The following is a 56,248-nucleotide window of genomic DNA, read 5'->3' as shown; positions in this document are numbered from 1 at the left end:
GTTCAGCAGCAGGGCCTCAAGGTTGACCAGCGGGTCTTCGGCGCGGCGGTTGACCGAGACATCGGGCAGGGCAGCCGAGAACGGTGCCTGCTCGGCCGTGGCCTCGCGCTGCAGCACCACGCGCGCCAGCGGCTTGGCGGCTACGAAGAACTGCTCCTCGGACAGGAACAGGTCCGCCGGCGGCAGCAGCGGGCGTTCGCGGTCGTGCCGCATGAAGGTGTAGCGCTGGGTGGTATCGGCCCAGAAACGGCGGATGGCCTCGTCGATATTGCCTGCGAACGCCAGTTGCGTGCCGGCGGGCAGGTAATCGAACAGGCTGGCGCTTTCCTCGAAGAACAGCGGCAGGTAGTACTCGATGCCGGCGGACGGCACGCCGTTGCCAATGTCCTTGTAGATCGGCGATTTGGTCGGATCTCCCTCGAACACCTCGCGCCAGCGGCCCCGGAAGGCGGTGCGGGCGATTTCGTCGAGCGGGAACTCGCGCCCGGGCAGCAGGCGCACTTCCTTCACCGGGTACAGGCTGCGCTGGGTGTCGGGGTCGAAGGCGCGGATGGTCTCGATCTCATCCCCGAACAGGTCGATCCGGTACGGCAGGGCCGAGCCCATCGGGAAGAGGTCGATCAGCCCGCCCCGTACGCTGTACTCGCCGGGGCGCATGACCGCGCTGACGTGCTCGTAGCCGGCCAGTGTGAACTGGGCCTTGAGCGCGTTTTCGTCGAGTTTCTCGCCCTGCTTGAAGAAGAAGGTGTACGCGGCCAGGAAGGCCGGCGGCGCCAGCCGGTACAGCGCGGTGGAGGCGGGCACCAGCATCACGTCGCACTGGCCGGTCTGGATGTCGTGCAGCGTGGCCAGCCGCTCAGATACCAGGTCCTGGTGGGGCGAGAAGCTGTCGTAGGGCAGCGTTTCCCAGTCCGGCAGCAGCCGCACACGCAGTTCGGGCGCGAACCACGGGATTTCCTCGGCCAGGCGCTGGGCGTCGGTGGCGTTGGCGCACATCACTGCCAGCATCGGCAGGGCGCCCTTGTGTTGGCGCGCGTAGGCGGCTACCAGCAGGGCGTCGGCGGAGCCGGTCAGGCCGGCCACCGCGTGACGCATGCCGGGCTTGACCAGCGACAGGTTGGCGAAGGATGTGACAGCGTGGATGTCAGGCATTGGCAGCAAGGGCGATCGAAACGACAGCGCCCCGCCGGCAGCGCGGGCGGGGGTTGGCCATGATAGTCCGGCCCCGGAAGGGATCTCCGTGGCGGTGGACAAGGGCCGTATTATAGAATGCGCACCGGCCGGTCCGCCGCCCGTCTTATTCCTACTTCGCCCCGCTACCCTGTGTCTGCTCGCCGCTTCGCCCTGATTCCCTGTGCCGGTACCGGCAGCCGCGCCGGCGGCCACGTCGCCAAGCAATACCAGACCGTGGCCGGCCACCCGATGATCTGGCACGCGCTGGCCGCCTTTTCCGCCTGTGAGCGCATCAGCGCCACCGCGCTGGTGCTGGCGCCGGACGATATGCCGCTGGAATCGCGCTTCGGCGCGGAGGCGTTCGCGGGGCTGCGCTTCGATACCGCCTTCGTGGGCGGCGACACGCGCCACGCCTCGGTGCTGGCCGGCCTGCATCACCTGGCCCAGCTCGGCGCCACGGACAGCGACTGGGTGCTCGTGCACGATGCCGCCCGCCCCGGGCTGACGCCGGCCATGATCGACACGCTGATCCGCGCCGTGGAGGCCGACGACGAGGCCGATGCGGCCATCGGCGGCATTCTGGCGGTGCCGGTGCCCGATACGCTCAAGCGGGCGGACGAAGGCGCCCAGGTTGGCGTGCGGATTGGCGCCACCGTGCCGCGCGAAGGGCTCTGGCAGGCCCAGACCCCGCAGATGTTCCGCGTAGGCGTGTTGCGCCAGGCGTTGCAGGAGGCGCTGGCCGCCGGCGCCGTGGTCACCGACGAGGCGAGCGCCATCGAGCGCCTGGGCCTGCATCCGCGCCTGGTCAACGGCTCGCTGCGCAATTTCAAGGTCACCTACCCCGAGGATTTCGCGCTGGCGGACATCCTGCTCGCGCCGGCAGCCCCGCTGGCTGACCGTTAAGCATTTTTCAGAGGAGTCGCATTGAATCCGTTCGATATCCGCATTGGCCAGGGCTATGACGTGCACGCCCTGGTGCCGGGCCGCAAGCTGATCCTGGGTGGCGTGGACATTCCGCATGACCGTGGCCTGCTCGGCCATTCCGATGCCGACGCGCTGCTGCACGCCGTGACCGACGCGCTGTTCGGTGCCGCCGCATTGGGCGACATCGGCCGGCATTTTCCCGACACGGACCCGAATTTCGCCGGTGCCGACAGTCGCGTGCTGTTGCGCGAGGCGGCCCGGCGGGTGCGCGAGGCCGGTTACGAGATCGGCAACGTGGATGCCACGGTCATCGCACAAAAGCCAAAACTGGCGCCGCATATCGGCGGCATGGCGGCGAATCTCGCGGAAGACCTCGGCCTGCCCGTCACGCGTTGCAACGTGAAGGCGAAGACCAATGAGAAGCTGGGGTTCGAAGGGCGCGAAGAGGGCATCGTCGCGCAGGCCGCGGTGCTGATCTACCGCAAGGCTGGCGACGTTCAGGATTGAAGCAACTGCGCGATCAGACAGTCAGACCGGGGGTGGCGACGGTAGCGGCGCTTCCTCGGGCAGGATCGCGAAGGTGTAGTCGTTCAGGCGCGCCATGGCGCCGCTGCGTGCGCCGGCTTCGGTCCGTTTCTGGAAGCCCATCTGCTGGCAAAGTTTGTTGGCGGAGGCCATCTCGGGCATGGTCCGCACCACCAGCGCACTGGCGCCGATATCGCGCGCCCGCTGGATGCAGATCTGCATCAGCCGATGTCCCAGCCCCTGGCCACGCGCCTGCGGGCTGACCGACAGCAGCCGTGCCTCGGGCTGCGTCAGCGTCACGGTGCTGTCGTCCAGGGCGGGCAGCGTGGCGCCCGGATGGCAGAACAGCACGGCACCGCTGATGCCGTGGTCGCTCTCGGCGACCCACCATTCCATGTCGGGATTGTCCTTTGCGGCCAGCACGGACTGCATGCCGCGCTGGAACGATGCGCGGCAATCTTCCATGATCGCAAGCTCATACTGCCCATAGGCTTGCTGCGTGACCGCTGCGATGTCGCCCCAGTCGTACGCCGCCGCCAGGCGGAAGCGAAAACGGGGGGAGGTATGCGAAGGCAAGGTACTCATGGCCTCTGTATCCGTGTCCTTGCGTGGATTGTAGGCCGGTCGCGGCACAAGTGCATGGTTCCCGATCGCCCGTTTGCGTGTCAGACAACATGCCGCCCAGCGTATTGACATCGTCTTGACATCAGGCTTTCGCGCTGGGGCGAAAAAAAACCTGCCGCCCCTTGCGGTGGCGGTAGGTTTTCCTGACCAGGCGGGCAATGCCTGCCCGGCAAGCCTTATTCTGCGGCGATCACGTTGGCGGCAGCCCCGATCACGGCGGCGATGCGGCCCACGTCGCGCAGTTGCTGCGCGCTCATGCCTTGCTCGGTCTTCAGCAACTGATAGTGCGACTTCACGCAGAAGTGGCACTTGCCGATGATCGACGCGGCCAGTGCGTACATCTCGAAGCGGCGCTTGTCCACGCCACCATGGGTAGCGTAGGCGTTCATGCGCAGTCCGGCGGGCTGGCTCGACAGGTCCGGGTCCTCGGCCATCTCGATGTACGGATACCAGACATTGTTCATGCCCATCAGCGCGGCAGCCGTCTGCGCAGCGGTGACTTCCTCCGGCGACAGCACGTTCGCATTGCGGATGGCATCGACGATGATCTTGCTCTTGGCGGCGAAGGCGGCGGCGAGTGCCACGCCCACGGCGTCATTGCCTTCCAGCGACGAGCGCGCGATCGTGCCATCCACATTCAGGCGGATGTCCTTCGCGTAGTCGGGAATGAGGTTCTTAATCGTGCTGAGGAATTCCATTTATTTCTCCTATCGTCCAGGGCTCAAAAAACCCGCATTTGCGGGCTTTGACGCGGAAGCGCCGGTTTGGCCACTTCCGCGCGCGCCGGTCCGCCCGGGGAGGGCGGTTGGCAGGTCAAACAAATTACAGCGTGGCGCCGCCGACAGCGCGGTTGCACGGGCACAGCTCGTCCGTTTGCAGGCCGTCCAGAATACGCAGGACTTCGTCCGGGCTACGGCCGACGTTCAGGTTGTTCACCGACACGTGTTGGATCACGTTGTCCGGATCGACGATGAACGTAGCGCGCAGGGCCACGCCGGCAGCCTTGTCACGCACGCCCAGCTGGTCCACCAGCGAGCCGGTCACGTCGGCGAATTGCCACTGGTTCAGCTTGTTCAGGTCCTTGTGTTCGCGGCGCCATGCCAGCTTCACGAACTCGTTGTCGGTCGAGCCGCCCAGCACGATCGCGTCGCGATCAGCGAAGTCGTCGTTCAGCTTGGCGAAGGCGACGATTTCGGTCGGGCACACGAAGGTGAAGTCCTTCGGGTAGAAGTAGATGATCTTCCACTTGCCTTCGAAGGACTTCTCGGTGATGTCTTCGAAAGCCGACTGGCCATTCTCTTCGTGGTTGTTGAAACCCGGCTTCACGCCAACGATTTGGAACGATTCGATCTTGTCACCAACGGTCTTCATCAACTTCTCCTGATACGGTTGAACAGAGTAACGCACGCGACACGCCGGGCGGGGTGGGGCAGCACGGGGCTGCAGAACGCCACGATACGGCATCGCAACAAAGCCAGATTATGACCTGTCCGATACGCGCAGGGCCAATTGATTGTCTCAAAGAGACCGATAGGCATCGGCCTTTCCCTGCACGGCGCGCGCCAAAGACGAACGGTGAGTATGCCATGTGCGGACGCACATGACGAAAGCCGCCACAAAAGTTTCATCTTGTGGCGGCGATCGGGTCGGGGCCGCATCAGGCCACGCGTATCAGGCGGTGCGCAGGGCGCCCTGCAGGCGGCGGGTGCGGAAGATGACCAGCGTGGCCACCAGGCCACAGGCGGCGGCGAACGTCAGCCACAGGCCCGGCGCGGCCTTGTTGCCGGTTTCGTGGATCAGGTAGGTGGCGATGGCGGGCGTGAAGCCGCCGAACAGCGCCGTGGCCAGGCTGTAGGCGAGCGAGAAGCCCGCCGTGCGCACCGCCGGCGGCATGATCTCGGCCAGCGTGACGACCATCGCGCCGTTGTAGCTGCCGTACAGGAACGAGAGCCACAGCTCCACCATCAGCAGGCGGCCGAAGGACGGCTCGGCCACCAGCCAGGACACGGCCGGGTAGGCGGTCAGCAGGGTGGCGATGGTGAAGATCACCAGCAGCGGCTTGCGTCCCACGCGGTCGGAGACAGCGCCCATCAGCGGCAGCCAGATGAAGTTGGAAAGGCCGACGCACATCGTCACGATGAGGTTGTCCACGTCGCCGAGCTTGAGCACGGTCTTGCCGAAGGTGGGCGTGTAGGCGGTGATCATGTAGAACGACACCGTGGTCATCACCACCATCATGCAGCCCGCGAGGATGATGCCCCAGTTGTCGAGCATCGAGCGGTAGATCTCGCGCATGGTGGGCTGGTGCTTGCGGGTGCGGAAGGCTTCCGTCTCCTCCAGCGAGCGGCGGATCATGAACAGGAATGGCACGATCAGGCAGCCGATCAGGAACGGCACGCGCCAGCCCCAGCTATCCATCTGTTCCGGCGCCAGCGTGGCGTGCAGGATCACACCCATTAGCCCGGCAAAGATCACCGCCACCTGCTGGCTGGCCGACTGCCACGCCACATAGAAGCCTTTCTGGCCCGGCTTGGCGATCTCGGACAGGTAGACCGATACCCCGCCCAGCTCCACGCCGGCCGAGAACCCTTGCAGCAGCCGGCCCGCCAGCACCAGCAGCGGCGCGGCCACCCCGATCGAGGCATAGCCGGGCACCAGCGCAATCAGCAGCGTGCCCATCGCCATCAGGATCAGCGTGAGAATCAGGCCCTTGCGGCGGCCATGGTGGTCGATATAGGCGCCGAGAATGATGGCGCCGAGCGGACGCATCAGGAAGCCGGCGCCGAAGGTGGCCAGCGAGAGCATCAGCGAGGCGAATTCGTTGCCGCTGGGGAAGAACGTACGGGCGACGGCGGCGGCGTAGAAGCCGTACACCATGAAATCGTACATTTCGAGGAAGTTGCCGCTGACGACGCGGAACACGGTACGGGCGCTGTGCTGGGAAGCCGGCGCGGAGGCGGTGCTGGACATGGCTGTCTCTCGGTCAGCGCCGGTGCGGCCGGCGACATGTTGTGGGATCGCAATGGCCGCCAGTGTGCGCCGCGGGGCTGTCAATGCCCTGTCAACCGCCTTTCAATCTGCTATCAAATGCTGTCGAAAACCTGTCAGTGCCCGCGCGGGGTGGCGCCTCATGCGCGCCGGAAGCAGGCGCGCACCACCAGCCCGGACTTGGGTGGCGGCCGATTGGCGAGCACCAGCCGCCCGCCGTTGCGCTGGAGGATGCGGTTGACGATGGACATGCCCAGCCCCGCGCCCTTGGCCTCGCTGCGCGCGCTGTCGAGCCGGTAGAACGGCCGGGTCAGCAGCGAGAGCTGCGCATCGGGCACGCCCGGACCGTTGTCGGCCACGGTCAGCACGGCGTCCTTGTCATCGAGCCGGGTGGAGATCTCCACCTCGGCCATGCCGCTTTCCTCGTCCTTGGCGTAGCGGCGCGCGTTCTCGACCAGGTTGTCCAGGATGCGCTGGATCTCCATGCGGTTGGCCACCGCCATGACCGGGCCGTTGGCGCGCACGTGCACGCGCACGTCGTCGTGCGCGGCATAGACGCCCACGGCGTCCTGGACCAGCGCGGAGAGATCCACCGGCTCCACCATTTCCTGGCCGGGCCGGGCGTAGTTGAGGAACTGGCCGATGATGGCGTCCATCTGCTCGATGTCGGCGATCATGGCGTCGCGCGTGATGTTGTCCACCGGCGACATCTCGGTCTCGAGCCGCAGCCGGGTGAGCGGGGTGCGCAGGTCGTGGGAGATGCCGGCCAGCATGACCACGCGGTCGTCGTCGAGCTGGCGCAGGTCGCGCACCATCTGGTTGAAGCTCCGGTTGGCCTGGGCTACCTCGCTGGCGCCATGCTCGCGCAGCGGCGGCGGGTCGCCGCCCGTGCCGATCTGGCGCGCCGCGTTGGCCAGCCGCTTGAGCGGGTAGTTCACACGTGCCGTGATAAAGGCCGCGCCGATGATCGACAGCAGCAGCGCGGCGATACTCCACCACAGCCACTGGATGCCCGGCACGCGCTCGAAGCGCTCCGGGCTGATGGCGACCCAGTAATCGTCCCCCTCGATCTCGAAGCTGACCCACACGCCCGGAATGTCATTGACGGTGGTGGCGAGCACGGTGTCCTCGCCCAGCCGCCCGCGAATCTCCTGCTGCACCAGCTGGGTCAGGAACGGGTTGGCCGTGGGCGCGGCGAAGTCGTCGTCCTTCTCGCGCGGATAGACCTTGATGCCTTCGTTCTGCACGAGGTCGAGCAGCAGGAAGCGCCGCCGCGCCGGGTCGGAATAGAGCAGGGCCGCGCGCGTGAGCTTGACCACGCTGACCACCTGCATGGCGATCTGCTGGGCGCGCGGTGCGCGTTCGAAGAGCCGGTAGCTCTGGAACCAGATACCCAGCGAGATCGCCAGCAACAGGGCGATCAGCATGAAGGTGCGCCAGAACAGCGAACCAAAGAACCGCGTTGCGGTACGGCCGAGAGCGGTCGCCACGATGCTGACTGCGGACGAACCGGGACTACTTCACGCCATCGGGAATGAAGACGTAGCCCAGGCCCCAGACCGTCTGGATGAAGCGGGGGTTGCCCGGGTCCGGTTCGATGAGCTTGCGCAGGCGCGAGATCTGCACGTCCAGGCTGCGGTCGAACACTTCGTATTCGCGGCCGCGGGCCATTTCCATGAGCTTCTCGCGCGAGAGCGGCTGGCGCGGATGCCGCGCGAACACCTTGAGCACCGAGAATTCGCCCGTGGTGAGCGTGATTTCCTCGTCGTTCTTGGTCAGCGTGCGGGTGGCCAGGTTCAGCACGAAATCGCCGAAGGCGAAGGTTTCGGGCGTCTCGGACGGGGCGCCCGGTACCTCGGCGGGACCCTTGCGGCGCAGCACGGCGTGAATGCGCGCGATCAGCTCGCGCGGGTTGAAAGGCTTGGGCAGGTAGTCATCGGCGCCCATTTCCAGGCCGACGATGCGATCGACGTCCTCGCCCTTGGCGGTCAGCATGATGATCGGGGTCTGATCGTTGGCACCGCGCAGGCGGCGGCAGATGGACAGTCCATCCTCGCCCGGCATCATCAGGTCCAGCACCAGCAGGTCAAACCGCTCGCGCAGCCAGAGCTTGTTCATGGCGGTGGCGTTTTCCGCCACCAGTACCGTGAACCCCTGCTCGCCAAGGTAGCGGCGCAGCAGGTCGCGCAATCGCGGGTCGTCGTCCACGACGAGAATCTTGTGGCTGGTATTTTCCATGGCGGTATCTTAGCGACTTACGCTTTCGCTCAAAATGGCTTAACAAAACGTTACATACTTTACCCTGTGGTATGGCGGCGTGCATCTTTTGTGCAATTACACTCCGCAAACCGTAGCCCGACGCCGATTTGGCGCGACGGGCATTCACGGTGACCAAGGGGCGTCCCATCTCTCTGACGAAGGCGTTGGCATAGTGCCTGCGTCGTCCTCCACGCGGATGTGCGACCACGGTCAAGACCGCCATTATCCAATGAAAGTGAAGCAAAACCGGCACGGACAAACCCTGCAACGCACGGCGTGCGTGCGGGCGGCTTGCCATGCCGGCGCGGCCATGCTCATCGTACTGCTGCCGGCGCTCGCGCAGGCGCAGTCGGCGGGCATGGCCCAGTTACTCCGCCCTGCCCAGCCGGGCCACGCCAGCGGTGGCGCACCTACCCCCGCCGTGCCGGGCAAGCCGGGCGGCGGTGAGCGCCTGGACCAGCGCGAGGCCCGCACCCGCGCCGAAAAGTACCGCACGGAGCGCGACATGGCCGACCGCGCCGGCCGCCAGGGCCCACCGGGCGGGCATCCCAAACTCTCGCCCGACGAGCGCAAGACGCTGCGCAAGAATCTCCAGGATCTCGGCCGCGAGATGTACGAAGGCGGCTGACCGCCCTCCCTATCAGTCCTGCGGTCGGAAATGTCGCAGGAAATCCACGAATACCTCGGCCGCCAGCTGCGCATCTTCCACGGTGATGGTTTCCAGCGGGTTGTGGCTGATGCCGCCATTGCCGCAGCGCACGAACAGCATCGCCACGTCAGTCATGCGTTGCATCATCATCGCGTCATGCCCGGCGCCGGACGGCAGCTCGAACGCCTCCAGACCGCGCTTGCGCAGCACCGCGCCGAACTGATCCATCAGCCAGCGCGCGCACGGCGCGTTGTTCACCGGCGTCACTCGTTCGACGGTGGCGGTCAGGCCACGGCGCGCCGCGATCCGCTCGATGCCCATCACGATGTCGGTGATGGCGGCTTCGCGGATGCCGTCCTCGCCGGCGCGGATGTCCATCGAGAACACGCACGCGGCCGGAATCACATTGCTGGAGCCGTTCGGCACCTGAAGCTGGCCCACCGTGCCGACCAGCGTCGGCACCTGCGCGCAGCGCGACTCCACCAGCAGGATCATCTCGGCGGCGCCGGTGGCGGCGTCGCGCCGCATGTCCATCGGCGTGGTGCCGGCGTGGCTGGCCAGCCCCTCCACCCGCACCTGGAAGCGGCTGCTGCCTGCGATCTGCGTGACGATGCCGAGCGCCAGGTCGCGGTGCAGCAGCACCGGGCCCTGTTCGATATGCACTTCGACGAACCCTGCCAGCGTGGCCGGATCGACCGCCGCGGCGCGCAGGGCGTCCAGGCTGCCGGCGCCGGGCAGGCCGGACTGGGCCAGCGCCTCGCGCATGGTCACCCCGTCCGGGTCCGCGCGGTCCAGCAGGGCCGGGTCGAAGCGGCCCGCCAGCACGCTGCTTGCCAGGAAGCTGGTCTTGAAGCGCAGCCCTTCCTCCTCGGCGAAGCCGACGATCTCGAAGTGATACGGCAGCCGGATGCCCGCCGCATGGAGTGCGCCCACCACCGCAATCGGCAGCAGGATGCCCAGCCGCCCGTCATACCGCCCGCCGTTGCGCACGGTGTCGAAATGAGAGCCGGTCATCAGCACCTTCGGCGCAGCCACGGCCGGATCGGCGGCATACCGCCCAATCACATTGCCGATGGCGTCCACGCGCACCGCCATGCCGGCTTCCTCCATCCACTGCACCAGTTGCGCCTGTGCCCGGCGATGCGCCGGCGTAAGGAACGCGCAGGTCAGCCCGTCCTCCATGTCGGAGTGGGCGGCGAGCGCGGCGGCGCGGTCGAGGATGGATTGGCCGAGCGAGGCGAGTACGGTAGTCATGGTGCGGATCGGGGTCGGGTCGGGATCAGTTCGGTTCGGTTCGATTCGGTTCGATGGCGGTCAGCGGTTGCGCAGCCAGGTCTTCCAGGCGATCCACAGCATGCGCATCGGCGTCAGGGCGATGCGCTGCGTCAGCACCTGGAACTGGCTGGCCTCGATCTCGTCGAGCTGGGCATGGGAGATGGCGGCCATCACCAGCGCGGCGCGCTGGGCGCGGCGGTCCTGGCGCGGCAGTAGCGCCAGCGCCTCGCGGTAGAGCGTGCGGGCCACCTCGGCCTGCTCGCGCATCAGGGCCACGAAGCGCTCGGAGTAGCGCGATTGCAGGATGTCGGCCGCTGGTACCTCGTGGCGCTGGAGCGTGTCCACCGGCAGGTAGATGCGGCCCTGGCGGGCATCCTCGCCCACATCACGGACGATGGTCGCGCGCTGCATCGACAGGCCTAGCTGGCGGGCGAAGTCCAGCGTGCGCGGATCGGAAAACCCCAGCACCCGGGCCGACAGCACACCCATGGCACCGCCCGCGCACTGGCAGTAGCGTTTCAAACCGGCTTCGTCGAGGTAGCGGGTCTGGGTCAGATCCATTTCCATGCCGTCCAGCATTTCAGAAAATTCGGATTGCGGCAGGCCGCACGGCGCAATATGGGGCTGCAGGGCCTGCGTGACCGGATGTGACGGTTGACCGTCATAGAGGCGGCGCAGTTCGCCGCGCCACCAGTCCAGCCGCTGGTGGGCTACGCCGGCGTCGTGGCTCTCGTCGATGATGGCCTCCAGCTCGCGGCGGAAGGCGTACAGCGCCGTGATGGCGCGGCGGCGTTCGGTCGGGAGGAACAGGAAGCTGTAATAGGGGAGGGAGCCGCCCGGGGCGGCCTTGTCCTGGCAATACTGATCGGGCGTCACGCCAATCTCTTTTTAATGCGGTCTGTGGGGCGATACGGACCGGCGCAGCGGGTCCGCGAAAGCGGCAAATTGTAACATCGCCCCCCGTCCACCCCGTGTCCGCCATTCGCGCCAAGTTTCGGCCCATTCGTCGCCCGGCGTTTGACGCACTCGGAGCCGCTCGTTATATTACTGACCGGCCAGTTATTAATTCCCCGGCAGGCACCCGCAGAAGGGTCCGCCGCGAGACGCTTTCCCCAATTGGCTGTTCCCCCGCACTCTCCAGCTTGTTCCGACGTTCCACCGACTCAAGACGCTTAACCCATGCCAGTGCCTTATGCCGGGCCGGATGTTGCGGCCGCCGACGTTGATGTTTCCCCGATGCCCGCCCGGACCCGCCGGACGCCGATGGTCGCCCTGCTGACCGTGGCGACGCTGGCGATCCTGGCCGGGCTGTCCGGCTGCGGGAAGAAGGCGGAGCCGGTGGAGTCCGTGCGGCCCGTGCGGCTGCTGCAATTGCATTCGGGTGCCGGGAAGACCGCATTCGAGTTTTCGGGCGAGGTACGGCCGCGCGTGGAGTCGCGCCTGGGCTTCCGGGTGCCCGGCAAGATTTCGGCCCGTCTGGTGGACGTAGGCGCCAGCGTCAGGAAGGGCCAGCCGCTGGCCCGCCTGGACCCGACCGACTTGGCGCTGGCGGAAGCCTCGGCGCGTGCCCAGTTCGATGCCGCCAAGACCGACCGCGATCTGGCCGACTCCGACCTGAAGCGCTACAAGGAGCTGGCCGCCAAGAATTTCATCAGTGCCGCCGAGCTGCACCGGCGCCAGGCCACCTACGATTCCGCCGCCTCGCGGCTGGAGCAGGCGCAGGCCAATCTGCGCAACCAGAGCAACCAGACCGGCTACGCCGTGCTCGCCGCCGATGCGGACGGCGTGGTGACGGCCGTCGATGCCGAGGTCGGCCAGGTGGTCACGGCGGGGCAGTCGGTGATCCGCGTGGCGCAGATCGCCGAGAAGGAGGTCGCCATCGGCCTCCCCGAGGATCAGGTGGACATGCTGCGCGGCATCTCCGACGTCACCGTGCGCACCTGGGCCGAGCCGGACCGCGCGCTGCCGGGCCGCGTGCGCGAGATCTCCGGCGCCGCCGATCCGGTCACCCGTACCTACCCGACGCGCGTCAGCGTGCCCAATCCGCCCGCCGACCTGCGCTTCGGCATGACCGCCGTGGTCACCTTTACCCGCACCGGCGAGTCCGCCGCCATCCGCATCCCGCTGACCGCGCTGCTGCAGGACCGCGGCACCAATCAGGTGTGGATCTACCAGGGCGCGGCCAGTGGCGGCACGGGCACGGTCAAGCCGGTGCCGGTGACGCTGGGCGACCCGCAAGGCAATGAAATCGAGGTGCGCCAGGGGCTGGCGCCGGGCCAGACCATCGTCACGGCCGGCGTGCACCTGCTGCAGCCGGGCCAGAAGGTCAAGCCGATGCAGAGCGCCACGTCCGCCCAGCCTGCCCAGTCGGCCCAGCCGGCCTCCAATCCGGGCGCCGCCGCCGGCAGCAAGGGCTGATCGATGGAACACTCGCGCTTCAACCTGTCGCGCTGGGCGCTCGAGCACCAGCCGCTGACCCGCTACCTGCTGGTGGTGCTGCTGATCGGCGGCCTGCTGGCCTTCTTCCAGCTTGGTCAGGACGAAGACCCCCCGTTCACCTTCCGCGTGATGGTGGTGCAGGCCTTCTGGCCCGGCGCCACGGCCGAGCAGATCGCGGTGCAGGTGACCGACAAGATCGAACGGCAGCTCCAGGAAGTGCCGTACGCCGACAAGATCCGCAGCTTCTCCAAGCCGGGCGAGACCACGGTGATCTTCCAGCTGGCCGATAACTCGCCCGCCAAGGACACCGCGCAGATCTGGTACACGGTGCGCAAGAAGATCGGGGACATCGCCCAGACCCTGCCGCAGGGCGTGCGCGGCCCGTTCTTCAACGATGAATTCGGCGATGTCTACGGCTCGATCTACGCGCTCTCGGCGGACGGCTTCAACTACAAGGAGCTGCGCGAGTACGCCGACCTCGTCCGCCAGGCGCTGCTGCGCGTGCCCGCCGTGGCTAAGGTCACGCTGCTGGGCCTGCAGGACGAGAAGCTCTATATCGAGTTCAACCAGACGCGCTTCGCGCAGCTTGGGCTCGACATCAACGCCATCGCCAACCAGATCTCGGAGCAGAACAATCCCACCGGGAGTGGCGTGATGGTCACCCCGACCGACAACCTCCAGGTCCGCGTGACCGGCCAGCTTGGCGATGTGCAGGACCTGGAGAGTCTGGTGCTGCGCGGGCCCAACGGCATCGCCAATATCCGGCTGGGCGACATCGCCCACGTCTATCGCGGCTATATCGACCCGCCCGCCAGCCGCATGCGCTTCAACGGCAAGGATGTGATCGGGCTCGGCATCTCGATGGAGAAGGGCGGCGACATCATCGCGCTGGGCCAGGAACTGCGCCGCGTGACCGACGGCCTGCGCGGCCAGTTGCCGATGGGCATCGAGATGGAGCAGGTGCAGGACCAGCCGCAGGCGGTCAAGCGCTCGGTGGGCGAGTTCGTGCACGTGCTGATCGAGGCCGTGGTGATCGTGCTGGCGGTCAGCTTCATCGCGCTGGGGCTGCACACCAAGCCGCTGCGGCTCGACGTGCGCCCCGGGCTGGTGGTGGCGCTGACCATCCCGCTAGTGCTGGCCGTGACGTTCCTGTTCATGAACATCTTCGGCATCGGCCTGCACAAGATCTCGCTCGGGGCGCTGATCGTGGCGCTCGGGCTGCTGGTGGATGACGCGATCATCGCCGTCGAAATGATGGTCCGCAAGCTGGAGGAAGGCTTCTCCAAGATGGAGGCGGCCACTTTCGCCTACACCTCCACGGCCATGCCGATGCTGACCGGCACGCTGATCACGGCGGCCGGCTTCCTGCCGGTGGGGCTGGCCAAGTCCACCGTGGGCGAGTACACCTTCGCGATCTTCGCCGTGACGGCGCTGGCGCTGGTGCTGTCGTGGCTGGCGGCGGTGTACTTCACGCCCTACCTCGGCTACCTGCTGCTCAAGACCCGCGCCAGCGACGGCGGCCATCACGAGGTGTTCGACACGCCGTTCTACGCGCGCTTCCGGCATCTGGTGAACTGGTGCGTGACGTGGCGCAAGACCGTGATCGCCGTCACGCTGGTCAGCTTCGCGCTGGGCCTGTGGGCGTTCAAGTTCGTCGAGAAGCAGTTTTTCCCGGATTCGAGCCGGCCCGAGCTGATGGTGGAGTTGTGGATGCCCGAGGGCACCAGCTTCGCGCAGATGGAGGGCGAGGCCAAGCGCTTCGAGACCGCCATGCGCCGCGACAAGGCCGTGGATAGCCTGACCACCTTCGTCGGCGTCGGCGCGCCGCGCTTCTACCTGCCGCTGGACCAGATCTTCCCGCAGAGCAACGTGGCGCAGGTGATTGTGATGCCGGTCAGCGTGGAGGCGCGCGACGCGCTGCGCAAGCGCGTGATGGAGGTGCTGGCCACCCAGTTCCCGCAGCTGCGCGGCCGCGTGAAGCTGCTGCCGAACGGACCGCCGGTGGCGTACCCGGTGCAGTTCCGCGTGATCGGGCCCGAGGCCGCCGGCGTGCGCAAAATTGCCGATCAGGTCCGGGCGATCATGGCCGCCAATCCGAACACGGTGGGCGTGAACGACAACTGGAACGAGAACGTCAAGATGCTGCGCCTGGAGATCGACCAGGACAAGGCGCGCGCGCTGGGCGTGACCACCAACGCCATCGCCCGTGCCACGCAGGCCGTGCTGACCGGCGTGCCGGTGGGCCAGTATCGCGACGCCGACAAGCTGATCGACATCATCATGCGCACGCCGAAGAACGAGCGCGACGCGATGTCCGACATGGCCAACGTGCTGGTGCCGACCAACATCGGCCGCGCGGTGCCGCTGACGCAGGTGGCGCGCGTGACGCTGAAGTCCGAGCCGGGCGTGATCTGGCGCGAGAACCGCGACTTCGGCATCACCGTGCAGGCCGATGTGGTGGATGGCATCCAGGGTCCGACCGTGACCGCGCAGATCAACCCGCAGCTCAACAAGCTGCGCGCGAACCTGCCGCCGGGCTACCTGATCACCGTGGCCGGGGCCGAGGAGGAGAGCGGCAAGGCGGGGGCGTCCATCGCCGCGCAACTGCCGCTGTGCATCTTCCTGATCTTCACGCTGCTGATGCTGCAGCTCCACAGCTTCTCGCGTTCGGTGATGGTGTTCCTGACCGGCCCGCTCGGGCTGATCGGCGCCGCCGCCACGCTGCTGCTGCTGCGCGCGCCGATGGGGTTTGTCGCCCAGCTTGGCATTACGGCGCTGCTGGGCATGATCATCCGCAACTCGGTGATCCTGGTGGACCAGATCGAGCAGGACATCAGCGCCGGGGTGCCGCCGTGGCAGGCCATTGTCGAGTCAGCGGTGCGCCGGTTCCGGCCGATCATCCTGACCGCCGCGGCGGCCGTGCTGGCGATGATCCCGCTCTCGCGCTCGACGTTCTGGGGGCCGATGGCGGCCGCCATCATGGGCGGGCTGATCATCGCCACGGTGCTGACGCTGCTGTTCCTGCCGGCGCTGTACGCAGCGTGGTTCCGCGTGAAGCCGCCCGAGGGCGGCAGCGGGGTGATGGCGGGGTGATGGCAGGGTGATGGCCGGGTAGGCGGGGTGATCCCCGGGGGAGAAGAAAAAGCGCCGGTTACGACTGGCGCTTTTTCATTTGGGCGGTCAGCCGCACGATGTCCACCGCGATCTGCGCTGCGCGGCGGGGATCGGCGGCCACGGGTTTGCCGGTGCGGGGATCCTTCACCGACGGCATGCGGGCCATTTCCCGCAGCAGGTCGGCCAGCAGCGTCATGTCCTGCACCAGCGGCGCGCGCGGGTCGCCCGGCGGCAGCGTGATGCGGACCAGTTCGGACACGGCCTGATCGAGCGCCGGGGCGTGCACGGTCCGGCTGCGGTCGTCCGCTTCCTCGGGCGTCATCCGGCCGGCCTTGGTTGCCGCATTGTCGGCCTGCATGGCCTGGAAGGCGGTCGTGAAGGTCTTGTGGGCGCGCTCGATCTGGCGGGAAGCGGCCAGGCTGTCGCGCATGGCCTGGGGCACGCGCGGTGCCAGCGCGGCGGTACCCACCACCAGCACGGCGGCAACGGCTGCCGCCATGGCCAGGCCGCGCCGCAGCTTGCGGGCGTAGCTGGCGCGGTCCAGCCGCACCGGCAGGCATAGCGCGATCAGCGCGCCGCCGATCAGGCCGCCCACGTGCCCGGCGTTGTCCACGCGGGTTGACAGGAAGCCCTGCACCAGCGAATAGCCGATCATCACCGCGGCGTCCGTCGTCAGTTGCCGATGGATGCCCTCGGGCAGCAGCCGGCGATGCCGCAGCACCCCCGCCAGCAGCGCGCCGCCCACGCCGAACACGGCGCCCGACGCCCCGACCGACACCGCCGTCTGCGCCCCGAAATGCAGGCTCAGCGCGCTACCGGCCAGCCCCGCGCCGAGATAGATCAGCAGGAAGCCGCGCGTGCCGTAGAACTGCTCCACGTGCTTGCCGAGCAGGAACAGCACCAGCATGTTGGCGCCGATGTGCCGGAGGCTGCTGTGCAGGAAGGTGGCCGTCAGCAACCGCCACCACTGGCCCTCCTGCACCAGCACGGCGGCGTTGCCGCCCCATTCGACGAGCTTGGCGGGCGCTGTGGCGTCGAGCGTGGCGCCGTGCGTGAGCGTAAAGAGCCAGATCCCCACGTCGAGGGCGATCATCGCGTACAGGCCCCAGGTGTGCGGCAGTGCCTGCATCTCGGCCCGGAAGGCTTGGTCGGCCGCCAGCGCGTTATCGACTGCGACGCCCGCCGTACGCATGTGATGGGTGACCAGCGCCTGGGCGAGCTGCTGGTCTGCCTCGCGCATCAGGGCCAGCCGGATCGTGAACGATGCCGGGGTCCGTTTCCGGGCACCCGGCGCGGGCTTGGGAAAGACTTCGATGACGGGACCGCCGCGCAGGTTGCGCACCGCCACAGCGGCGATCTCGGCCCAGCGCAGGTGGGGGCGGCGGCGCGGGAAGGACGTCGAGCCGATGCCGCCGGCGTCCACCGTCAACAGCGGCTTGCGCAGCGGCGCGTGCCGGCCCCAGGACCATTCGAACAGGATCAGCACGCCGAAGAAGCCGGCGCCGACGACGATCAGGCTGGTCTTGCCGTGCGAGAACAGCAGGAGCAGCGTCCCCAGCCCGCCGAAGCAGAGCCAGAGCAAGGCGCGCACGAGCAGCGCGGACCCGAATCGGCGCACATGGAACGCGCCGCTGCGGCGCGAGCCGGTGGCCGGCGCGCGCATGAATAGCGATGTCTGCATGGTTCTTCCCGACAAGACGATGTCATCGCGTCATCTCGCTGGCCCCGGTGCGGCAGGGCCACGGCGCGCGTCACGCGACGATATGCGGTCGTCCGTCGGGAAGCATCTCCCCCGTCGGGAGGGTTGCGGCCCTAGTCGGCCAGTTCGAAGACCACGTCCTGCGCGCCCTCCCAGAGCACCTTGGTGCCGAGCGCCCGGAGGTTCTCCCGGCCTTCGACGATGGTCAGAAAGTGGTTGCCGGCCAGCTGGCCCATCTTGCTGGCGAAGCAGCAGCTGCCGTAGGCCAGGATGATCTCGGTTTCGCTGTAGCCGCCCGGGTAGAACAGGATGTCGCCCACGGACGGGTGGCTGGTGTGGTTTTCGAAGCCAACGCCCAGCTTGAATTCGCCGAGCGGAATCCAGCAGCCTTCGCCGCTCCAGCGCACGTGGATCAGCTTCTGCCGGTAGGGCAGCAGCTTCAGGAAGGCGGCCACGGTCTCGGGGGCGTCCGGGTGGGTGTCGGCCAGGAAGGTCTGGCCGGCGGCGGTGATGCGGAGTCGGGGCATGGCTATATCTATATAGAGGGTCGATGGGGGCCGGGTCAGGCCAGCGCCGTCATCAGCGTCTCCGCCACGGCGATCAGGCTGCGGTCGCTGCCCTTCGGGCCGAGCAGGGAAATGCCGAGCGGCGCGCCGGCGCGGCCGGAGAGCGGCAGGCTCAGTTGCGGGAAGCCCGACAGCGGCGTCAGGCACAGCGAGTGGGCGGCGGCGGTGCGGTAGTCCTCCAGCGTCTCGCCGGCGGCGGTGCGCAGCGGGGCGATGTCCGGCATGGTCGGCAGCACCAGCACGCCGTCATGGCCGAGCAGGCGACCCAGGTGCGCGGTGAACTCGCGGCGCACCGCGCTCGACTGCGCGAACTGGGCTTGCGTGACCCCCTTGCTGAACGCGAAGCGCGCGGCCACGTCCGGGCCCATCTGCAGGCCGTAGTTCTCGATCAGCGCGCCATCGGCCTGCCAGGCTTCCCAGCCCTGCACGTAGCGGAAGGCCCAGTACAGGTCGGACAGCGGCCGGTCGGCCACGTCCACCGGGGTGGCATGGCCCAGCACGGCCTCGATGCGCGCCACCGTGGGCGCCAGCGCGGCGCGAGCTTCGGGTGTCGGCAATTCGAACAAGTCCGATGCCAGCAGCAGGCGAGGCCGGGCCGGCAGCGGATCGGCATCCTTGCCGAACAGCACGTCCGCCACGCGGGCGAAGGTGCCGATGTCACGCGCGAAGAAGCCGCAGGTATCGAGCGTCTCGCACAGCGGCATGCAGTGCTGGAGCGAGATACGGCCATGCGAGGGGCGGATGCCGAACAGGCCGCAGTGGCTGGCCGGGGCGCGCACCGAGCCGCCGGTGTCCGTGCCGAGCGCGAAGTCGCACAGCTTGTTGGACACCGCCGAGGCGGACCCCGACGACGAACCGCCCGTCACGCGATCGGGCGCGCCACCGTTGACTGGGCCGCCGTAGTGCGCGTTCTGGCCGTTCATCGAGAAGGCCAGCTCGTCCGTGTGCGACTTGCCGACGAACATCGCGCCGGCATCGAGCAGCTTCTGCACCGTGGGCGCGGTCACGCTCTTGATGCCGGAGCGGGCCAGCACGTGCGGATTGCCGCCGCCGGTGGGGTAGCCGGCCACGTCGAACAGGTCCTTGACGGCGAAGGTCAGCCCCCGCAGCGGGCCGATGGCCGCGTTGGGCACGGGCGCGTCGGGGTAGGGCATGAAGGCGCGGGCGGGATGGGTGGCCAGGGTCATGGCGTTCGGCTTCCTTCTTTTTCGGAGGATGGATGGAGTTTAGGCGGCGGCCGGCGAGGCAGCGGCGGTATTCGAAGGTTCGGAGCTATCGGCCACCAGCACGCAACTGACGCGGTGGCCGTTGCCCAGCGCCACGCTGCGCGGCACCTCGGCCAGGCAGGCGGGGCGGGCGTGCGCGCAGCGCGGGGCGAAGGTGCAGCCCGGCGGCAGCGCGGCCAGGTCAGGCGGGGCGCCGCCGATGGCCTGCAGCCGCTGGCCGCGATCCATGCCGTGCTGGCGGCTTTGCAGCAGCGCCATCGTGTACGGGTGGCGCGCCTCGCGCAGCAGCGTGCGGATCGGGCCTTCCTCGACGATGCGGCCGCCGTACATCACGGCCACGCGGTCGGCAATCTCCACCGCCGCACCCATGTCGTGCGTGACGAAGACGATGGAAAGGCCCAGCTCGCGTTGCAGCTCCCGCAGCAGGATCAGCACCTGGATCTGCACGGTGGCGTCCAGCGCCGTGGTGGGCTCATCGGCCAGCAGGATTTTCGGTTGGGCCGACAGCGCGAGCGCAATCATCGCCCGCTGCCGCATGCCGCCGGACATCTCGTGCGGATAGGCGGCCAGCCGCCGCTCGGGGCTGGGAATGCGCACCGCTTCCAGCGCCTTCAGCGCCAGCGCGCGGGCTTCGGCGGCGGACACCTTCTTGTGCGTCCGAATGCACTCGACGATCTGCTGGCCCACCGTGTACACCGGGTCCAGCGCCAGCAGCGGCTCCTGGAACACCATGGCGACGGTGCCGCCGCGCAGCCGGGCCAGCGCGCGCTTGTCCAGCGCGAGCACGTCCTGGCCATCGACATGGATCTGGCCGCCGATGCGCGTGCGGCGGGGCGGATGGAGGCGCATCAGCGCGCGCAGCGTCACGCTCTTGCCGGAACCGGATTCGCCGATCAGCGCCACGGCTTCGCCGGGGGCCACGTCGAGCGACACGCCGTTCACCGCGCGGATGGTCTTGCCGCCGCCGGCGAAGGTGACGTGGAGGTCCTTGACCGAGACGGCAGGGGAATGGGGGGCTGTCATAGGGGTCTCCCGCAGGTCAGGTGGGTCAGGGCGTGGCCGCGTGCAGGCCCGGCGTCATGCGCCGCAGCGGCAGCGAGTGGCCACCGTCGGGCATCGCCATCAGGCAAGACACGGGATGGCCGGCCAGTTCGTCGGCCAGCACGGGGGTGCGGCGCTCGCAGACCGGCTCGGCGCGGGCGCAGCGCGGATGGAAGCTGCATCCGGACGGCGGATTGATCGGGTTGGGCGGGTCGCCCGCCAGCGGCGCGGCCAGCGTGCGGTGGTCCGGGTCCATCGACGGCATCGACGCCAGCAGCGCGCGCGTGTACGGGTGCGAGGGATTGGCGTAGATCGACTCCGTATCGCCAATCTCCACCACCTTGCCCAGGTACATCACCATCACCCGGTCGCACAGGTAGCGGATGACGTTGAGGTCATGGCTGATGAAGACGTAGGTCAGGTCGAACTCGGCTTTGAGGTCGAGCAGCAGGTTCAGCACCTGGGCTTCCACGGATTTGTCGAGCGCGGACACCGCTTCGTCCAGGATTACCAGCCGGGGCCGCAGCGACAGCGCGCGGGCGATGTTCACCCGCTGGCGCTGCCCACCGGACAGTTCGTGCGGATAGCGCCCGGCAAAGCGCGCCGGTTCCAGTCCCACGCGCTCCAGCAGGTAGCGCGCCCGCTCGGTGGCCTCCCGCGCCGGCACGCCGTGCACGCGCGGCGTGAAGGCGATCGATTCCTCGATGGTCAGGCGCGGGTTCAGCGACGAGTAGCTGTCCTGGAACACCATCTGCACCTGGCTGCGGAACGCCTTCATCGGCAACTGGGGCGAGCCCACGCCCTGGGCGTCGAAGATCAGCTCGCCGCTGTCTTGCGCGGTGAGCTGCATCAGCAGCCGCGCGGTGGTGGACTTGCCGCAGCCGGACTCGCCGACCACGCCGAGGGTTTCGCCCTTGAGCACGTCGAAGCTGACGCCGTCCACGGCGCGGACCTCGCCGGCCTTGTGGAACGGGATGGCCGACTTGAGCGGGAAATGCTTGACGAGATCGCGCGCGATCACGAGTGGCTGGGCCGGGCCGCCGATGTCGCGGGCGTGGGCGGGTGCGGGCGCTGTGAGGAGGTCGCTCATGTTCATTCCTTGATTTCCATGGCCGAGCGGATGCCGTCGGCCAGCAGGTTGAACGAGATCGAGGTCAGGAAAATCATCGCGCCGGGCAGGGCGGCGACCCAGGGCTGGGTGTAGATGGCGGTGCGCAGCGTGTTGAGCATCAGGCCCCACTCGGGCTCGGGCGGCTTCACGCCGAGGCCGAGGAAGGAGAGCCCGGAGGCCAGGATCATCGACACCGAAATCAGACTCGTCGCATAGACGAAAATCGGCCCAAGTACGTTATTCAGCACATGGGCGCGCACGATGGTCAGCGAGCTGGCCCCGGAGGCGCGCGCCGCATCGACGAACTCGCGGTTGCGTACCTGCGTGGTCACGCTCTCCGCCACCCGCACGATCTGCGGTACGAAGACGATGGTCAGCGACAGCAGCGCGTTGCCCACCCCGGCGCCCAGCGTGCCGGACAGCGCGATGGCCAGCAGCACCGACGGAAAGGCGTAGAGGATGTCGGTGAGCCGCATGATGATGGTGTTGGTCCAGCCGCCCGCGTAGCCGGCGATGATGCCGAGTGCGCTGCCGATCACAAACGCCAGCAGCACCGGCGTGATGCCCATGAACAGCGAGAGCCGGCCGCCCAGCATCAGGCGCGAGAGCAGGTCGCGGCCCAGTTCGTCGGTGCCGAGCGGATAGCCAGCCGTGCCGATCGGCTTGAGTCGCTTGAGGATGGAGGACGCGTACGGGTCCGCCGGCATCAGCGCCGGGGCGAAGATCGCCAACACCACCAGGGCGATCAGGATCAGCGCGGCGGCCATCGCCAGCTTGTTGCGCAGCAGGCGGCGGCCCACGGTGGCCCAGTAGCCGGGCGAGCGCGCCACGGGCAGCGGCGCCACGGCCTTGTTCAGTGCGATCTGCATGGGGGCCTCCTTAATTGCGCTGGATGCGGGGGTCGAACAGCGTCTGCAGCGCGTCCACCAGCAGGTTGAGCAGGACAAAGAACACGGCCAGCACGAGGATCGTGCCCTGCAGCAGCGGGAAGTCGCGCTGGAAGATGGCCGAGTTCAGCAGGAAGCCGGTGCCGGGCCACGAGAACACGGTCTCGATCAGGATCGACCCGCCGAGCAGGTAGCCGAGCTGGAGGCCCATCACGGACAGCGCGGTCGGCGCCACGTTCTTGACCACGTGGCGGAACACGGCCACGTCCGACAGGCCCCGGGCGCGCAGGCCGACGATGAACTCGTTGGACAGGATCTCCGCCACCAGCGCCCGGATCGTGCGGGCGACGATGCCCATCGGGATCACCGACATCGTGATGGCCGGCAGCAGCATGTACTGGAAGTGCTCCCAGTCCCACGCCCAGTCCCCCGAGCCGCCCGGGCCGGCGCCGGTGGCGGGCAGCCAGCCGAGCAGCACCGAGAAGGCGATGACCAGCACCATGCCGAGCCAGTAGTGGGGAATGCTGACACCGAGCACGGACAGGAAGGAGGCGGTGCGGTCGGCGATGGAATCGCGCAGGTAGCCGGCCACGAAGCCGAACAGGCAGCCGAAGGTGAAGCCGATCAGCGTGGCCACGCTGGCCAGCCGGATCGAGTTGATCACGGCGGTGGAAACCTCGCTCATCACCGGGCGATTGGTGGCGATGGAGGTGCCCAGGTCGCCATGGAGCGCGCGGGCCAGCCAGTGCAGAAATTGTTCGAGGAACGGTTTGTCGAAGCCGTACAGCGCGGTGAGTTGGCGCCGGAGGTCTTCGGAGGCATCGGGCGGCAGCACCGAGACGAGGGGGTCCCCGGGGGCGATGTGGACCAGCGAGAAGCAGAGCAGGGCAACCCCAAGCAGGATAGGCAGCGCATAGAGAATGCGGCGAAGCAGGTAAGTCATGGTCTGTGGCCGGCTAGTGTGGGGGCGGAGGGTTTTCTCCCCTCGCCCGCTTGCGGGAGAGGGGCCGGGGGAGAGGGCCGGAGTGTCTCGATGCGATGTCTCAACTTGAACCGCTGCCCTCTCCCCCGCCCCTCTCCCAAGGGGAGAGGGGAGAACACAACGGGGCGCAAACCAACTCAGTCCATCGACATCGTCGCAATATCGATAAACCAGCTCTGCGGCTGCACCACGCCCTTGACCTTCTTCGAGATGGCGCGCGGGCCCACGTCGTGGGCGATCAGCACGAATGGCGACTCTTCCACGATGCGCGCGTGCAGCTTGGCCAGCGCGGCGTCACGGGACTTTTCGTCGAACGAGGTGCGGGCGGTCTCGATCAGCTTGTCGAACTCCGCATTGCCGAAGAAGCCCCAGTTGTTCGAGACCGGCGGCTGCGTCTTGGTGCTGACGAAGCGGACCATCGCGAAGAACGGGTCCATCGCCGCGAAGCTGACGTTGATGGCGTTGGCGCCGTGCGCGCTGGCATCCTTGGCGCCGATGCGCCAGTTGGTGAACAGGGTGTTCCACTCCACGACGTCGAAGTCCACGTCGAAGAAGCACTCCTTGAGGTTCTGCTGCACGTACTCGTTCATCGGCAGCGGCTGCATCTGGCCCGAGCCGGACGCCGACACCTGCACCTTCACCTTGAGCGGCTTGGCGGCCGAGTAGCCGGCTTCGGCCATCAGCTTGCGGGCGGCGTTGGCGTCGTACTTGATGTCGAACTTGGGATTGCCCCACCACGGGTTGCCGGCTTCCACGATGCCCTTGGCCTCGGCCATGTAGCCGCCCAGCAGCGTCTTCAGGCCCGAGCGGTTCACGCAGAGGTTGGCGGCCTGGCGCACGCGCTTGTCCAGCCACGGCGAATTCGGCGCGAAGGAGAGCTGCCACGGCCACATGTGCGGCTGGGCGTTGGCGTAGACCTCGAAGCCGCGGCTCTTGATCTGGGCGACGGCGTCAGGCGCGGGAGCTTCGATCCAGTCGACCTGGCCCGACAGCAGCGCGGCGGTGCGCGCGTTGGCCTCGGGCATCGGCACCATCACCACCTTGTCGATCTTGGGCACGCGCTTGCTGTCCCAGTAGCTGGCGTTCTTGGCCAGTTCCAGGCGCTCGCGCGGGACGAAGCGGGTCATCTTGAACGGGCCGGTGCCGGAGGCGTCGGCGGCGAAGGCGACCCACGCCTGCTTGCTGCGCTCGGCCGCATCGGTCACCGAGGCTGGCACGGCGGCGAACTTCTTCTCCCACTGCGTGGGCGAGGCCATGAACAGGTTCGAGATGTTGTACGGCAGGAACGAGTCCGGCTCGGACGTGACCAGCTCCACGGTCAGGTCGTCGATCTTCTTCGCGCTGCGCAGCGTGGGCATGCGCGAGGCGGTCACGCCCACCTGGCTCGCATCGAACTGCTTGGCGGTCTTGTCGAGCACCTTGTTGACGTTCCAGACCACGGCGTCCGCGTTGAAGGCGGAGCCGTCGTGGAACTTCACGCCGGGACGCAGCTTGAAGGTCCACTTGGTCTTGTCGGCGGCGTCCACCTTCCACTCGGTGGCGAGGTCGGGAATCAGCAGGCTGGGGCCGTTGCCCTTGGAGAGGTCCCACTGCGTCAGCGCGTCGTACATCGGAATGCCGGTGAAGCGGTTGCCCTCGAAGCCCTGGTCGGGCTGGCCGAGCGTGCGCGGGATGTCGGCAGCGGTCATGCCGATGCGCAGCGTCTTCTCGGCCATGGCGGCGCCGGGCAGTGCGAGGAACGAGAGGGCCAGGACTGCGGCGGAGAAACCTTTCGCGTGGGCGGACGTTTGGTGGTTCACAGGCAATGCTCCTGAGTGGGGGAAGGGCTGCCTTCGGTCTAGCAAGTCATGTGCCAGTCGCGCCGCCCCGGCGCGTGGTCTGGTTCTTGCACCGGGCGTTGGTCATTCATCATTCACTCACGAAGCAGACAAGGCAGACATGGATTCGAAAGTTCTTCCCCGCATCAATGGCGCCCGGCTGTGGCAATCGCTCATGGATCTGGGCGCGATCGGCGCCACGCCGAAGGGCGGCGTGTGCCGCATCGCGCTGACCGATGAAGACCGCAAGGGCCGCGACCTCGTGGTGCAGTGGTGCCGCGAGGCGGGCCTGGACGTGCGCGTGGACGAGATCGGCAATGTCTTCGCGCGCCGTGCCGGCACGGACCCTGCCGCGCGGGCCGTGGCCACGGGCAGCCATATCGACACCCAGCCCTCGGGCGGCAAGTTCGACGGCAACTTCGGCGTGCTGGCGGGGCTGGAGGTCATGCGTACGCTCAACGACCTCGGCATCCAGACGCGCGCGCCGCTGGAGGTGGCGTTCTGGACCAACGAGGAGGGCACCCGCTTCACGCCGGTGATGATGGGCTCGGGCGTGTTCGCCGGCGTGTTCGATGCCGACGAGGCGCGCCGCCAGCAAGACCGCGACGGGGTGAGCGTGGGCGACGCGCTGGCCGCCATCGGCTATCACGGCGCGCAGCCTGCCGGCGAGGTGCCGGGCGGCATGTTCGCGGCCTACTTCGAGGCCCATATCGAGCAGGGACCGGTGCTGGAGGCGGCCGGGCTGCCGATCGGCGTGGTCTCGGGCGCGCTGGGCCAGCAGTGGTACGACGTGACCGTGACCGGCCAGGACGCCCACGCCGGCCCGACCCCGCTGGCGCTGCGGCACGATGCGCTGCTGGCAACGGCGCGGATGATCGAGGCCGTGAACCGCATCGCCCGGGATGCCGCGCCGCATGGCCGGGGCACCGTCGGCTATGTCGAGGTCAAGCCGAACTCACGCAACGTGATTCCGGGGCGGGTGGACTTTACGGTGGACTTCCGCAACCTGTCGCAGGACGGGCTGGACCGGATGGATGCGGCGATGCGCGCGGCCTTCGCCGGCATTGCTGACGTGGCGGCGGTGAGCGTGGAGATTCGCCAGGTGGTGAAGTTCGAGCCCTGCCTGTTCGCCCCGGCCTGCGTGGACAGCGTGCGGCGCGCGGCGGCGGCGCTGGGGCTGTCGAGCATGGACGTGGTCAGCGGTGCGGGCCACGACGCCGTCTACGTGGCGCAGCGCGCCCCCACCGGGATGATCTTCGTGCCCTGCAAGGACGGCATCAGCCATAACGAACTGGAAGATGCGCTGCCCGAGCACATCGAGGCCGGCGCCAACGTGCTGCTGCAGGCGATGCTGGAGCACGCTCGCTGATCGCCGGTGGCAGCCTCAATGTCCGATCGACCTTGAAATCGCCCACGCGCACTCGATGACGAGGGGCCCCAGCTTGCGCTGGGCCTCCGCCATCGTCCACCGGCTGGCGGGCGGTGACACATGCACCGCGCCCACCGCCACCCCCTGGCTGTTCACGATGGGCGCCCCCACGCCCATATCGCCCAAAAACAGCTCCTCCTCGTTGCAGGCATAGCCCAGGCCCCGGCACGCCACCACCTGCGCGAAGATCGCGTCTACATCGGTCAGCGTGGCCGGCGTGCGCGGCGCGCGCGTGGAAGCCTCCAGCGTCGCGCGCACCTGCGCATCGGGCAGCGTGCTCAGGTAGGCGCGGCCGGAACTCGTGCAGTACATCGGAATGCGCATGCCCACCGGCGTCAGCACGGGCATGTGCTTGGCGGTCATCAGTTGCGCCACGTAGACCATGTCCAGCCCCACGGGCTCGGTCAGATTGGCCGTCTCGCCGCTGGCGTTGGCCAACTGGGACAGGTAGGGGCTGGCAATCGGAATCAGCGCATCGGCGGCCAGGTAGTTGTAGCCGATCTCCATCACCTTCGGCGTCAGGCGGAAGCGGCGGGTCTGCGGGTGCTTGTCGATATAGCCGAGGCTTTCGAGCGTATGGACCGTGCGCTGGGCCGAACTCTTGGTCATGCCGGTGAGGCCGGCCACTTCGGAGAGCGTCAGCGTGCGATGGACGGCGCTGAAGGCGCGCAGGACTTCGAGCCCTTTTTCGAGCGATTGATTGAACAGCGGATCGGCGGACATGGGAGACGGACAGCGGGGCGGATTACCAAGGTTCGGCACCATCGTCGTGAAACCCTGCACCACGATGGCTGCATATTGCACCAAGATACGCATGAATCGATTATCGATTCCATAACGTCCCGCCATGATACCCGGCGCCTCGACGGCTGGCGCGTCTCTGGTGTTTACCCCTAGGGTTTTCCGGGTTGTCTCCAGTGAAATATCACACTAGTATCACAGCAACTTCAACGAACGTTGAGACGAAGCGAGCAACCCGTGGCGAACCCTATTCGACTGGTCGGCGGTGCCGACCCCCAGCCGGCAACCACTCCCGTAGCGCCCCTCATGCCCCCCACGCCTGCCCAGAGCGGCGCGGCGCTGCGCGAGCAGGCGTACACGGAGATCAAGCGCCGCATCATCGCGTGCGAGTTCCGTCCCGGCGAGCCGCTGATCGAGGCCCAGGTGGCCGCGCTGCTCGGCCTGGGCCGCACGCCGGTCCATCAGGCGCTGCATCGGCTCGAAGTGGAAGGGCTGGTGTCCATCCTGCCGCGCAAGGGCGTGCTGGTGACGCCGCTGTCGCTGAACGAAGTGCTCGACATGATCGAGGTGCGCGCCACCAATGAGGTGCTGTGCGCCACGCTGGCCTGCGAGCGCGGGCACGACAGCGACTTCAAGGCCATGCGCGACATCGTGGACCGTTCGCCCGAGCTGATTGCCCGCCGCGACATCCCCGCGCTGGCCTCGCTCGACCTCAAGTTCCATACCGCCATGTCCGCCGCCTCGCGCAACCGCGTGCTGGCCGAACTGCTGCGCGGCCTGCATGAGAAACAGGCGCGCTTCTGGTTCCTCTCGCTGTCCGATCCCCAGCACCTGGAGAACGTCTACCAGGAGCATCTGGAGATCGTCGACGCGCTCGAGCGCCGGGACATCCCGGCCGTGCGCGAGGCGATCCGCGAACATATCGACGAATTCCGGAAGAACATCATCCGGACTCTCTGACCGACCCTTTTCCCTCGTAACCAGGTAGTACGCCATGCCGACACTGCACCTCCAGGTAGCCGGCGGGGGCCCGCTCGCCCTCGACGTCCAACGACTCATCATCGCCGGCTGGACTGGCCGCGACGCCGCCGCTGTCCAGCATCACATCGAAGAACTCCAGGCGCTGGGCGTGAAGCCGCCCGCCACCGTGCCGACCTTCTACCCGCTGGCCGCCTCGCTGCTGACCACCGCCGACGTGCTCGAGGTGCCGCGCGACGACTCGTCGGGCGAGACCGAATTCGTGCTGCTGCAGGGCGCGGACGCGCTGTACATCGGCATCGGCTCGGACCATACCGACCGGAAGGTCGAAGCCTATGATGTGACCGTCTCCAAGCAGATGTGCGGCAAGCCGATGGGCCGCGACGTCTGGCGCTTCGACGAGGTGGCCGATCACTGGGACGAGCTGGAAATGCGCTGCTGGCGCGTGCGCGACGGCCAGCGTGCGCTGTATCAGGATGGCAAGGTCACGCGCCTGCTGGACCCGCGCGATCTGGTGCAACGCCTGACTGGCGAAGCGCAGCTGCCGCCCGGCACCGCCATGTTCTGCGGCACGCAGGCCGTGATCGGCGACCTGGGCCACGGCGACGCCTTCGAGGTGGAGCTGCACGACCCGGTGCGCCATCGCACGCTGCGCCATGCGTACCGCGTGGCGTCGCTGGAGGTGGCCGAATGAGCGCCGCCCCGACCATCGCCGCCCTGGCGGCATCGCTGGCGGCCGGGCGCACGACCAGCGTGGCGCTGACCGAAGACGCGCTGGCCCGGATCGCGCAGCACCAGCGTGCTGGCGGCGTCGCCTTCCTGCACGTGGACGCCGACGGTGCGCTGGCGCAGGCCCGCGCGGCTGACCAGGCGCGCGCCGCCGGGCTCGTGGCATCGCCGCTGGCCGGCCTGCCGGTGTCCATCAAGGATCTGTTCGATGTGCGCGGCCAGATGACGCGTGCCGGCTCGGTGGCGCTGGACGGCACCGCCCCGGCCCAGGCCGACGCGCCCGCCGTGGCTCGCCTGCGCGCGGCTGGCGCGGTGCTGATCGGCCGTACCAATATGAGCGAGTTCGCGTTCTCGGGCCTGGGGCTGAACCCCCACTACGGCACGCCGCGCACGCCGTTCGACGCCGAGCGCATCGCCGGCGGCTCCACCTCGGGCGGCGCGGTCAGCGTGGCCGAGGAGATGGCCGTGGCCGCGCTGGGCACCGACACGGGCGGCTCGATCCGCATTCCGTCGGCGTTCTGCGGGCTGACGGGCTTCAAGCCGACCGCGCGCCGCGTGCCGCTGTCCGGCGCGGTGCCGCTGTCGACCTCGCTCGATTCGGCCGGCCCGCTGGCGCGCTCGGTGGCGTGCTGCGTGGCGATGGACGCGGCGCTGAGCGGCGAGACGCTCGACACCCGGCCCGCCGATCTGTCCGGCCTGCGCCTCTACGTCACGCGCGACTTCGTGATGGATGGTGTGGAGGCCGAGGTGGCGCAGGCGTTCGAGGCCACGCTGTCGCGTCTGTCGGCCAAGGGGGCGCAAATCGTTACCTTCGATTTCCCCGAACTGCGCCGCCTGCCCGAGATCAATGCCGGTGGTGGCCTGACCGCCGCCGAGTCGTGGACCTGGCACCGCGATCTGCTGGCCAAGCAGGGCGACCGCTACGACCAGCGCGTGGCCCAGCGCATCCGTCGCGGCCAGCAACAGAGCGCCGCCGACTACATCACGCTGCTGGCCGAGCGCGCCGCCATGCAGGCGCGCGCCGCCGAGCGCCTGCGCGATGCCGACGCCTGGCTGATGCCGACCGTCGCCGTGCGCCCGCCGCGCCTGGATGCGTTGGCGCGTGACGAGGACTTCTTCGCCACGAATGGCCTGGTGCTGCGCAACCCGAGCGTGATCAATTGGCTCGACGGCTGCGCGGCGTCCCTGCCGATGGGGCAGGGCATCGGCCTCGGCGTCTGCGGCCTGCACGGGCACGACGCCCGCGTGCTGCAGGTAGCCGGCGCCATCGAGCCGGGCCTGGCGTAAGCCGGGCAGCCAGCAAATCGGCCGGATTCCCACGGCCGCGGCAACGCGCTCCAGCACAACACAGCGCAAGCCAGAGGGCGCCGCCAATGTAGCGGCGCCCCGCCCACCACACCCAAGGAGTAATCACCGATGTCTTCCGTGATGACCGGCGCCCCTGGCGCCCTGGAGAGCCTGCCGCCCGCGGAATTGGCTCAGCAACGCAACGAGGCGTACCGCAAGATCACCGTGCGCCTGATCCCGTTCCTCGTGTTCCTGTTCATCCTGGCCTGGATCGACCGCGTCAACGTGGGCTTCGCCAAGCTCCAGATGCTCCAGGACCTGCAGTTCAGCGAGGCCGTGTACGGCCTGGGCGCGGGGATTTTCTTCATCGGCTACTTCCTGTTCGAGGTGCCGAGCAACCTGCTGCTGGAGAAGATCGGCGCGCGCAAGACGCTGGCGCGCATCACCATCCTTTGGGGCCTGGCCTCGATGGCGATGATCTTCGTCAAGACGCCGGGGCAGTTCTACGCGCTGCGCTTCCTGCTGGGGATTTTCGAGGCGGGCTTTTTCCCGGGTGTGGTGCTGTACCTGACCTACTGGTTTCCGGCCGACCGCCGCGCGCGCATCAACGGCCTGTTCATGACCTCGTTCGCGATCGCTGGCGTGATCGGCGGCCCGCTGGCCGGCTTCATCATGAGCGCGATGGACGGCGTGGATGGCCTGGCCAACTGGCAGTGGCTGTTCGTGATCGAGGGGATTCCGTCGGTGCTGGCCGGTGTGGCGGTGCTGATGTTCCTGCCCGAGAAGCCGGTCAACGCGAAATGGCTGACGGCCACCGAGCAGACGCTGGTGACGCGCGAGGTGGAGGCCGAGGCACGTGACCCGGCCAAGCATTCGTCGCTCAGGGACGCCTTCGCCAATTCGCGAGTCTGGATCTGCGCGGCGATCTACTTCTGCGTGGTGAGCGGCAATGCCACCATCGCGTTCTGGTCCCCGTCGATCATCAAGGAGCTGGGCGTCAAGGGCAACCTGCAGATCGGGCTGATCTCGGCGATTCCGTTCGTGGCCGGCACCATCGCCATGGTGCTCAACGGCATCCACTCGGACCGCTCGGGCGAACGCCGGATGCACTGCGCCATGGCCACGCTGCTGGCCGCGGTGGGCCTGACGCTGACCGGCATGTGGCTGCACAGCGCCACGCTGGCACTGGTGGCGCTAACCATCGCCTCGGTCGGCATCCTGGCGGCTTTCCCGGTGTTCTGGTCCCTGCCGTCGGCCTTCCTGGCCGGCACGGCGGCGGCGGGCGGCATCGCCCTGATCAACTCCATCGGCAACCTGGCCGGCTTCGTGGCGCCGTACATGATCGGCTGGTTCAAGACCAATACGGGGCGGCTGTCGTCCGGCCTGTATTTCGTCGCCGCGCTGGAAGCCTGCGCCACGGTGTTGGTGCTGGCCTTCATCCGCACCCGGCGCTAAGCCCCAGGCGGGGCCGGACGAGGCGCAAGCCGGGCAGGGGGCTGGATTCCCGCTGCGGCTTGCGCTACAATCCGCAGCCTTGTCGACCGTTGGAAAAAGTTACCTCAACGGCACGGCCGGCATCCGACGGCAGATCATGAAAGGCGGGCAGTTCCAGCCGCCTTTTTTGCTTTGTCGAGGATGCGCAGCGCCAACCGACAACGCGGCCGCCCGCCAGGGCAACCGCCGCAAGGACCGCGAGGGTGGCGAAATTGGTAGACGCACCAGGTTTAGGTCCTGACGCCAGCAATGGTGTAGGGGTTCGAGTCCCCTCCCTCGCACCAAAAGTCCTTTTTGTGGCTTAGTCGCAACATTCGCACTATCCCGCCACTTCCCCTCTCTATACGCCGCAAAGCCAAGCCCCATAAGGCTTAGCGGGCTTTCCGCCTACCCGCCCTTTCACCAATCTGCCTCACTCCGCCTCACTATATAATCCGGTCCGCGCCCCCAAAAATCCCCCACGGAGCCCCCATGGCATCGTTTCAGCGGACAGGGAAGGGATGGCGCGTGCAGCTCGATGTCAACGGACAGCGCGAGAGTTGCAGCTTCCCCAACAAGGCACTCGCCAAGGCGTGGGCGGATCAGCGACAGGTCGAACTGCGCTCCATCCAGTCCGGCCAGGGCAGCAAGACTCACACGGTGGGCCACGTCCTCGACGACTATCAACGGAAGATCAGTCCGACGAAGCGGGGGGAGCGTTGGGAGAAGCTGAGGCTGGAGCTGCTCGGCAAGATCGAGATTGAAGGGCGGCCGTTCCGCGATATCCGGCTGGCCGACCTGCGGCCCACCCATATCGCCGCGTGGCGGGATGCCAGGCTGCGAGGTGACTCAGCCCGAAGCGGGATCTCCGGCGCCTCCGTCTCCCGTGAGATGTCGTTGCTCTCCCATGCACTTGAGGTCGCCCGCAAAGAGTGGGGCTGGCTGACGCACGATCCCATGAAGGACGTCCGCCGGCCGCCGGACAATCCCCCACGCGACCGCCTGATCTCAGCCAAAGAAATCGAACAGATCACCCTGGCTCTCGGCTACCAGGAGGGCCTGCCCGTGGCCCTCCCATCGCAGCGGGTGGCCGTGGCCCTCCTGCTGGCGATCGAGACGGCCATGCGCTCGGGCGAAATGCTGGGGCTGACCAGCCGCACGGTGGATCTCGACAACCGGGTCGCCCATCTCCCCCTGACAAAAAACGGCGGCGCCCGCGACGTCCCGCTATCCACCCGCGCCCTTGAGCTGCTGCGGATGCTGCCCAAGGTGGAGGAGGGCAAGCCGATCTTCGCGCTGTCCGCCGCCAGCCGCGATGCACTGTTCCGGAAGGCAAAAGAAAAGGCCGGCATTGCCGGCCTGACCTTCCACGACACCCGCCACGAGGCGATCACGCGCCTGGCGAAGAAGCTGCAGCCCCTCGATCTGGCCCGGATGACTGGACACACGAACCTGCAGGAGCTGCTGACCTACTACAACGAGTCGGCCCGGAACATCGCCAAGCGCCTCGGCTAACCGGACCGCCTCGGCGGACCCGACGGCTGCTCCCGGTAGGATTCGGCCCATGCAATGACTTCCGCCGCCTTCCACCGAGGCAGCGCCTTTCCCCGCCCATCTTTGCCGGCATGCTTGCCCGACTGCACCGACGGGATCCGGATCGGCTTCGGAAACCCGGGCAGCGTCACCACCCGCTCGCGCACCACCCTAGGCGAGCGCACCAAGTACTCGGCGATACGCTCCGCGTCCCACAAGGTCACGCTCACCGGTAGCGCCGTCCGCACGTGGTTGGCCACGGCCACTGCAATGCGTTCGATCATGTCAGCTTCACGCATCGGTACTGATCCAAGTTCGGGCCCTCGCAGTTTCGCGTTCATTCGCACAATCCATACGACGACGAGCACGCGGTGGGCCCGTCGAGTTGATCGAGAAGGTTGTACTGCCGGCCGCCTCGGGTCGTCTTCGCCCATTCCACGCGCTGCCAAATGCCCCCGCGCTCGCGCGCCGTGTCGTTATCGCCGGGCGCTGGAAAGAACGTAGCATTGGCTCGCTTGCTGACCTGGGATACGATATCTTCCCACTCTGCGATGCGCTCGATGTGGTCCTTGTCGCGCTTCGCCCAGGCGTTGATTTCCTGCTTTCCGGAGTTGATACAGAGGCATCCGACGCGCTCTCTACCTTGAAGGTAGAGCGGGTTCGGCTTGATCCCGTAGAGGCTGTGCGCTTCGAAAACGTCCTGCCATTTCCAGCGCAGAATCGGCCGGTAGTTGAATAGACCACCGCCCAATTCGTGGAAGCTGATGACACATGCGCCGGTGCCTTGTAACTTGCTTCGCCTTGCCTTGCTTTCCTCGATTCTGACGCCCTGCCAAGACCAAGCCAGATGTTCGGTTCCCGCAATCAAACTTAGCTGGTATTCCGTGATTGGCACGACTTTCAACTCATGAGTGCAGAACTGGGCCATGCGGCTGGGGAAGCGTCCCTTGATGATGCAAAGATCGAGAAACGGGATGCCGGTAGGTCCGCGCTCCAAGACGCTGAGCGCGCGCTGCACAACGTCCATCGGTACGCCCTTGCTGGGCCAGGCGTCACGCACATAGTCGCGGCGTGGCCACCAAACATCCGAGAAATTGCGCCGCACGAACTCAATATGTATCCCCAAGTTGCTTTCGAGATAGCGCAAATAGTCGTACGTCATTTCATGCTCGTTGCCGGTGTCCGCGAAGACGAAGCGGCACGCATCCCTATTGTGCTGCTCAAGCGCCAGGATCGCGGTGGCAGTACTGTCCTTGCCTCCGGACATGGAGACTACGTGGATGATGCTCATGCTAGGATGCATTTCCGAAAAACTTGGGAGTGCCGGTATGAGTAGAGAAGCCAAATTTTGGTTCGTGCAGGAGGTGATTCCCCGCATCATCGCGAGGTTGTCGGAGGTGGGTCTCGTTGCAGAGTTGGTTCAGCCCAGCAGCAATGACACAGTGCCCTTGCTGCTGATTACGGCGAAACGGCGCCCAGATGCAGTACACCAATTTGATTTGGCAGCTACGTGTACTTGGAATGATCTGGAAGTGAACATTTTTTATGAAGACTCCCAGGATCTCGTTGACGATCTTGTCTACCGCATTCCCAACGAACTTGCCGAATGCGATGGGCTGGGCAGCATCGACTGGGCCACACGATCGCAAAACAGCTCGACGCCGATCGGCCTTGGATATCTGGAACTCATCAGAGGACGCTGATAGGGCTGCGGCTAACGGAAGGTCATTGCCCACGCGCGCAATGGCCTTCTTGAAGCCCTTGGCGCCGCCGCCGAGGCCCGAACACATCGTGAAGCAGTTGTATCGGCGGCGGATCATGCGCGCACCTCCCGGTGCGTGGACGGCATAGCACCCGCCCCAGCTTTCGGCCGCTTCCGCTCCCGACACCATTCCCGTATCGCGTCCGCAATCGCCTGCGGATCGCAATGGACTCCGCCTGGCACACACGCACACAGCGTGGCCTCGACGTCATAAGCGGAAGACTCGCCAGCCCGCCCGGTAGCCGCCCCCGGCAACGTCTCCACAAGAATCGCCTCCGCAATCGTCAGCAAGTTCTCCCGCGTACTCACCGGGAAGTCAGCCAGCGTCTTGCCCACAGCGCGCGCCTCCGGATATAGCCCATTGCAAATAATCTGCGCGACGCGCTGGACATAGGGAACGCCGCCATTCGTCTGAACGAAACTGGTCATGCTCAAGCTACCTTCTGAAATTGATCGATGTCTCGGGGGAGCCCTGTGCCGCTCGCCCCGGCCCTCTCCACCTGCAGCGTCGCCACCAGCAGCTGGCGGCGGGTGCAAGCCCGTTGCATGTCGTCGGTCAGGTTGAGCGCCTGGCCGATGGCGCGGAACTCATCTCCCGTCACGCCAAGCAGGCCGCGATCACGGAAGCGCTTGCCGACACCCGCGATGGCCACCACCCCAGCCGCCATCGCGTCACAGAGCGGCCGGTTGTCGGCGAAATACAGAGCGGCAACGACCTGGCCGACATTGATGCGGAAGGCAAGCGTGTGCCATGCCGCCTCCGTAGCCGTGCCGTCGAGGATTTTGCTCAGTTCGCTATGAGGAACGAGCTGCAGGTCCAGCTCGGCGTTGTTGCTGAAGCGGAAGCACACGGGCAGGCTGCGCTCGCGTGGGCCGTGGCTGCGTCGGTTCTTTCGATGTTTGCTGGCGGGCATGTTGCAGTCCCAAGGATCAGTTTTCGAAGTCGCCGGCGGCGCGGTGCTTCAGGTCAATGGAAGGGGGTTGGATCCGACGCTGGTCGCGTGCCGCCATGGCGCGCGCGGCAGCCCCCACGGCAGCAATCAGCAGCTCGGACATGGCATCGAAAGGCGTGGCAATTCGCAGCGCCCGATGCGCGCGGCGCAGTTGCGCCTCGCTCACAATGGAATCAACCACGGCGACCTCCGCATCGAACAAAACCATCCCACACACCACGGCAGTAGCAGAGGGTGAAGAACAGGCTCGCCGCGAACATCCCCGGCTCTTCGGTGGTCGCGGTCAAATAGAGCCACGCCGGCTGGCCCGCGAGCCCGATCAGCGCGGCCCATCGCGCACGGTGGGCGCCGCTGTTGAAGAGATAGACCGACACCGTGGCGGTTACGACCATCCACAGATTGAGCAGTGCGTACATCAACTGGCCCTCCCGATAGCGCGGGCGCTGCAGAAGCGGGGCGGCTCGCTCAGGCAGTCCAGCGCATCGAGCTGGGCATCCAGGCGGGTGCGGGCAATCGCGGTGAACTGCAGCCGCGCACCAGTGTGGGAGACGATGTGGACGAGGAAGGCTCTCATCGTTGCAACAGAAGACATGCTCAAACTCCATGATTGGCCGAGCGTTCCTCGAAGACCCAGCACTTCACGCTGCTGGGGCGCTTGGGCGCATGGAGGTTCTCGGCGTTGAAGCGCGCGTTGATCGCGCTATTGACCACCCGCAGATCGATGAACTTGCGGTGCCGGGAAGTCTTGAGCACGCGCTTGAGGTCGGTCAGCGGGGGGAGGGTCAGGCGGCGGTCATTGGCCACCTGTTCAAAATGGCGGAGGCTGATGGCGATGATGTTGTCGCCACGGGCATGGTTGAGCACGGCCTGAGCGTCGTCAGCGGACTCGATGTGGTCGTACAGCTCCCAGAACTCCTGCACGAGCGGGTGATCGGCGCCGATGGCATGCTGGCGCTCCACGGCCATCCCAACCAGCTGGCGCTGCGCGGCATCGCGGTGCTCGGTGGGCAACGGTAGGACGATGGGCAGGCAGTCCACCAGCGCCATGACCTGCGCGTGGTTCTTCACCAGGCGCTGGTGCTTGATGTCGGGGTTGCGGGCGAGCAGATCCTGGTAGTGCGGCATGCGCTCGACGTAGCGCGCCAGAATGTCCTTCTCCTTGAGCACAGCCGACAACAGGAAGCCGGAAACGTCCTCCATCGGCATCTGCTCCAGCGCGCGGGCGGCGGCGAAGGTATCGGCGTTCTGGCCGGCGCGGTCGAAGTAGAGGTGAACAATCCGCTGCAGCACCGCCTCGCTGGCATTGACGTCGGCGTTCTGGCTGATCACCACTGTGCCGCGAAAGGGCGGCTCGTAGGTTTCGTTGCCGGCGTTCTTCACACCGCGTGCACGCGTGCTGCGGCCGTTGTAGGCGGTTTTCAGCTCGTTCCAGTCGAAGCCCTTGACCTTGGCACCGTCCTCGCCCCGGTCGCCCTCGATCAGGACAACGGGCAGGTTGGACACCTGGGCGAAGTTGCGCGCGCGGGCAGCCAGTGATGACTTCGACGGGTCGAAGCCTTCATAGTCGCGCCGCCCGCACAGCTTCCACAGGAACTCGATCAGGGTCGACTTGCCGGCACCGGGCTCGCCAACCACCTCGAGGAACGGGAAGCTCTTCTGCTTGATCCCATCGCCTTCGCGGATCTGCTCCGCAAACAGGGAGCCGAGCCAGAACGCGAGCGCCACAATGGCCTTCGCACCGAAGGCGCGCCACAGCAGTTCCAGCCAGTCGTGCCGCACCGCCTTGAGGTCGGAATTGAGCGAGAGCCCGGCTGACCCGCCGATAGTCTTGATGGACAGCCGGCCCACATCGAAGAAGTCCTCGTCGTTCAGCGCGAACAGCTTGCCGTTCTTGACCGCCACATCGGCATAGACATAGCAGCCATGCTCCTTGGCGTAGCCGACGAAGTCGATGGTCTGCACGCTCTTGATGCGGTGCATCTGCTCCTTGAGATAGGAGTCGAGTTGGCCGTTGGATCCCGTGTAGAACGCACCGGGTGCGACGGCCAGCAGTCGCTTCTTGAACTCGCTGGCGGATGCAACCTGCGAGCTGGTGAAGGTGTTCTTCACCGGCTCGGAGTCATGCGGGAACGCCACGCGAAAGTAGTACCAGGCCTCGTCGGTTGCAAGGTTGGCCTGGTAGTAGAGGACCGTGGGGAGGCATGTGGCAATGTTCGTGACGATTCCCGCCTTGAGCATCGCCTCGTCGCGGATCTCCTGCTCCGCCAGATCGCGGTGGGCCTGACGCACCGCATCCATCTCACGATTGAGCGCCTCCAGATCCACCTTGAACCAATACAGGCGACTGTGGAAGTCGAACGCGAACTGGCTCATGCCGGTGCGCCCGTATATCAGACGCGCCTTCTCTGCGGGTGTGGGCGCCGCCATCAGGTCACCGAGGTATCGGTATTCGCCAATGTCCAGTGCGGACAGCTTGTTGAGCTGGTGGAGGTCGTTCCAGTCGCGCTTCTTCGCACCCGCAGGCTTGGGCACCACGATGGACGCTTCCCATCCCTCTTCGCGACTGCGCTCCAGCCATTGCATCGCATAGCGGGTGCCCGCGCGGTCGCCATCCAGCGCCCACGCCAGCTTCGGCCGGGGGCGGTCGTTGGCTGCGCATTGCTCCGCGAGGCCGCGCAAGGCGAGTGCCGGATAGTTCGTGCACGACATCGCAGCGACGGCTGCAATGCCGTGGTGCGCCAGTGCGATGCCGTCGAAGATGCCTTCGACAATCCACAGTTCTTCGAAATCGACCAGGCTCAGGCCGGGAGGCTGCCACCACATGGCGCCGTAGCTACCGTGGAACGTCGCCTTGCGGTCGCCGAAGCGGTGTGCCTGGTCGATGATGCGTTCCCAGTAGACCCCCGGCGCCAGCGCGAAGCGCACGGTGGCACTGCCGATTTTCAGCTCGTGGCTGTAGTAGCTCTCCTGCGTGTACCAGTCGCCGATCTTCAACAGATCGAAGCCACGCCCGTCCCGCATATAGGCATCTGCGGATGCCTTCGGATTCTCGGCGGTGGGCGCGAACCGGTCAGACCAGCTCTCGAAAAGATCGGCGTACAGATCCTTGATGTGGAACTCGGCCCCGCAGTTATTGAGCCGGTTGCAGCGCACCACCCAAGGCGCCTCGCCGAAGGCCCACAAGGTCTTCTTGCCGCAGGAGGGGCACTTGCCGCTTTCCAGCTTCTCCCCGCCGCGCTTCTGCTTGAAGGCGTAGTCCCGCAGCAGGCGGGCGGTGACTTCGCTGTGAAGGGATGGGTTCATGAATCTCTGGGCAAAAAGAGTCCCTCACGCCCGGTGAGGGGCATGAAGCGGGAAATCGATAAAGGGGAGGGTGCTAGGCCGCTGTCAGGTGACCAGCAGGTCTAGCTGGCGGTCATCTGCGCCGCCACCGCGCGGTCGGCTCACGGGCAGGTAGACCTGGGGATTCGGAACCATGCTCGGGGCTATGGTCGCGATCACCGAGGTGATGGTCTTGCAGGTGTACGCGCACTCGACGTTGGGGCATTGCCAGTAACCCTCTCGCGAGAGCAGCGATACCGCGCGGCTGGTGCGGATCTTCATGCGAAATTCGCAATGTGGGCAGATGAGTCTCATGTGCAGGATCTCCCGCACTCACACGAACCACTGGCATCCAGCCCGAACTCGCGCTCGTAAGCTGCCATGCCCCGGAGGAACATCAGGCGGGTAAAGGCCGCTCGGGAGCGGAATTCCGCATCGCCATATCGGTCCGCTTTCGCGACCTCGGCCGGGGTAAGTCGAATGGCCACGGGTACCGTGTCTGGCTGGCGGGGCGCGCGCAGGGCAGGAGGCTTAGTAGGCATACGATATGATTGGGTTTCGTTAGTGTGCGCTAAACATCTTAGTCTCCAATTTGGAGACTCAATTGATAAAAGTCAACCAAAATGGAGACTCTCGGTGAGCGACTGAAGTCCGAAAGACTTCGTCTCGGGCTGACCCAGACCGCGTTTGGTGAGGCGCTGGGCGTTGCGAAGAACGTGCAGAGCCGGTACGAACGCGGGGATCGGTCGCCTGACCCGCTCTATTTGGCGGCTGTCATCCGAGTCGGCGTCGATGTGCTCTACGTCCTCACCGGCAAGCGACTTCCACAAGACGCCATCTCTCTGGACGCCGCCCGCGTTGCAGCTGGCCAGGCCTACAAGGCCGCTCAGGCTTTGGGCAACGATCTGCCAGTCGAAAAATTCGAGAAGCTGTTTGTCACGCTCTGCGACACCACGGCGGCGAGGGAAGAGGCAAGCGCAACCGGGACATCTGATCCCTCCGTGCAAGGCGTTCACGATCGTGCGCACGCCATTGCAGGTGGCGCTCACAGCGTGCAGGTTGGTGGCGACATCGGCCAAGTCGTCCATGGTGATGTGCGTAGCCCAATCAAAATCAAGATGAGCAAGAAGGGGCGAACCTAGATCGGGCGGTGTGCCGAAGACTCAGCGCTGGATATTGCTAGTACTTGGAAGACGATATTAGCGAATCCCTTACTTTCTGCTCTTCGGATTGTCGTGTCGGCCATCGTCTTTGTTTGTGCCGGCAGTAATGGGTCAAGAAGGCCGGCTTCACTCGGATATTCACGTGGGCTGCAGAGTAGGTAAATGCGCGAGGAGACCGCGCTGCACCATGGAGGAAGAACTTGATGACGGCTGACAAGCCAACGATGAATATGCCAGAGTTACTGATATTCATTAAGTCGCTCGCCACTGGTTTCATCGGCGCTGAGGTTTGCCGCGCTGCCTTTTACCTCGGTGCGAACTTCGCTGATGCGTTGTCGGATGTGCCCCTCTTGGCGACGGTCGGCGGGATGCTGACGGCGCTGCTGTTATGCCTGATCTATGCCGTGAAGCGGGGCGCGCACAGTGCCGCTGCCCGAATTGTCCGTAGCTTGCGACTTGATTTACTCATTGCGATCGGCATCGGGATCTGGACGAACGAGTTGGTCTCGCCTTGGTTGGCTAAGCTTCACGTGGCTCTTAAGAGTTCGGATCCCCATTGGGCGCCAGCGGTCCTTCTCCTACTCTGCGCAGTATTGTTGTCGCCTCTCGTACAAAAGTACTTGCCAAGACGCAAGAGACCGACTTCACAGCAGTACTTCATTGTCGACGAGGAAATCGGGCATGAAGATGACGATCTGCTTGCCAGCAAGGCGCAAGCCAAGTCGTTTGCTGACACTGTTCTTGCGAGCGGTGCTCACCCAGGGCTCGTCTTTGGAATCGATGGGCCATGGGGAGTCGGCAAGACAAGCTTCATTAATTTGGCTGAGCGATATTGGAAGGAAGAGGACGATGGGCCCATTGTCTGTCGATTCGAACCCCTTCGGTACGCATCAGAGCCAGACCTTGCGGATCGATTGATCCGCGACTTGTCCGCCGCGATTCAACGAGAAGTTTTTGCTCCGGAGTTTCGACCGGCCGCGTCGCGGTATTCGAGGTTAGTAAAAGGAAAAGCCGACATTTCATTTCTTGGATTCAAACTTTCGCTAGAGCCGTCGCAGGAAACCGTTGACGATCTTCTCGATGCCATCGACGAGGTTCTAATCCGTATCGACCGGCGCGTCATCATCGTTATTGACGATCTTGATCGTTTGGAGCCAAAGACTGTGAACAATGTTTTGTTCGCAACGCGGCGGACGTTCAAGCTTTCGCAGGCCACCTATATCCTTTGCTACGACACGGAGGTACTTGCGGGAGGTCAGGAGGAGGGATCGAGGGCACGCGATTTCCTCGAAAAGTTTGTGACAGCCAAACTGAGCCTTTTCGTGGACAGTTCAGACATTCGAAACTTCTTGCGGAAGAACTGGGAACGCGCAGACGATCAACTGGGCTCGATACCTTCCGATACGATGATGAAGCTCGGCTCAGTGCTCAACGAGTTGGCAAATGTTCTCGACGGGGCTCTGGCGGCGAAGTACTTGCCTCTTGTCGGCGACCTGCGGAAGGTGAAGCGATTTGTCAACGCTATGCTGCTCATGCAGATCGAGAAGAGCGACTTAGGTCGGACGGACTTTAACAAGTGCGACCTCATCAACCTCATGCTCTTGCATCTGAACTATCCTGGGCTATTTAGGCGGATCTATGCCGAAGAGACGGAGGGGCGGGGCGGCGTATTTTCTGTGCGTCGCGAGCACGGCGAGCCAAACTTTCAAAACTCCGAAGAGTTCCTGGCGCTAGTCGCCGAGCAAAGGGGGGCGGCGGCGTTCTTGTTAACGCAGCTTTTCGATGTTAGAAGCTTGGATTTGGGGGATCCGAGCGAACTTGATGAGGCAGTTCTGACGTCCCGTGCGTGTTTCAACGATGACCACGCCAGGAATCTGGAGGGCTACCTCAAACTCATCGTGCGGTTCGCAACGCCAGAACCGCAGGCGACATTTGTTCTTTATCAGGACGCCGTGGAAAAAGTCCGGAACGGGGCGTCTATAGCTTTGATGCTAACGTCGCAGAACTTTCAGACGGAACGCTGGGAGTATGCGCATGACCAGTTCTGGAGGGTGCTGGTTAATCAGTCTCATGGCTTCACTCGGGATGTCGCTGAAGATGCCATTAACACGCTCGTCGACTATCTGCCTCGCTACCCGGCGATTGCAAAGGATGATCGCGGATTGCGGTCGCGGTCGATCTACTCCCTGTTGAGGCTCTTGGATCGAGCTGGCTGGGGACGTACAGAAGGTCGTCGCCTTCCGAATACCCCGGAGAACATCATAGAGATCGCATGGCGGATCTTCGGCGAACAGTCCCATGAAGGTCTAATCCAACGCCTTGCCAGTGCCGATCGCGGCGTCCTCGGCTGGAACGATCTCATGCTGTTCAGGCTCCAATGTTCCGCGGATCGTCAAGGGCAGCTCCACAATCTTCATTCAGCCCTCATTCTGCATCAGGACAAGAATGCGGCGACAGCCGGTTCAGTTCGTGATCTCGCATTGATGGGCATGAGAAGACTGTCCCAGGAGGTCTTCGCACTGTTCAAACGGACTTACATTGATCCGCGGCGTAACTTTTTCGCAGAGGTCGATGATGCACCAATTGAAGCGTTTCTCGGCGAAGAGTCGACTCAACGCGGTCAACAGTCCTTAATAGACGATGAATCGGGACAAGGGACTCCTTCGCTTACTCAGCGTGTTTCCTCGGAGCGCTCTGCGGTCAAGTCTTTCGTTATATACCAGCTGAGCAATACATTCCCGCCAACGGGGTCGGGTGTTGGTTGTGGGCACTACGACGAGTCTGCGGCCGAGGATCGTGGCGGCATATCGAGACAGATGAACAAGTACGCGTTTGGTGTCTGCTTCAACCCCGATATCGACGAAGACAACATCTTCCTCTTCTTGGACCACTGTCTGTCGCATCTAAGTAACGCTTTCTTTTCGGACGGAGATGAAAGGGGCTTCGTCGCCACCAAAACCGGGCTTCCTGGAGGCTTTGACCCAAGGGAGATGGGACGGTATTGGAGTCGGTATGGGGAGCGTATTCGCCAGCGAGCCTTGCATGCGCAGGAGCGCATCGTGACGACCAACAACTACAGGGTCTCCTACGGCGAAGATCTGGGTGGCGTCTTCAAGGTACTCGACGAATTGGTCGACGAAGCAAAGACTTGAGGTGAAGTCCAAAAAGTTTAGGCGAACCCGTTGCCGCGTAAGCTCAAATGGGGTTTACCGCCTTCACAGACGGTAAAAGTTTCTTAATATCTGATCTAAGTAATTTTCATCCAGATTAGGATTACTGCGATTTCCTTCTTCTACCCCTTCCTCTAGGTTCGGAATGCCCTGCGATTTACAACCCCGCAGGGCTTCCATCAACCGCCCAGCTTTGCGGGCATTCCAAGAGGTCAAGGTATGAAGAAGGCATTCCAATGGATCGGCATCCTCGCCGCCGTGCTCATCGTGATCGGGATCCTCTCTGGCAAGGACGAGCCGACCGCGTCGGAGTCGGCGGTGGCTGCCACGCCCGCTGCGCCGCCCGAGCCGCCGCAGAAGGTATCGGCGAGCGGCCTGCTCAAGACGTACAAGGACAACGAGATCGCCGCCAATGAGAAATACAAAGGCAAGCGGCTGATCGTCAGCGCCCGCATCGGCAGCATTGAGGCGGGAATGGGCGACGAGCCCTACCTCGTCCTGAACGCGGGGGGCGAGTACGAGTTCAGCAAACCGCAGGCGCATCTCGCAGAGGACCAGCACGGCGCTACGGCATCGCTGAAGAAGGGCCAGGCCGTGACGCTGGAGTGCATCGGCAACAGCGAGATCGCCGGCACCCCATGCTCAAGGATTGCCGCGTTCAGTCGTCCTGATTGGGGCTGGCGTTGGGCTGTGCCCATGATGCGCTGACTTGCCCTGCGCCTTCATTGATGCGAGTGAATATGAAGACTCACGAAGCAGCCGTGGAGGGGGATGCAGGGCAAGTTGTGGCCGGCAACTCGGTACACAAAGAGGCGAATGCCCAAAGCCATCTGAGCAATGTCATCACGATCAACAATAACGAAGCCTTGACTCCCGTACGGACCATTATCGGAATGCGCAGCAACCAGTTCGGCGCGGCATCAGAGCATGACCATTGTGCCGGGTGCGCCGCGATTGCCGTCGCGCTGGAGCGCATGCGCACGGGCATGGGGCTGCTGGCGCTGGGCCTTGTTTGCGTGATGGCCGTGACCGGGTATGCCATCTTCTCCGGGCCGCTGGCGCCGGCTGCGACGGGCGCTCCGCCGGTCTGCCAGCATGGCGGCAAGGCGTATTCGCTGGGAAGTGTCGTGCGGATGTCGGACTACGGCATCTATGAGTGTTCCGTGTCCGCCGATGGAGGCCGGGCGGTCCGATGGGCTCCTGTAATGAATCCGGCCGCCAGCGGCAGGCTGCAATAGGGCTGGGCGGAGAAGTGGATTAGGCAACGCTGATGGCGCAGGCCGACGACGCCCGGAACTGTCGACTATTTTTGCTAAGCTCACGGCGATAAGGCAAAAAAGAAGAAAGGAGGTTGAATGGCGAGTCACAGAAAATTTACGCAGCAGCAGTCGCAGCCATCCCACCAAGCGCCGCTGAGCGGACCCACGGACCTGTTCATAAGCGCGCTTCCGCCGCTTATAAGAGCGGCCAAGGTGCTTATGTCCCCGGACCCGCTCAAGGCCGCTGGGCAAGAGAATCATTCGTGGTATAGCATTTTTGCTGCGTTTGGCTTGGCTATGACGTTCGCCATGCTAGCGATAATGTCCAGCGATGGTGCACCTTTTGTAGACCCGTGGACTTCGTTCTGGATGTACAAACTTAAGTTCAACGTCCAGCCTTCGTACAATTGGGAGGTTCTGCTCCGCTGTGCGGCATGCGTGATTGGTGCATGTACCATCAGCTATCTGGTTAGCTTGTTTTCGGGGATGCAATTAAAAGACGAGCCCAGAGAGACGCGGCAGCGAGCAGTGAGACTGGCTGGCTATGCGGCACTTTGCACCGCCTACACGTATGCAGTCACGTTGTTGTTGATTTGCGCATTGGGATGGCTGTTATATTTATTTAAGATGCCAATTTTCATCTTTGGATGGATGATGGCATCGACAATTATTGTCGTTCCTTTCACTGCTTGGAGAATGGCGAAGATTCTCGAGCGTACGTCATTGCGTCGAAAATCACGCATTCTGTTTTCGCTATCAATCAGCACAGCCACCATTACGAGTTGTTTGGCTGGTGCGATTTTCGCGATGGATAGCTTGGAAGCGGGACCACTTAAATACGGTCGCGCCGTAAACGTTGCCCGCAATATGCCCATCCCGGTGGTTGTTCAAGCCTGTGCTAAAACGTCAACAAATATCGTATGCGCCGTCACACTGTTTCCGGGAAAGTGGCAAGGCTATGAGATCATTGGTGACTGGAAGCTGGAAGGTGCGCCTAAGCCTACCGATGGTCATCCAGTTCGTCTCAGTTGGCATCCGGGCAAGGAATCGGATCGCCAATTTGCACTTGTCACGGTAGAGGCGGGTAAGGATGTCACTATCGAGCTCCACATCGCAGCCTCATCTGTCTGCAAACCGGATGGTACATTCATCGCCCAAGATGATCGTTTCTTCGCGGCTCAAGGGCGAGTGCTGGGTGAGCAGCACGACGCGCCCAAACAGATGCGCCTGCGAATCGACAATACGGAGTTGGGTTTTGTCGGAATGATGGAACAGGCCTGTCTTTCAGAAGGCTTCGCATAGCGCTTGCCGGGGCTGGGCCGAAGCGCGAAGGCGAGCCTTTGCCGCCTTGTGATACTCAGGCTCCAGCTCGCAGCCGATCCACCGGTGCCCCGCCTCCAGAGCCGCCACGAGGAACGTGCCCGAACCCGCGAACGGATCGCACACCACGCTACCGGGCGGCACCAGGCGGACGACTTCCCGCGCGAGGCCCAGGGGCTTCTCCGTCATGTGGCGCTTCGGACGAGGCAGGCGCTCCGGGAAGACCCCGGGGAGGTGAACCTTATGCCCCGCCGGAACCGCGCCTTTGGTGGCCCACACCATGAACTCGGCCTGCTGCGAGAAGCCTCCCATACGGGGCCGGGAGCCGCCTGACATCTTGTCCCACACCGCAATGCTGCGCCAGATGAAGCCGGCGCCCTGGATGGCGTCCGTGAGACTCGGCAGCTGCCGCCAGTCGGTGAAGCAGACAAGATGCCCGGCATCCTTGGTCGCGCGGAACGCCTCGCCCAGCCAGCTCAGGCACCAGAAGGTCCAGGAGCGCTGATCCTTGTTGTCGTGGTTGAACTCGGGGTAGACGGTCTTCACGTCGCCGCCGATGTACTTCTGGCCAGGCGCCTGGGCTCTTGTGCTGGCATGGAGGCCGCCAGATGAATAGGGCGGATCCGTGAAGAACAGGTCGACGGACTTGTCGGGCAGGCCGCGCAGCACGTCGAGGGCATTGCTACGGTATAGGCAGTTGAATTTAGGCGGGCGAGCGGCGGATATCTTCATGAATGGAATCTCCAGTACACGAAGCTCGCCGGCTCTCTGGTGCGGGGCGCTCGGCCCTCAGTTGGTTCATCGTGCCGCAGCGTGGGCACTTGATGGCAAGGCAGACGTACTCGCCCATGCCGAGCTTGCGGTTGCAGCTACCGCAGCGGATCTCCTGCATCTCTGTGTTTCCCAGTGGCGTGCTAGGATGCCTGCGCCTCGCGAGGTGGCGCGGACCTGGCCGGACTGGCAGGCTGCTACTGCTGGAACGGGGCGTGGCTGGTGCTCGAACACCGGCCACGTCGCCGCGTCTTTTTCTTCCCGCGCCGGTCGGTGGCCGGCGCGCTCACACACATGATGCCGCCGGCGCATCCGATGCACACGGCAGGCATGTTGTTCCTGTCGTTGCCACAACAGACAGTCAGGTCGCTTCAGCTCCACTGTCGTCCATCTCCGCCAGCTTGACCTCCAGCTCCAGCGCGGTCGTATAGCCTTGATCCGACATGTTGTGGGTCACCTTCGCTATGGTCCACCGCGAATTGTCGATCTGTGGCTTCCAGCCCCGTACGACCACAGGCAGTTCCGGAAACAGGTCAGGGCGGCCACGGGCAAGTGTGATGCTGAACGAGGCTGCGCCACGTTGGATTCGCTGCCACTCCGCGCGTGCTGCTCTCTCGGCGTTTCCCTTTGACGCATAGGTGTGCCGAAGCACCTTCACGTTGTCCGGGTTCGGATTGGCGATGACTTTGGACGCCGCTTTCTCCTTGCCCTTTTTCTTCTGCCCCGGCACCGGCTCCGCTACCACGGTGGCTGTGTTCGATGCGTCGATCACCACCTCGCCCTTGGCCGCGCGGCGCGCGTCCTGGTAGTACGCCTTCACCCCGTTGTAATTCTCTCTATCCGCCACAAGGAAGCTGTGGGTGTCGCCGCTGGCGCGCGTGATCTCGACTGTGGGTAGCGGGACGCCGGACGCGCTTTGCGCCGCCCCGGTCTTGATGAACAGGAGCTTTCCCTGCTTGACGGTGGCGATGGCGTCGTGATCCCTGGCGAGGCGCGTGAGGAAGTTTGCGTCCGACTCGCCGGTCTGGTCGATGTGATCGATGACCAGGCTGGCCAGCGCGGACGCCACGACGGCCGCAAGGCCGTTTCGGGAGGCGATGGCGCCGACGATGGCGCCTATGGTCTGGTCGCGGTAGGACCGCTCCTTGCGGGTCGTCATGCCCCCGGTCAGGTCGACACTGCGCGCTCGGATGGTGAGGCGGTCCGGCGGGCCGGAGTGCTCAAGTTCGTCCACCTTGAACTGGCCCTTGTCGAGCACGCCTGTGTCCTGCCAGCCGATCCCCAGCGAAAGCGTGGCGCCCTTCTCGGGCAGGGCGAGCATGCCGTCCGCGTCGTCCAGCTCGATGTCCAGCTGGTCGGCCTCGAAGCCGCGATTGTCGGTCAGGGTCAACGAGATCAGCCGGCCCTCAAAGCGGCCAGTAATGTCGGTCGCGCCCTGCATGAGGCGATACACAGGCACCGCTGCGGTGCCGACCACGGCATCGGGGAGGGTAGGCAGGTCCATGATCGTCAGAGGCTGGAGAGCACGCTGGTGGCGGCGGCTAGGACGGCGTCGCCGAAGAGTTGCTCCAACTGGCCATCCACGCGGGTGAGCTTCAGCGAGAACTCGATGCGCCGGGCCTTGCCATCCTGGAAGAAGAGGGTACGGGTGACGGACAAGGAGTCGATCTCGAACATGCCGTAGTAGCGGCCAGACCCTTCGATCAGGACGTAGGCGAGGCCCGTATTGCCCATCTGCCGGAGCGCCTCGATGGTGTTGTCGCCCCCGCTCAGTTCGGGCAGTAGCACGCCTGAGAGCGTGACCGTTTCTTCATCGAGGCCGGTGAACTGCCGGGATGGCCGGCGCCCGACCCGATTGTTCGACGGGTGGCGCCACCCGATCTGGTGCTGGAACTCCTGATAGGGCGCAGTCTCCAGGGCGAAGACGAACAGCCCGAGGGCCATCATCATGGTCAGTCCTTGTCCGTCAGGCGGGAGCGCGCGCGGGCACGTCTCTGGCCCTCGAGGCGCTGCAGCTCGGCGGCTACCATGCGGGCGATTGTCTGCTCGTTGGTGCCCGCCGGTGGGTGGATGTTGATGATCACGGGCGCCGACGCGGTAGGCGCTGCGCCGGCGGACGCAGGGGAGGGCGCCGCGATGGGCGGGCGGTTGTCAACGCGTACGGCGCCGGCCTGGGCCGTGCCGAGCGCGATCCCGGCTCCGATTCCAGCCATGGCCCTAGCTACCTTCGACATGACATCGAGCGGCCCGCCCTGATTCTCCGAAAGCCCTTGCTCCAGCCCCGCCATGGTGAAGCCGCCGAGCCGCGCGAACACGCGGCTGGGTGAGCGGATGCCGAGCTTGTCCTTGAACCACGTCCCGATGCCGTCCGCGATCTCTCCAACACGGTCCTTGAGCGCCTTCCACCGCGCTTCAATGCCGGCCAGCAGGCCATTGATCATTTCTCGACCAGCGGTGGCCAGCGAGTCCTTCACCCCGACAAACCAGTCAGCGACCCCCTTGGCTTTGGCCTTGATCCAGTCCCATGCCTGGCTCGCCCGGTCCTTGATGCCTTGCCACAGCTCCGAGAAGAACGCCTTGATCGGCTCCCAATACTTGATGAGCAGGAACGCGCCTAGCGCAATCGCCGTGATGGCGAGACCGATCGGATTCATCAGGAACGCGCGGCCCACGAAGACAAACACCTTCCTCAGGAAGCTGAGAGCCTTGACGAGTCTCGTCACGAAGCCGGCGCCACCGCCAAACTTGATGCCGAGCAGCGAGAGGCCGTGCCGGACGATGACCAGAGGGCCGAACACAGCGGCCAGCGCCAGCGTCAGGCCACCCAGCACCGTCAGCAGCACCGCCACGGCGGCGGCGCCCTTGATCAGCCAGCCGACCAGCGCCGGGTTGGCCTTGGCGAACGCGTCGAAGCGGCTGATCAGCCCGCTGATTGAGTCCATCAGGCCGACGACGGTCGAACGCAGCACTTCACCGCCGGCGCTGCTGGAGTTGAACACCTGGTTCTGCAGGCGTTGCCAGCGGGCAGAAACGGTCTCCTGCCGCGCGGAGAACTCGCGTGCCATCGATCCTTCCGCCTTCGAGCCGTTGGCCAGCGCGAGCTGGCGGCGAAGCTCATCAGGCTTGTCCACCAGCTTCGCCAGCGTGTCAGAGTGCTCCATGCCGGTCAGCTCGACCATCACCCCGATGCGCTTGTCTTTCGGCAGCGTGCGGATGGCCTCGATGACCTTGAAGATGGTGCCCGTGGCATCGGCGGCCATACCCTTCTGGATCTCGGCCGTGGAGAGGCCGATCTCCTCGACTGCGGCGTGGAACTTTTTCGTGCCTTTCTCGGCCGCCGCAAGCTTCTGCGTGATGGCATTGATGGCCGTGCCGGCCGTCTCGGTGCGCTCGCCGAGGGTCAGCAGTGTTGATACCAGCGCCGCCGCGTCCTTCGCTGGCATGGCCATTCCGGACACGACGCCGGATATGCGGTTCAGGACGTTGATGATGTCGGCGCCCTTGCTGATGGCGTTGTCATCGAGATAGTTGACCGTATCTGCCAACCCCATGATGGCGGTGGTCGGTATCCGGAAGTTCTTGGAGACCTTGCCCATGCTCTCGGCGATCTCGTCGGGCACTGCGTCAAACGCGGTGGCCATCATGGCGACGGTGCGGGTGTACGCAATCAACTCGTTGCGGGGCACTTCCATCCGCGCCCCGGCCGTGACCATTTCCGCGATCCGCGCGGTCGGGATCGGCAGTTCTTCGCCAAGCCGCCTGATCTGCCGAGCCATGTCGTAGTAGACGGCCGTCAGCTTGCCGCTGGGGTCGCGCGCACCGTCTACCTGCCGCGCGATGCCCAACATGGCATCTTCGAAGGTGACGTAATCCTTGACAGCCTTGGCGATGGGCGTCATCACGATGCCGCCAGCGGCCACGGTCGATGCGCCGGCGTTGAGCATGGCATTCCTTGCGGCCATGCCTTTCTGATATTGCGACTGTGCAGCCGCGAGCTGCCGGTGCCTGTCCCCTACGGCCTTGAGCTGCGCCTGCTGCTGGGAGAGTGCCTGCGATGCGGAGGCGATCTGTCCGCGAAGGGTGCGCTGCGCCTGGCCCAGATTCGTGGTGCTGATGCCTGCGGCGTCCAGCCGGCCGCGCACCGCCACGAGGTGCTGCTGGAGGTCCTTTCCGCGTTGCTTGAGCTGTTGCGCTTCCTGCGCCGCCGTCTGAAAGGCGCGGGACATCGCGGCGGTGGGCTTGTCCGTCGCCGCAATCTGCTGAGCCAGCGCCTTCACCCGCGTCTGGGCGGAACGCAGGCGGTTCTCCGTGATGGCGGCATCCTTCGACAGCTTCCGGAAGCCGTCGATATTCGCCTGCGCCCGGTTCAGTTCCTTGAGCTGGTCACGTGTGGCCTTGACGGTCCTGGCCAGTTGGGTACTGCTGCCCGTGATGGCACGGAATGGGCGCGTCACCCGGTCGACGGCCTGCAGCAGCACCTCCAGCCGGAGGTTACGAGGCGTGCTCATTCATCGGCTCCGCTGCGTTCGATGGCGCGTTCGCGCCATTCCATTAGTTCGCTGAGCCCCATGGCGAACAGTTGCTCAGGGGGCCAGTGGAAGATCACTGCAATGTCGGCGATTGCGTCTTCGACTCGGTTGGGAAGTCGTCCATCTTCGCCGACCTCGGCAGCAAAAAATTGCTCACCGCCGTGCCAAGCTGCGTGAGGTCGGCGGGGTCCAGGCGGCTGACGTCGTGCTGCGTCAGCGTGGGGGTGGTGATGCGGGGCAGGACGGCGTGGAGCGCCAACACGTCCATGCGCATCAGGTCGACCAGACTGCAACCGCGCAGTTCGCCCGCACCGGGCTTGCGTACCTGAATCTTGGCGATGATCTGCTCGCCGCGCTTGAAGGGATGATCGAGATCGACGTCAATCGTAGTGGGTTGGGTCATGGCGTTGGATTTAGGCGTTGCGGTTGGAATTCTTCTTGCAGGCCCATCGCACGGCGCTGTTCGGCCAGACGATCGACCCCGAAGATGATCTCGATGAAGTTGACGTGGTCGATCTCGCACCACACCTCGCCGTTGACGGTGAGCTTGTAGTACGAGATGGCGGACTTCACCTTGAACTGGCTGTTGTCTCCAACCTTGGCGTTGCCCAGGTCCAGCTCGGTGTGACGGCCGCGCACGACGACTTCAACGGCGTCCACCTCGGCGGTGTCGTCACGCTGGTAGGCGCCTGCGAAGCGCAACAGCACACCGTCGACAATGGTGATGCCCCACGCCTTGAAGATCTCGCGCATGAGGCCGCCGTAGGTGGCTTCCAGCTCCATCTTCTCGGCGCCGAGGTCGATCTCGATCGGGCCGTTCATGCCGCCTGCGCGGTACTCTTCGAGCTTGCGCGTCAGCTTCGGTAGCGTGAACTCTTCCGTCTGGCCCACGTAGCTCACGCCATCGTGGAAGACGTTGTAGTTCTTGAGTTTGCGTGGCAATGCCATGGTGATTCCCTTTCAGGTAGCGGCAGCAGGCGCTTACGCGATGACGGCCTGCGCGAATTGCATGAGGTAGCGGTCGGTGATGCGTTGGCGGAGCTGCAGGTTCTCCAGCGGCGGTACCGGCGTGTAGTCGTAGTCGAGCGCGAGGCCACCGGACTTGAGCGTGTCCTTGGTGTTGACGTGCGGATCAATCCACGCCTCGCCGCCGAGCAGGTAGCCGTTGCGCTTCAGGGTGCGCATCTTGCCGTTGATGCCTTCGAGGAGGTCGCGGACCAGGGAGGGCGTCATGGGCAGATCCATCGCCCAGGCATGGGCGTCCGCCATCGTGTCCGCCAGCACCTGCGCGGTGCGCGTGTAGTTCTCGAAGGCAAACAGGGGATCCGCACTGCAGGTGCGGGAGCCCCAGAAGCGGAAGCCCTGAAAGTTGACCAGCGTGGTCACTTCGTTTTGGTTCAGATAGCCGGCGTCGGTGTCCGGATCCTGCAGATCCCAGAAGACGTCCTTTGACAGGCCGGTGACGCCATTGACGGCTACGTTGGAAAGGGTCTTGTGCCAGCCGACCTCGTTGTCCAGCTTGGCACGCAGCCCGAGTGCGCGGGCGGTAGCCCAGAGGGTGGATTCAGCATGTGTGACGGTGTTCCAGCCGACGAAGTCCGGCCAGATCGTCATCAGCTCACGCTGCCCAAAGTTGTCGCGGTAGGCGACGGCTTCTTCCTTGGTCTCGCAGCCGAAGGCGGACACATACGCAAACGCGCGCAGCTTCTGCGCCACGCTGGCCAGCTCGGTGGCCACCGCCAGGCTGTCCAGCCCCGGAACGCCCAGAATGCGTGGCGTGACGCTGAGCCTGTTCTTTGCCGACAGCAGGGCCTTCATGCCGGTGAAACGCCCGTTGTCATCGGTGCCGCCAATCAGGTTGCTGGTGGACTCGGCGTCTGTTGCACCCTTGGCAACGCGCACGACCACGGTGAGCGGGTTCGCCTGGTCGGTGATGGCGTCGAGCGTCGGTGCCAGCGTGCCCGTGTCGCCGGCCTTGCCAAGGCTCGCCATCGGGTTCGTCAGCAGAACCGGTGTGTTGAGGGGAAAGACCTTGGCATCGGCATCATCCGCAATGCAGACGATGCCGGGCACGGCCGTTTCGATGGTGCGTATGGGTCGCGTGCCTTCGTTGATCTCAACGACGCGTACCCCATGGTGATAGTCAGATGGCATGCAGTCCTCCGGGAGTGGGCCAGACGATGGTGGAGTCGTCCCGGTAGGATGCTGCGCACGCGCGAAGCTGTCGCCTCCGCAGTGTTGTATGCCGGTGCGGCACAACAAGCCGCACCGGCGCGCGTGGTGCTAGGCTGCTCCCTCCTGTGTCAGGGGGCTGTCGGATGGCACGGTTGCCATGGCCTGCGCCCGCTCGCGTTCCGCCTGTGCGGCTTCGGCCTCCGCTTGTTGTTGGGCCAAGCGTTGTTGTGCTTGCATGCGTCGCTCCTGCTCGACGATTGCCACAATCTCAGTTTCATTCGGCTCCGGCGGCCATTCAGCGCGCGCAGGAAAGTCAGACGAATTCACCACTCGCACCAGGTCCATTTGATACGTTGCCCAGGCCCGAAACAGGGCAGCCTGCTGTTCGTCGAGTAGACCGGCAGCAAACGCGTCGGCCATGCCGTGGTTCATCTGCCGAGCGAGATCCATTCGCTGATCGAATTCCGACATGGCCGCTTGGCGAAGCGTACGGGTAACGGCTTCGGGATCCAGCGTCCATTCGCCGTTATCCCAACGATGATCGTTCGACGGGCGGGGCTGCACGGTGAGGCCCGCTTCCTCCAGCGTCACGCCTGCGAACAGGATCTCCGCCGCTTGTCCGTTGTCGCATCGATGCAGGATCTTCCCTCGATAGTCCGGCTTCAACACCCAGGAATCGTTCAAGAAGAAGGGCCAGGTGTTCGCCGTCCGTTCTGGCAGGGGAAGGGCGGTCGTGAACGAAGGCTGGAGCCATTGGCCGTCACGAAGTGGATCTGCGTCGGCCAGGCAGCTCGCGATGTACTGGCCGGTCAAGTTGTCGTAGGAATGGATGAGCATGTGCTTGGACTCCGTTAAAAGGCGCGAATGAACGCGCCGACTGCCACATTTCGTACGCGGACCTCGGTTCCCCCCGCGTTTTGGATGGTGACCGTGTGGTGATGACTTCCGCCATACCCGATGCCGATGTGATGGCTATGGGTTCCGGCGCCCTCGGTGTTGAACTCGTGCATGTGGTTTCCTGCAAAGCCGCTCATCACAGAATCAGTGCCGCCAGCATCCCGGTAGCTCCATCGGCCCACGGGCTGTACAGATATGCCACCGCCCACCCCGTGATTGTGGTTGCCTGCAGCGTGTGTCCATCCGTGGTGTCCGTGCCACCCCTGAGCATCGGTCCACGCGCTATGTGAATGGTCAGGTGCAGCCGAGGCGGATGCGACGTGGGTGTGCGACATGTTCTGGCTGGCTTGCCAACTCCCGACGGTGCGGGACTGGTCTACGCCGCGTCCCGCATCCCACATGCGCAGATGCTCGCCGCGAAAATCGGGAATGCGGAAGGTGGTCTCGTCATCCCCGGTGGAGAATGCACCGTGCGAACCGTCGGTCCAGTCCGCGTCAGAGACAACGGCTCCTGAGGCTATGGCGTAGGCCCAAAGCTCCGGGTAATCGGCTCGAGTCAGGAGCACGCCATTGAGCTTGAGGTAGCCGGCGCGGACCGTGGTCCGGGTCTCCAGGACGATGCGCCCGATCTCGGTTCTGGTGGCACTCGCAACGGCCGCCGTGACAAACGCGGTGGTGGCAAGGCGGGCGGTGCTGTCACCGGGCGCGGGTGTCGGCGCGGTCGGAGCCCCGATGAATGACGGCGATGCCAGAGGTGCGAAGTAGTCTGCGCCGGCACGTTTGAACCTGAGTGGCGTCGTGCTTACGGTAACGGGGACGAGGCTGGTCAGTTGCCAAAGGGACTCGCAGTTGAGCGCACCTTCGTCCACTGGCACCAGCATCCCGGACCGTACCTTCTCGTCCGCATCCGCATCTGGGGCTCGCGTCCAGTTCCCTTCGGCGGCGAGGTAAATGCCGTTGTCACCCTCAACCAGCTGGTTCTTTACCAGTATCCGATCACCCTCGACAAGTTGAACGTCGTCGACAATCTGCAGGCCCGACAGGGTCACGAGGTTATCCACGGTAGCGACCCGGGTGGCAGCTTTGCAAGCGCCACGCAGTGCCGCCTGGGAGACCGACCGGTCCACGTGATCCCGCGTAGCGAGCACGATGGACGGATCGACCTTCAGATCCACCCTGACGTCTCCGGTAACGATGATGACAAGACGAATCACCTGGGTACGCCCCGCGCCTTCGGCGAGCCGCGGCTTGTACGTCTCAGGCACGTTGCTGTAATAGCAGAGCACGCCGCTGTCGTCATAGAGGCCGGCTTCGCGGATCCACCAGCCACCCTCGTCAGCTGGAATCACCTGTTCTGCGATGAACTGGCCAGGGTTCTCCGGATCGGGAGCCAGCGAGTTGAGATCCGCGCGGCGCTTCTCGCTGGCAAGCTCGGTGCGTTCGCGATTCGGCACGGGCA

The 56,248-nt window shown here is 65.3% G+C and carries 55 protein-coding genes and 1 tRNA gene (2 of these 56 cut by a window edge); 18 read left to right on the top strand and 38 right to left on the bottom strand.

The window, feature by feature from the left end; translation table 11 throughout:
• Positions 1-1,152: the 5' portion of a transcription-repair coupling factor gene (mfd, locus tag AC1DEL_RS04375; protein WP_477125288.1), read on the bottom strand. The gene continues 2,298 nt to the left of window position 1, outside the view; 1,152 of the gene's 3,450 nt are visible here — the first part of the coding sequence; it begins with the start codon at positions 1,150-1,152; the stop codon falls past the left edge of the window.
• A 171-nt stretch (positions 1,153-1,323) separates the two neighbouring features.
• On the opposite strand from mfd, the gene ispD reads away from it, so the two are divergent.
• The gene (gene ispD, locus AC1DEL_RS04370; RefSeq protein ID WP_477125287.1) at positions 1,324-2,076 is read left to right on the top strand and encodes a 2-C-methyl-D-erythritol 4-phosphate cytidylyltransferase; all 753 of its coding nucleotides are present in this window, start codon (positions 1,324-1,326) and stop codon (positions 2,074-2,076) included.
• 21 nt (positions 2,077-2,097) lie between these two features.
• Positions 2,098-2,604 carry a 2-C-methyl-D-erythritol 2,4-cyclodiphosphate synthase gene (gene ispF / locus AC1DEL_RS04365; RefSeq protein ID WP_477125286.1) on the top strand — a complete coding sequence of 169 codons (507 nt, stop codon included), beginning with the start codon at positions 2,098-2,100 and terminating at the stop codon, positions 2,602-2,604.
• Between the two features lie 21 nt (positions 2,605-2,625).
• Here the strand turns inward: ispF and AC1DEL_RS04360 are convergent, their stop codons facing one another.
• The 6 genes from AC1DEL_RS04360 to ompR form a co-directional block, all read right to left on the bottom strand.
• Positions 2,626-3,207: a GNAT family N-acetyltransferase gene (locus AC1DEL_RS04360; RefSeq protein ID WP_092292959.1), complete on the bottom strand. Its 582-nt coding sequence runs from the start codon at positions 3,205-3,207 to the stop codon at positions 2,626-2,628.
• Positions 3,208-3,422: 215 nt separating this feature from the next.
• On the bottom strand, positions 3,423-3,944 hold the full coding sequence (locus AC1DEL_RS04355) for a carboxymuconolactone decarboxylase family protein (RefSeq protein ID WP_092292961.1): 522 nt from the start codon (positions 3,942-3,944) through the stop codon (positions 3,423-3,425).
• A 124-nt stretch (positions 3,945-4,068) separates the two neighbouring features.
• Entirely contained in the window at positions 4,069-4,617 is a 549-nt protein-coding gene (locus AC1DEL_RS04350) for a peroxiredoxin (RefSeq protein ID WP_092292963.1), read from the bottom strand.
• 300 nt (positions 4,618-4,917) lie between these two features.
• Positions 4,918-6,216: a tricarballylate/proton symporter TcuC gene (gene tcuC, locus AC1DEL_RS04345; RefSeq protein WP_477125285.1), complete on the bottom strand. Its 1,299-nt coding sequence runs from the start codon at positions 6,214-6,216 to the stop codon at positions 4,918-4,920.
• 158 nt (positions 6,217-6,374) lie between these two features.
• Positions 6,375-7,724 carry an ATP-binding protein gene (locus AC1DEL_RS04340; protein ID WP_092292967.1) on the bottom strand — a complete coding sequence of 450 codons (1,350 nt, stop codon included), beginning with the start codon at positions 7,722-7,724 and terminating at the stop codon, positions 6,375-6,377.
• 25 nt (positions 7,725-7,749) lie between these two features.
• Entirely contained in the window at positions 7,750-8,472 is a 723-nt protein-coding gene (ompR, locus tag AC1DEL_RS04335) for an osmolarity response regulator transcription factor OmpR (RefSeq protein WP_006576352.1), read from the bottom strand.
• A gap of 331 nt (positions 8,473-8,803) precedes the next feature.
• Between ompR and AC1DEL_RS04330 the strand changes: the two genes are divergently transcribed.
• Entirely contained in the window at positions 8,804-9,121 is a 318-nt protein-coding gene (locus AC1DEL_RS04330) for a hypothetical protein (protein ID WP_441591137.1), read from the top strand.
• Positions 9,122-9,133: 12 nt separating this feature from the next.
• Here AC1DEL_RS04330 and AC1DEL_RS04325 read toward each other — a convergent pair whose 3' ends face one another.
• Both AC1DEL_RS04325 and hpnD read right to left on the bottom strand, forming a co-directional pair.
• Entirely contained in the window at positions 9,134-10,396 is a 1,263-nt protein-coding gene (locus tag AC1DEL_RS04325) for a Zn-dependent hydrolase (protein WP_477125284.1), read from the bottom strand.
• A 60-nt stretch (positions 10,397-10,456) separates the two neighbouring features.
• Positions 10,457-11,293 carry a presqualene diphosphate synthase HpnD gene (gene hpnD, locus AC1DEL_RS04320; RefSeq protein ID WP_441644420.1) on the bottom strand — a complete coding sequence of 279 codons (837 nt, stop codon included), beginning with the start codon at positions 11,291-11,293 and terminating at the stop codon, positions 10,457-10,459.
• 360 nt (positions 11,294-11,653) lie between these two features.
• Here hpnD and AC1DEL_RS04315 point away from each other — a divergent pair, with 360 nt between their 5' ends.
• On the top strand, positions 11,654-12,835 hold the full coding sequence (locus tag AC1DEL_RS04315; RefSeq protein ID WP_477125283.1) for an efflux RND transporter periplasmic adaptor subunit: 1,182 nt from the start codon (positions 11,654-11,656) through the stop codon (positions 12,833-12,835).
• Positions 12,836-12,838: 3 nt separating this feature from the next.
• Positions 12,839-15,949: an efflux RND transporter permease subunit gene (locus tag AC1DEL_RS04310; protein WP_477125282.1), complete on the top strand. Its 3,111-nt coding sequence runs from the start codon at positions 12,839-12,841 to the stop codon at positions 15,947-15,949.
• Positions 15,950-16,007: 58 nt separating this feature from the next.
• On the opposite strand, the gene AC1DEL_RS04305 is transcribed toward AC1DEL_RS04310, so the two are convergent.
• From AC1DEL_RS04305 to AC1DEL_RS04270, 8 genes are all read right to left on the bottom strand, one after another.
• Entirely contained in the window at positions 16,008-17,651 is a 1,644-nt protein-coding gene (locus AC1DEL_RS04305; RefSeq protein ID WP_477125281.1) for a rhomboid family intramembrane serine protease, read from the bottom strand.
• A gap of 131 nt (positions 17,652-17,782) precedes the next feature.
• Positions 17,783-18,196, bottom strand: a complete 414-nt coding sequence (locus AC1DEL_RS04300; protein ID WP_092292980.1) for a DUF3830 family protein — start codon at positions 18,194-18,196, stop codon at positions 17,783-17,785.
• A 35-nt stretch (positions 18,197-18,231) separates the two neighbouring features.
• Entirely contained in the window at positions 18,232-19,422 is a 1,191-nt protein-coding gene (locus AC1DEL_RS04295) for an amidase (protein ID WP_477125280.1), read from the bottom strand.
• 39 nt (positions 19,423-19,461) lie between these two features.
• Entirely contained in the window at positions 19,462-20,484 is a 1,023-nt protein-coding gene (locus tag AC1DEL_RS04290) for an ABC transporter ATP-binding protein (protein WP_441591132.1), read from the bottom strand.
• A 25-nt stretch (positions 20,485-20,509) separates the two neighbouring features.
• Positions 20,510-21,592, bottom strand: a complete 1,083-nt coding sequence (locus tag AC1DEL_RS04285) for an ABC transporter ATP-binding protein (RefSeq protein WP_454756961.1) — start codon at positions 21,590-21,592, stop codon at positions 20,510-20,512.
• Between the two features lie 2 nt (positions 21,593-21,594).
• Positions 21,595-22,482: an ABC transporter permease gene (locus AC1DEL_RS04280; RefSeq protein ID WP_092292986.1), complete on the bottom strand. Its 888-nt coding sequence runs from the start codon at positions 22,480-22,482 to the stop codon at positions 21,595-21,597.
• 10 nt (positions 22,483-22,492) lie between these two features.
• Positions 22,493-23,443: an ABC transporter permease gene (locus AC1DEL_RS04275; RefSeq protein ID WP_092292988.1), complete on the bottom strand. Its 951-nt coding sequence runs from the start codon at positions 23,441-23,443 to the stop codon at positions 22,493-22,495.
• Positions 23,444-23,619: 176 nt separating this feature from the next.
• Positions 23,620-25,197, bottom strand: coding sequence for an ABC transporter substrate-binding protein (locus AC1DEL_RS04270; protein WP_255370764.1), 1,578 nt, complete (start codon positions 25,195-25,197; stop codon positions 23,620-23,622).
• Between the two features lie 223 nt (positions 25,198-25,420).
• Between AC1DEL_RS04270 and AC1DEL_RS04265 the strand changes: the two genes are divergently transcribed.
• Positions 25,421-26,668 carry a Zn-dependent hydrolase gene (locus AC1DEL_RS04265; RefSeq protein ID WP_441644415.1) on the top strand — a complete coding sequence of 416 codons (1,248 nt, stop codon included), beginning with the start codon at positions 25,421-25,423 and terminating at the stop codon, positions 26,666-26,668.
• Between the two features lie 15 nt (positions 26,669-26,683).
• Here the strand turns inward: AC1DEL_RS04265 and AC1DEL_RS04260 are convergent, their stop codons facing one another.
• Entirely contained in the window at positions 26,684-27,451 is a 768-nt protein-coding gene (locus AC1DEL_RS04260) for an IclR family transcriptional regulator (protein WP_477106916.1), read from the bottom strand.
• Positions 27,452-27,706: 255 nt separating this feature from the next.
• Here AC1DEL_RS04260 and AC1DEL_RS04255 point away from each other — a divergent pair, with 255 nt between their 5' ends.
• From AC1DEL_RS04255 to AC1DEL_RS04230, 6 genes are all read left to right on the top strand, one after another.
• The gene (locus AC1DEL_RS04255) at positions 27,707-28,429 is read left to right on the top strand and encodes a GntR family transcriptional regulator (RefSeq protein ID WP_092292994.1); all 723 of its coding nucleotides are present in this window, start codon (positions 27,707-27,709) and stop codon (positions 28,427-28,429) included.
• 34 nt (positions 28,430-28,463) lie between these two features.
• Positions 28,464-29,141 (top strand): DUF2848 domain-containing protein, encoded by a 678-nt coding sequence (locus tag AC1DEL_RS04250; RefSeq protein ID WP_477125279.1) that lies wholly within the window; start codon positions 28,464-28,466, stop codon positions 29,139-29,141.
• A complete protein-coding gene (locus tag AC1DEL_RS04245; protein ID WP_092292998.1) occupies positions 29,138-30,463 on the top strand; it encodes an amidase in 1,326 nt (441 codons plus the stop codon). The genes AC1DEL_RS04250 and AC1DEL_RS04245 overlap by 4 nt, the downstream gene beginning before the upstream one ends.
• Before the next feature lie 129 nt (positions 30,464-30,592).
• Positions 30,593-31,918 carry an MFS transporter gene (locus AC1DEL_RS04240; RefSeq protein WP_092293000.1) on the top strand — a complete coding sequence of 442 codons (1,326 nt, stop codon included), beginning with the start codon at positions 30,593-30,595 and terminating at the stop codon, positions 31,916-31,918.
• 236 nt (positions 31,919-32,154) lie between these two features.
• Positions 32,155-32,241, top strand: a tRNA-Leu gene (locus AC1DEL_RS04235).
• Positions 32,242-32,428: 187 nt separating this feature from the next.
• Positions 32,429-33,451 carry a tyrosine-type recombinase/integrase gene (locus AC1DEL_RS04230; RefSeq protein WP_477125278.1) on the top strand — a complete coding sequence of 341 codons (1,023 nt, stop codon included), beginning with the start codon at positions 32,429-32,431 and terminating at the stop codon, positions 33,449-33,451.
• On the opposite strand, the gene AC1DEL_RS04225 is transcribed toward AC1DEL_RS04230, so the two are convergent.
• Together AC1DEL_RS04225 and AC1DEL_RS04220 are read right to left on the bottom strand one after the other, a co-directional pair.
• Positions 33,448-33,753 carry a hypothetical protein gene (locus tag AC1DEL_RS04225; protein ID WP_441644410.1) on the bottom strand — a complete coding sequence of 102 codons (306 nt, stop codon included), beginning with the start codon at positions 33,751-33,753 and terminating at the stop codon, positions 33,448-33,450. The two genes, AC1DEL_RS04230 and AC1DEL_RS04225, sit on opposite strands and share 4 nt — an antisense overlap.
• 53 nt (positions 33,754-33,806) lie before the next feature.
• Positions 33,807-34,760, bottom strand: coding sequence for a phosphoadenosine phosphosulfate reductase domain-containing protein (locus tag AC1DEL_RS04220; RefSeq protein ID WP_477125276.1), 954 nt, complete (start codon positions 34,758-34,760; stop codon positions 33,807-33,809).
• Between the two features lie 37 nt (positions 34,761-34,797).
• Here AC1DEL_RS04220 and AC1DEL_RS04215 point away from each other — a divergent pair, with 37 nt between their 5' ends.
• Positions 34,798-35,172: a hypothetical protein gene (locus AC1DEL_RS04215; RefSeq protein WP_441644408.1), complete on the top strand. Its 375-nt coding sequence runs from the start codon at positions 34,798-34,800 to the stop codon at positions 35,170-35,172.
• Between the two features lie 113 nt (positions 35,173-35,285).
• Here AC1DEL_RS04215 and AC1DEL_RS04210 read toward each other — a convergent pair whose 3' ends face one another.
• From AC1DEL_RS04210 to AC1DEL_RS04180, 7 genes are all read right to left on the bottom strand, one after another.
• Positions 35,286-35,660 carry a hypothetical protein gene (locus tag AC1DEL_RS04210; protein ID WP_477125274.1) on the bottom strand — a complete coding sequence of 125 codons (375 nt, stop codon included), beginning with the start codon at positions 35,658-35,660 and terminating at the stop codon, positions 35,286-35,288.
• 2 nt (positions 35,661-35,662) lie between these two features.
• Positions 35,663-36,145 carry a hypothetical protein gene (locus AC1DEL_RS04205; protein ID WP_441644407.1) on the bottom strand — a complete coding sequence of 161 codons (483 nt, stop codon included), beginning with the start codon at positions 36,143-36,145 and terminating at the stop codon, positions 35,663-35,665.
• A gap of 16 nt (positions 36,146-36,161) precedes the next feature.
• Complete coding sequence (locus AC1DEL_RS04200) at positions 36,162-36,365, bottom strand: hypothetical protein (RefSeq protein ID WP_477125273.1); 204 nt, start codon at positions 36,363-36,365, stop codon at positions 36,162-36,164.
• Entirely contained in the window at positions 36,358-36,600 is a 243-nt protein-coding gene (locus tag AC1DEL_RS04195) for a hypothetical protein (RefSeq protein ID WP_477125272.1), read from the bottom strand. The genes AC1DEL_RS04200 and AC1DEL_RS04195 overlap by 8 nt, the downstream gene beginning before the upstream one ends.
• A complete protein-coding gene (locus AC1DEL_RS04190; protein WP_441644404.1) occupies positions 36,600-36,776 on the bottom strand; it encodes a hypothetical protein in 177 nt (58 codons plus the stop codon). Before AC1DEL_RS04190 ends, AC1DEL_RS04195 begins: the two co-directional genes overlap by 1 nt.
• Before the next feature lie 2 nt (positions 36,777-36,778).
• Positions 36,779-39,487, bottom strand: a complete 2,709-nt coding sequence (locus AC1DEL_RS04185) for a toprim domain-containing protein (RefSeq protein ID WP_477125271.1) — start codon at positions 39,485-39,487, stop codon at positions 36,779-36,781.
• A gap of 84 nt (positions 39,488-39,571) precedes the next feature.
• Positions 39,572-39,820 (bottom strand): Ogr/Delta-like zinc finger protein, encoded by a 249-nt coding sequence (locus tag AC1DEL_RS04180; protein ID WP_441644402.1) that lies wholly within the window; start codon positions 39,818-39,820, stop codon positions 39,572-39,574.
• 308 nt (positions 39,821-40,128) lie between these two features.
• On the opposite strand from AC1DEL_RS04180, the gene AC1DEL_RS04175 reads away from it, so the two are divergent.
• From AC1DEL_RS04175 to AC1DEL_RS04155, 5 genes are all read left to right on the top strand, one after another.
• Complete coding sequence (locus tag AC1DEL_RS04175; RefSeq protein ID WP_441644401.1) at positions 40,129-40,647, top strand: helix-turn-helix domain-containing protein; 519 nt, start codon at positions 40,129-40,131, stop codon at positions 40,645-40,647.
• Between the two features lie 224 nt (positions 40,648-40,871).
• Positions 40,872-43,820 (top strand): KAP family NTPase, encoded by a 2,949-nt coding sequence (locus AC1DEL_RS04170; protein ID WP_441644400.1) that lies wholly within the window; start codon positions 40,872-40,874, stop codon positions 43,818-43,820.
• Positions 43,821-44,057: 237 nt separating this feature from the next.
• A complete protein-coding gene (locus AC1DEL_RS04165; protein WP_441644399.1) occupies positions 44,058-44,546 on the top strand; it encodes an OB-fold protein in 489 nt (162 codons plus the stop codon).
• A gap of 32 nt (positions 44,547-44,578) precedes the next feature.
• Entirely contained in the window at positions 44,579-45,076 is a 498-nt protein-coding gene (locus tag AC1DEL_RS04160) for a hypothetical protein (RefSeq protein ID WP_441644398.1), read from the top strand.
• A gap of 117 nt (positions 45,077-45,193) precedes the next feature.
• Positions 45,194-46,399, top strand: coding sequence for a hypothetical protein (locus tag AC1DEL_RS04155; RefSeq protein ID WP_441644397.1), 1,206 nt, complete (start codon positions 45,194-45,196; stop codon positions 46,397-46,399).
• On the opposite strand, the gene AC1DEL_RS04150 is transcribed toward AC1DEL_RS04155, so the two are convergent.
• From AC1DEL_RS04150 to AC1DEL_RS04100, 11 genes are all read right to left on the bottom strand, one after another.
• Positions 46,382-47,149, bottom strand: a complete 768-nt coding sequence (locus AC1DEL_RS04150) for a DNA-methyltransferase (RefSeq protein ID WP_477125270.1) — start codon at positions 47,147-47,149, stop codon at positions 46,382-46,384. The genes AC1DEL_RS04155 and AC1DEL_RS04150 overlap by 18 nt on opposite strands.
• Positions 47,121-47,309, bottom strand: a complete 189-nt coding sequence (locus AC1DEL_RS04145; RefSeq protein ID WP_441644395.1) for a Com family DNA-binding transcriptional regulator — start codon at positions 47,307-47,309, stop codon at positions 47,121-47,123. The genes AC1DEL_RS04150 and AC1DEL_RS04145 overlap by 29 nt, the downstream gene beginning before the upstream one ends.
• 240 nt (positions 47,310-47,549) lie before the next feature.
• Positions 47,550-48,692, bottom strand: a complete 1,143-nt coding sequence (locus AC1DEL_RS04140) for a phage late control D family protein (protein WP_477125269.1) — start codon at positions 48,690-48,692, stop codon at positions 47,550-47,552.
• A gap of 5 nt (positions 48,693-48,697) precedes the next feature.
• Positions 48,698-49,138 carry a phage tail protein gene (locus AC1DEL_RS04135; RefSeq protein ID WP_441644393.1) on the bottom strand — a complete coding sequence of 147 codons (441 nt, stop codon included), beginning with the start codon at positions 49,136-49,138 and terminating at the stop codon, positions 48,698-48,700.
• Between the two features lie 2 nt (positions 49,139-49,140).
• Entirely contained in the window at positions 49,141-51,696 is a 2,556-nt protein-coding gene (locus AC1DEL_RS04130) for a phage tail tape measure protein (RefSeq protein ID WP_477125268.1), read from the bottom strand.
• The gene (locus AC1DEL_RS04125; RefSeq protein WP_441644448.1) at positions 51,693-51,809 is read right to left on the bottom strand and encodes a GpE family phage tail protein; all 117 of its coding nucleotides are present in this window, start codon (positions 51,807-51,809) and stop codon (positions 51,693-51,695) included. The genes AC1DEL_RS04130 and AC1DEL_RS04125 overlap by 4 nt, the downstream gene beginning before the upstream one ends.
• Positions 51,791-52,120, bottom strand: coding sequence for a phage tail assembly protein (locus AC1DEL_RS04120; protein WP_441644391.1), 330 nt, complete (start codon positions 52,118-52,120; stop codon positions 51,791-51,793). The genes AC1DEL_RS04125 and AC1DEL_RS04120 overlap by 19 nt, the downstream gene beginning before the upstream one ends.
• Positions 52,117-52,665 carry a phage major tail tube protein gene (locus AC1DEL_RS04115; protein WP_477125267.1) on the bottom strand — a complete coding sequence of 183 codons (549 nt, stop codon included), beginning with the start codon at positions 52,663-52,665 and terminating at the stop codon, positions 52,117-52,119. The genes AC1DEL_RS04120 and AC1DEL_RS04115 overlap by 4 nt, the downstream gene beginning before the upstream one ends.
• A gap of 33 nt (positions 52,666-52,698) precedes the next feature.
• Positions 52,699-53,871, bottom strand: a complete 1,173-nt coding sequence (locus AC1DEL_RS04110) for a phage tail sheath protein (RefSeq protein WP_477125266.1) — start codon at positions 53,869-53,871, stop codon at positions 52,699-52,701.
• Between the two features lie 129 nt (positions 53,872-54,000).
• The gene (locus AC1DEL_RS04105) at positions 54,001-54,729 is read right to left on the bottom strand and encodes a tail fiber assembly protein (protein ID WP_477125265.1); all 729 of its coding nucleotides are present in this window, start codon (positions 54,727-54,729) and stop codon (positions 54,001-54,003) included.
• Positions 54,730-54,743: 14 nt separating this feature from the next.
• A protein-coding gene (locus AC1DEL_RS04100; RefSeq protein WP_477125264.1) for a phage tail-collar fiber domain-containing protein crosses the window boundary here: on the bottom strand, positions 54,744-56,248 show its 3' portion. 121 nt of this gene lie beyond the right edge of the window; only the last 1,505 of its 1,626 coding nucleotides appear in the window; its start codon lies beyond the right edge, outside the window; its stop codon occupies positions 54,744-54,746.

It is taken from the genome of Cupriavidus sp. 10L43_2 (genome assembly GCF_056395265.1).
This window is presented reverse-complemented; position numbering and strand designations above follow the sequence as displayed.

Coding starts and splice junctions, on each gene's coding strand:
- AC1DEL_RS04295 (WP_477125280.1), bottom strand. CDS start 19,422: ATGACCCTGGCCACCCATCCCGCCCGCGCCTTCATGCCCTACCCCGAC.
- AC1DEL_RS04140 (WP_477125269.1), bottom strand. CDS start 48,692: ATGGACCTGCCTACCCTCCCCGATGCCGTGGTCGGCACCGCAGCGGTG.
- AC1DEL_RS04160 (WP_441644398.1), top strand. CDS start 44,579: ATGAAGACTCACGAAGCAGCCGTGGAGGGGGATGCAGGGCAAGTTGTG.
- AC1DEL_RS04135 (WP_441644393.1), bottom strand. CDS start 49,138: ATGATGATGGCCCTCGGGCTGTTCGTCTTCGCCCTGGAGACTGCGCCC.
- AC1DEL_RS04285 (WP_454756961.1), bottom strand. CDS start 21,592: ATGAGCGACCTCCTCACAGCGCCCGCACCCGCCCACGCCCGCGACATC.
- AC1DEL_RS04210 (WP_477125274.1), bottom strand. CDS start 35,660: ATGACCAGTTTCGTTCAGACGAATGGCGGCGTTCCCTATGTCCAGCGC.
- AC1DEL_RS04180 (WP_441644402.1), bottom strand. CDS start 39,820: ATGAGACTCATCTGCCCACATTGCGAATTTCGCATGAAGATCCGCACC.
- AC1DEL_RS04195 (WP_477125272.1), bottom strand. CDS start 36,600: ATGTACGCACTGCTCAATCTGTGGATGGTCGTAACCGCCACGGTGTCG.
- AC1DEL_RS04275 (WP_092292988.1), bottom strand. CDS start 23,443: ATGACTTACCTGCTTCGCCGCATTCTCTATGCGCTGCCTATCCTGCTT.
- ompR (WP_006576352.1), bottom strand. CDS start 8,472: ATGGAAAATACCAGCCACAAGATTCTCGTCGTGGACGACGACCCGCGA.
- AC1DEL_RS04240 (WP_092293000.1), top strand. CDS start 30,593: ATGTCTTCCGTGATGACCGGCGCCCCTGGCGCCCTGGAGAGCCTGCCG.
- AC1DEL_RS04170 (WP_441644400.1), top strand. CDS start 40,872: ATGACGGCTGACAAGCCAACGATGAATATGCCAGAGTTACTGATATTC.
- AC1DEL_RS04230 (WP_477125278.1), top strand. CDS start 32,429: ATGGCATCGTTTCAGCGGACAGGGAAGGGATGGCGCGTGCAGCTCGAT.
- AC1DEL_RS04265 (WP_441644415.1), top strand. CDS start 25,421: ATGGATTCGAAAGTTCTTCCCCGCATCAATGGCGCCCGGCTGTGGCAA.
- AC1DEL_RS04305 (WP_477125281.1), bottom strand. CDS start 17,651: ATGCAGACATCGCTATTCATGCGCGCGCCGGCCACCGGCTCGCGCCGC.
- AC1DEL_RS04155 (WP_441644397.1), top strand. CDS start 45,194: ATGGCGAGTCACAGAAAATTTACGCAGCAGCAGTCGCAGCCATCCCAC.
- AC1DEL_RS04110 (WP_477125266.1), bottom strand. CDS start 53,871: ATGCCATCTGACTATCACCATGGGGTACGCGTCGTTGAGATCAACGAA.
- AC1DEL_RS04290 (WP_441591132.1), bottom strand. CDS start 20,484: ATGACAGCCCCCCATTCCCCTGCCGTCTCGGTCAAGGACCTCCACGTC.
- AC1DEL_RS04300 (WP_092292980.1), bottom strand. CDS start 18,196: ATGCCCCGACTCCGCATCACCGCCGCCGGCCAGACCTTCCTGGCCGAC.
- AC1DEL_RS04260 (WP_477106916.1), bottom strand. CDS start 27,451: ATGTCCGCCGATCCGCTGTTCAATCAATCGCTCGAAAAAGGGCTCGAA.
- AC1DEL_RS04190 (WP_441644404.1), bottom strand. CDS start 36,776: ATGTCTTCTGTTGCAACGATGAGAGCCTTCCTCGTCCACATCGTCTCC.
- AC1DEL_RS04330 (WP_441591137.1), top strand. CDS start 8,804: ATGCTCATCGTACTGCTGCCGGCGCTCGCGCAGGCGCAGTCGGCGGGC.
- AC1DEL_RS04360 (WP_092292959.1), bottom strand. CDS start 3,207: ATGAGTACCTTGCCTTCGCATACCTCCCCCCGTTTTCGCTTCCGCCTG.
- AC1DEL_RS04145 (WP_441644395.1), bottom strand. CDS start 47,309: ATGCAGGAGATCCGCTGCGGTAGCTGCAACCGCAAGCTCGGCATGGGC.
- AC1DEL_RS04245 (WP_092292998.1), top strand. CDS start 29,138: ATGAGCGCCGCCCCGACCATCGCCGCCCTGGCGGCATCGCTGGCGGCC.
- AC1DEL_RS04105 (WP_477125265.1), bottom strand. CDS start 54,729: ATGCTCATCCATTCCTACGACAACTTGACCGGCCAGTACATCGCGAGC.
- AC1DEL_RS04215 (WP_441644408.1), top strand. CDS start 34,798: ATGAGTAGAGAAGCCAAATTTTGGTTCGTGCAGGAGGTGATTCCCCGC.
- AC1DEL_RS04280 (WP_092292986.1), bottom strand. CDS start 22,482: ATGCAGATCGCACTGAACAAGGCCGTGGCGCCGCTGCCCGTGGCGCGC.
- AC1DEL_RS04185 (WP_477125271.1), bottom strand. CDS start 39,487: ATGAACCCATCCCTTCACAGCGAAGTCACCGCCCGCCTGCTGCGGGAC.
- tcuC (WP_477125285.1), bottom strand. CDS start 6,216: ATGTCCAGCACCGCCTCCGCGCCGGCTTCCCAGCACAGCGCCCGTACC.
- AC1DEL_RS04220 (WP_477125276.1), bottom strand. CDS start 34,760: ATGAGCATCATCCACGTAGTCTCCATGTCCGGAGGCAAGGACAGTACT.
- AC1DEL_RS04310 (WP_477125282.1), top strand. CDS start 12,839: ATGGAACACTCGCGCTTCAACCTGTCGCGCTGGGCGCTCGAGCACCAG.
- AC1DEL_RS04315 (WP_477125283.1), top strand. CDS start 11,654: ATGCCCGCCCGGACCCGCCGGACGCCGATGGTCGCCCTGCTGACCGTG.
- AC1DEL_RS04325 (WP_477125284.1), bottom strand. CDS start 10,396: ATGACTACCGTACTCGCCTCGCTCGGCCAATCCATCCTCGACCGCGCC.
- AC1DEL_RS04175 (WP_441644401.1), top strand. CDS start 40,129: ATGGAGACTCTCGGTGAGCGACTGAAGTCCGAAAGACTTCGTCTCGGG.
- AC1DEL_RS04250 (WP_477125279.1), top strand. CDS start 28,464: ATGCCGACACTGCACCTCCAGGTAGCCGGCGGGGGCCCGCTCGCCCTC.
- AC1DEL_RS04225 (WP_441644410.1), bottom strand. CDS start 33,753: ATGATCGAACGCATTGCAGTGGCCGTGGCCAACCACGTGCGGACGGCG.
- AC1DEL_RS04350 (WP_092292963.1), bottom strand. CDS start 4,617: ATGAAGACCGTTGGTGACAAGATCGAATCGTTCCAAATCGTTGGCGTG.
- AC1DEL_RS04150 (WP_477125270.1), bottom strand. CDS start 47,149: ATGAAGATATCCGCCGCTCGCCCGCCTAAATTCAACTGCCTATACCGT.
- AC1DEL_RS04205 (WP_441644407.1), bottom strand. CDS start 36,145: ATGCCCGCCAGCAAACATCGAAAGAACCGACGCAGCCACGGCCCACGC.
- AC1DEL_RS04165 (WP_441644399.1), top strand. CDS start 44,058: ATGAAGAAGGCATTCCAATGGATCGGCATCCTCGCCGCCGTGCTCATC.
- AC1DEL_RS04270 (WP_255370764.1), bottom strand. CDS start 25,197: ATGGCCGAGAAGACGCTGCGCATCGGCATGACCGCTGCCGACATCCCG.
- AC1DEL_RS04115 (WP_477125267.1), bottom strand. CDS start 52,665: ATGGCATTGCCACGCAAACTCAAGAACTACAACGTCTTCCACGATGGC.
- AC1DEL_RS04120 (WP_441644391.1), bottom strand. CDS start 52,120: ATGACCCAACCCACTACGATTGACGTCGATCTCGATCATCCCTTCAAG.
- AC1DEL_RS04355 (WP_092292961.1), bottom strand. CDS start 3,944: ATGGAATTCCTCAGCACGATTAAGAACCTCATTCCCGACTACGCGAAG.
- AC1DEL_RS04130 (WP_477125268.1), bottom strand. CDS start 51,696: ATGAGCACGCCTCGTAACCTCCGGCTGGAGGTGCTGCTGCAGGCCGTC.